At 56.1% G+C, this 57,671-nt stretch carries 48 protein-coding genes and 1 tRNA gene (1 of these 49 running past the window's edge); 25 read left to right on the top strand and 24 right to left on the bottom strand.

Going from position 1 to position 57,671, the window contains the following annotated elements; all coding sequences use genetic code 11:
- From HC757_RS12860 to prmB, 3 genes are all read right to left on the bottom strand, one after another.
- Nucleotides 1-679: the 5' portion of an MFS transporter gene (locus HC757_RS12860; RefSeq protein ID WP_169564783.1), read on the bottom strand. The gene continues 488 nt to the left of window position 1, outside the view; the window shows 679 of its 1,167 coding nt (coding positions 1-679); it begins with the start codon at nt 677-679; its stop codon lies off the left edge, out of view.
- Nucleotides 679-1,773 (bottom strand): chorismate synthase, encoded by a 1,095-nt coding sequence (gene aroC, locus HC757_RS12855; RefSeq protein WP_169564782.1) that lies wholly within the window; start codon nt 1,771-1,773, stop codon nt 679-681. Before aroC ends, HC757_RS12860 begins: the two co-directional genes overlap by 1 nt.
- A gap of 93 nt (nt 1,774-1,866) precedes the next feature.
- Complete coding sequence (prmB, locus tag HC757_RS12850) at nt 1,867-2,811, bottom strand: 50S ribosomal protein L3 N(5)-glutamine methyltransferase (RefSeq protein WP_169564781.1); 945 nt, start codon at nt 2,809-2,811, stop codon at nt 1,867-1,869.
- Between the two features lie 79 nt (nt 2,812-2,890).
- Here prmB and smrB point away from each other — a divergent pair, with 79 nt between their 5' ends.
- Nucleotides 2,891-3,421, top strand: coding sequence for an endonuclease SmrB (gene smrB, locus HC757_RS12845; protein WP_169564780.1), 531 nt, complete (start codon nt 2,891-2,893; stop codon nt 3,419-3,421).
- Between the two features lie 132 nt (nt 3,422-3,553).
- Here smrB and sixA read toward each other — a convergent pair whose 3' ends face one another.
- Nucleotides 3,554-4,024, bottom strand: coding sequence for a phosphohistidine phosphatase SixA (gene sixA / locus HC757_RS12840; protein WP_169564779.1), 471 nt, complete (start codon nt 4,022-4,024; stop codon nt 3,554-3,556).
- Between the two features lie 178 nt (nt 4,025-4,202).
- Here sixA and HC757_RS12835 point away from each other — a divergent pair, with 178 nt between their 5' ends.
- From HC757_RS12835 to HC757_RS12820, 4 genes are all read left to right on the top strand, one after another.
- Nucleotides 4,203-6,992 (top strand): insulinase family protein, encoded by a 2,790-nt coding sequence (locus HC757_RS12835; RefSeq protein WP_169564778.1) that lies wholly within the window; start codon nt 4,203-4,205, stop codon nt 6,990-6,992.
- A 265-nt stretch (nt 6,993-7,257) separates the two neighbouring features.
- The gene (locus HC757_RS12830; protein WP_169564777.1) at nt 7,258-11,535 is read left to right on the top strand and encodes an EAL domain-containing protein; all 4,278 of its coding nucleotides are present in this window, start codon (nt 7,258-7,260) and stop codon (nt 11,533-11,535) included.
- A 69-nt stretch (nt 11,536-11,604) separates the two neighbouring features.
- Nucleotides 11,605-12,225, top strand: coding sequence for a hypothetical protein (locus HC757_RS12825; RefSeq protein WP_342343069.1), 621 nt, complete (start codon nt 11,605-11,607; stop codon nt 12,223-12,225).
- A gap of 372 nt (nt 12,226-12,597) precedes the next feature.
- Nucleotides 12,598-12,762 (top strand): hypothetical protein, encoded by a 165-nt coding sequence (locus tag HC757_RS12820; RefSeq protein ID WP_169564776.1) that lies wholly within the window; start codon nt 12,598-12,600, stop codon nt 12,760-12,762.
- Nucleotides 12,763-12,890: 128 nt separating this feature from the next.
- On the opposite strand, the gene fadJ is transcribed toward HC757_RS12820, so the two are convergent.
- Nucleotides 12,891-15,011, bottom strand: a complete 2,121-nt coding sequence (fadJ, locus tag HC757_RS12815) for a fatty acid oxidation complex subunit alpha FadJ (RefSeq protein ID WP_169564775.1) — start codon at nt 15,009-15,011, stop codon at nt 12,891-12,893.
- Between the two features lie 17 nt (nt 15,012-15,028).
- Nucleotides 15,029-16,339, bottom strand: a complete 1,311-nt coding sequence (gene fadI, locus HC757_RS12810) for an acetyl-CoA C-acyltransferase FadI (protein ID WP_169564774.1) — start codon at nt 16,337-16,339, stop codon at nt 15,029-15,031.
- Nucleotides 16,340-16,590: 251 nt separating this feature from the next.
- Between fadI and HC757_RS12805 the strand changes: the two genes are divergently transcribed.
- From HC757_RS12805 to HC757_RS12725, 17 genes are all read left to right on the top strand, one after another.
- The gene (locus HC757_RS12805; RefSeq protein WP_169564773.1) at nt 16,591-17,547 is read left to right on the top strand and encodes an AAA family ATPase; all 957 of its coding nucleotides are present in this window, start codon (nt 16,591-16,593) and stop codon (nt 17,545-17,547) included.
- A gap of 15 nt (nt 17,548-17,562) precedes the next feature.
- Nucleotides 17,563-18,492 (top strand): DUF58 domain-containing protein, encoded by a 930-nt coding sequence (locus HC757_RS12800; RefSeq protein WP_169564772.1) that lies wholly within the window; start codon nt 17,563-17,565, stop codon nt 18,490-18,492.
- Between the two features lie 2 nt (nt 18,493-18,494).
- Nucleotides 18,495-19,088, top strand: coding sequence for a DUF4381 domain-containing protein (locus HC757_RS12795; protein ID WP_169564771.1), 594 nt, complete (start codon nt 18,495-18,497; stop codon nt 19,086-19,088).
- Complete coding sequence (locus HC757_RS12790) at nt 19,082-20,104, top strand: vWA domain-containing protein (RefSeq protein ID WP_169564770.1); 1,023 nt, start codon at nt 19,082-19,084, stop codon at nt 20,102-20,104. The genes HC757_RS12795 and HC757_RS12790 overlap by 7 nt, the downstream gene beginning before the upstream one ends.
- A complete protein-coding gene (locus tag HC757_RS12785) occupies nt 20,101-22,119 on the top strand; it encodes a vWA domain-containing protein (protein WP_169564769.1) in 2,019 nt (672 codons plus the stop codon). Before HC757_RS12790 ends, HC757_RS12785 begins: the two co-directional genes overlap by 4 nt.
- Complete coding sequence (locus HC757_RS12780) at nt 22,113-23,735, top strand: BatD family protein (RefSeq protein WP_169564768.1); 1,623 nt, start codon at nt 22,113-22,115, stop codon at nt 23,733-23,735. Before HC757_RS12785 ends, HC757_RS12780 begins: the two co-directional genes overlap by 7 nt.
- A 75-nt stretch (nt 23,736-23,810) precedes the next feature.
- Nucleotides 23,811-24,374 (top strand): sigma-70 family RNA polymerase sigma factor, encoded by a 564-nt coding sequence (locus HC757_RS12775; RefSeq protein WP_169564767.1) that lies wholly within the window; start codon nt 23,811-23,813, stop codon nt 24,372-24,374.
- Nucleotides 24,367-25,071 (top strand): DUF3379 domain-containing protein, encoded by a 705-nt coding sequence (locus tag HC757_RS12770; protein WP_169564766.1) that lies wholly within the window; start codon nt 24,367-24,369, stop codon nt 25,069-25,071. Before HC757_RS12775 ends, HC757_RS12770 begins: the two co-directional genes overlap by 8 nt.
- A 137-nt stretch (nt 25,072-25,208) precedes the next feature.
- Nucleotides 25,209-26,660, top strand: a complete 1,452-nt coding sequence (gene putP, locus HC757_RS12765; protein WP_169564765.1) for a sodium/proline symporter PutP — start codon at nt 25,209-25,211, stop codon at nt 26,658-26,660.
- Between the two features lie 379 nt (nt 26,661-27,039).
- Nucleotides 27,040-28,338 (top strand): OmpP1/FadL family transporter, encoded by a 1,299-nt coding sequence (locus HC757_RS12760; protein WP_169564764.1) that lies wholly within the window; start codon nt 27,040-27,042, stop codon nt 28,336-28,338.
- Nucleotides 28,339-28,480: 142 nt separating this feature from the next.
- Nucleotides 28,481-28,864 carry a VOC family protein gene (locus HC757_RS12755; RefSeq protein WP_169564763.1) on the top strand — a complete coding sequence of 128 codons (384 nt, stop codon included), beginning with the start codon at nt 28,481-28,483 and terminating at the stop codon, nt 28,862-28,864.
- Between the two features lie 48 nt (nt 28,865-28,912).
- The gene (locus HC757_RS12750) at nt 28,913-29,626 is read left to right on the top strand and encodes an SIMPL domain-containing protein (RefSeq protein WP_169564762.1); all 714 of its coding nucleotides are present in this window, start codon (nt 28,913-28,915) and stop codon (nt 29,624-29,626) included.
- Between the two features lie 132 nt (nt 29,627-29,758).
- Nucleotides 29,759-30,796, top strand: a complete 1,038-nt coding sequence (locus HC757_RS12745; RefSeq protein ID WP_169564761.1) for an efflux RND transporter periplasmic adaptor subunit — start codon at nt 29,759-29,761, stop codon at nt 30,794-30,796.
- A gap of 29 nt (nt 30,797-30,825) precedes the next feature.
- On the top strand, nt 30,826-34,038 hold the full coding sequence (locus HC757_RS12740; protein WP_169564760.1) for an efflux RND transporter permease subunit: 3,213 nt from the start codon (nt 30,826-30,828) through the stop codon (nt 34,036-34,038).
- A 61-nt stretch (nt 34,039-34,099) separates the two neighbouring features.
- Entirely contained in the window at nt 34,100-34,324 is a 225-nt protein-coding gene (locus HC757_RS12735) for a YgaP family membrane protein (RefSeq protein ID WP_169564759.1), read from the top strand.
- Between the two features lie 11 nt (nt 34,325-34,335).
- A complete protein-coding gene (locus HC757_RS12730; RefSeq protein ID WP_169564758.1) occupies nt 34,336-34,740 on the top strand; it encodes a rhodanese-like domain-containing protein in 405 nt (134 codons plus the stop codon).
- Nucleotides 34,741-35,394: 654 nt separating this feature from the next.
- On the top strand, nt 35,395-37,797 hold the full coding sequence (locus tag HC757_RS12725) for a S8 family serine peptidase (protein ID WP_169564757.1): 2,403 nt from the start codon (nt 35,395-35,397) through the stop codon (nt 37,795-37,797).
- Between the two features lie 102 nt (nt 37,798-37,899).
- Here the strand turns inward: HC757_RS12725 and HC757_RS12720 are convergent, their stop codons facing one another.
- The 10 genes from HC757_RS12720 to HC757_RS19115 all read right to left on the bottom strand — a co-directional run bounded on the left by HC757_RS12720 (nt 37,900) and on the right by HC757_RS19115 (nt 46,296).
- A complete protein-coding gene (locus HC757_RS12720; RefSeq protein ID WP_169564756.1) occupies nt 37,900-38,451 on the bottom strand; it encodes a YaeQ family protein in 552 nt (183 codons plus the stop codon).
- Nucleotides 38,452-38,546: 95 nt separating this feature from the next.
- Nucleotides 38,547-39,458, bottom strand: coding sequence for a precorrin-2 dehydrogenase/sirohydrochlorin ferrochelatase family protein (locus HC757_RS12715; protein ID WP_169564755.1), 912 nt, complete (start codon nt 39,456-39,458; stop codon nt 38,547-38,549).
- A 14-nt stretch (nt 39,459-39,472) separates the two neighbouring features.
- On the bottom strand, nt 39,473-39,844 hold the full coding sequence (locus HC757_RS12710) for a rhodanese-like domain-containing protein (RefSeq protein WP_169564754.1): 372 nt from the start codon (nt 39,842-39,844) through the stop codon (nt 39,473-39,475).
- Nucleotides 39,845-40,071: 227 nt separating this feature from the next.
- The gene (locus tag HC757_RS12705; RefSeq protein ID WP_169564753.1) at nt 40,072-40,389 is read right to left on the bottom strand and encodes a putative signal transducing protein; all 318 of its coding nucleotides are present in this window, start codon (nt 40,387-40,389) and stop codon (nt 40,072-40,074) included.
- 207 nt (nt 40,390-40,596) lie between these two features.
- Nucleotides 40,597-41,544 (bottom strand): protein translocase subunit SecF, encoded by a 948-nt coding sequence (secF, locus tag HC757_RS12700; RefSeq protein ID WP_169564752.1) that lies wholly within the window; start codon nt 41,542-41,544, stop codon nt 40,597-40,599.
- Between the two features lie 12 nt (nt 41,545-41,556).
- Nucleotides 41,557-43,407 carry a protein translocase subunit SecD gene (gene secD, locus HC757_RS12695; protein ID WP_169564751.1) on the bottom strand — a complete coding sequence of 617 codons (1,851 nt, stop codon included), beginning with the start codon at nt 43,405-43,407 and terminating at the stop codon, nt 41,557-41,559.
- A 17-nt stretch (nt 43,408-43,424) separates the two neighbouring features.
- On the bottom strand, nt 43,425-43,757 hold the full coding sequence (gene yajC / locus HC757_RS12690) for a preprotein translocase subunit YajC (RefSeq protein ID WP_169564750.1): 333 nt from the start codon (nt 43,755-43,757) through the stop codon (nt 43,425-43,427).
- Nucleotides 43,758-43,782: 25 nt separating this feature from the next.
- On the bottom strand, nt 43,783-44,907 hold the full coding sequence (gene tgt / locus HC757_RS12685; protein WP_169564749.1) for a tRNA guanosine(34) transglycosylase Tgt: 1,125 nt from the start codon (nt 44,905-44,907) through the stop codon (nt 43,783-43,785).
- Nucleotides 44,908-45,069: 162 nt separating this feature from the next.
- A complete protein-coding gene (gene queA / locus HC757_RS12680; protein ID WP_169564748.1) occupies nt 45,070-46,107 on the bottom strand; it encodes a tRNA preQ1(34) S-adenosylmethionine ribosyltransferase-isomerase QueA in 1,038 nt (345 codons plus the stop codon).
- Nucleotides 46,108-46,164: 57 nt separating this feature from the next.
- A complete protein-coding gene (locus HC757_RS19115) occupies nt 46,165-46,296 on the bottom strand; it encodes a hypothetical protein (protein WP_280520982.1) in 132 nt (43 codons plus the stop codon).
- 193 nt (nt 46,297-46,489) lie between these two features.
- On the opposite strand from HC757_RS19115, the gene HC757_RS12675 reads away from it, so the two are divergent.
- Nucleotides 46,490-47,086 (top strand): acyl carrier protein phosphodiesterase, encoded by a 597-nt coding sequence (locus tag HC757_RS12675; protein WP_169564747.1) that lies wholly within the window; start codon nt 46,490-46,492, stop codon nt 47,084-47,086.
- Nucleotides 47,087-47,194: 108 nt separating this feature from the next.
- Nucleotides 47,195-47,848 (top strand): RluA family pseudouridine synthase, encoded by a 654-nt coding sequence (locus HC757_RS12670; RefSeq protein ID WP_169564746.1) that lies wholly within the window; start codon nt 47,195-47,197, stop codon nt 47,846-47,848.
- A 65-nt stretch (nt 47,849-47,913) separates the two neighbouring features.
- Here HC757_RS12670 and HC757_RS12665 read toward each other — a convergent pair whose 3' ends face one another.
- From HC757_RS12665 to HC757_RS12635, 7 genes are all read right to left on the bottom strand, one after another.
- A complete protein-coding gene (locus HC757_RS12665; protein ID WP_244623516.1) occupies nt 47,914-48,258 on the bottom strand; it encodes a hypothetical protein in 345 nt (114 codons plus the stop codon).
- Nucleotides 48,259-48,445: 187 nt separating this feature from the next.
- A complete protein-coding gene (gene sstT / locus HC757_RS12660) occupies nt 48,446-49,699 on the bottom strand; it encodes a serine/threonine transporter SstT (RefSeq protein ID WP_169564745.1) in 1,254 nt (417 codons plus the stop codon).
- Between the two features lie 254 nt (nt 49,700-49,953).
- Complete coding sequence (locus HC757_RS12655; protein ID WP_169564744.1) at nt 49,954-50,853, bottom strand: chemotaxis protein; 900 nt, start codon at nt 50,851-50,853, stop codon at nt 49,954-49,956.
- A gap of 168 nt (nt 50,854-51,021) precedes the next feature.
- Nucleotides 51,022-51,501 carry a phosphatase domain-containing protein gene (locus tag HC757_RS12650; RefSeq protein ID WP_169564743.1) on the bottom strand — a complete coding sequence of 160 codons (480 nt, stop codon included), beginning with the start codon at nt 51,499-51,501 and terminating at the stop codon, nt 51,022-51,024.
- Nucleotides 51,502-51,544: 43 nt separating this feature from the next.
- Entirely contained in the window at nt 51,545-52,846 is a 1,302-nt protein-coding gene (locus HC757_RS12645) for a DEAD/DEAH box helicase (RefSeq protein WP_169564742.1), read from the bottom strand.
- A 56-nt stretch (nt 52,847-52,902) separates the two neighbouring features.
- Complete coding sequence (locus HC757_RS12640) at nt 52,903-53,403, bottom strand: methylated-DNA--[protein]-cysteine S-methyltransferase (RefSeq protein WP_244623536.1); 501 nt, start codon at nt 53,401-53,403, stop codon at nt 52,903-52,905.
- 151 nt (nt 53,404-53,554) lie between these two features.
- Nucleotides 53,555-55,024 carry a DNA-3-methyladenine glycosylase 2 family protein gene (locus HC757_RS12635; protein ID WP_169564740.1) on the bottom strand — a complete coding sequence of 490 codons (1,470 nt, stop codon included), beginning with the start codon at nt 55,022-55,024 and terminating at the stop codon, nt 53,555-53,557.
- Between the two features lie 167 nt (nt 55,025-55,191).
- Between HC757_RS12635 and HC757_RS12630 the strand changes: the two genes are divergently transcribed.
- Nucleotides 55,192-57,021 (top strand): ABC transporter ATP-binding protein, encoded by a 1,830-nt coding sequence (locus tag HC757_RS12630; protein ID WP_169564739.1) that lies wholly within the window; start codon nt 55,192-55,194, stop codon nt 57,019-57,021.
- Between the two features lie 528 nt (nt 57,022-57,549).
- Here HC757_RS12630 and HC757_RS12625 read toward each other — a convergent pair.
- A tRNA-Glu gene (locus tag HC757_RS12625) sits at nt 57,550-57,625 on the bottom strand.
- Nucleotides 57,626-57,671 lie beyond the last annotated feature (46 nt).

Genomic DNA, 57,671 nt, shown 5'->3' with positions numbered 1-57,671 from the left:
GAACGAAGAAACCGTAAAAAGGGCCGGCGCTCATCTGCAGCAACAGGGCCGACAACAGAAACCACAGCAGGGACTTATCCCAGTTGAGCTTGCTGCGCTCGGTCGCCCGCTGTACCGAGGCACGATCGGCGGGCAGCGGCAAGGCGCTGGCCAACATGCCGATGAATAATGCCATGCCGATGAAAGGCAAAACCTCGGGGCCCCAGTGGCCTATGGCGAAGCCGCCACCCACCACCAGGCAGATATAGCCGCCGCTGCCCCAACTGCGAATGCTGCCGTAACGGCCGGCATTTTCGCCCAGGGTTTCCAGGGTGATGACCTCCAGCTGGGCCAGAATGGCATTCCAGAAGAAGGTATAGACCGCCAGGCTGATGGCCAGATACCAGAAACCGCCGTGATAGAAGAAGGTCAGATAACTGATGGCCGCCGCTGCCGCGCCCAGTTTTATCAGCTCGGCGCGCATCCCGCTGCGGTCTGCGACCCTGGCCCAGACATTGGGCGCTATGATGCGGGTCGCCATCAAAATGGCGAGCAGGAAGCCAATCTCCTGGGCGTTGAAACCGCGATTCTCGAAGAATACCCCCAAATAGGGCACCATGACGCCGAGAATCGAGAAGAAAAAGAAATAACAGGCACGGAGCCAGCGCAATTGCCGCTCGGTGTTGACTATCGCGGCCATTAACGCATTCCGATGACTGGAGTCTGACTCTGTACGTCCTGATTTTGTGCCCTATGGCGCAGCAAGTGGTCCATCAGCACTATGGCCAACATGGCTTCGGCTATGGGCACGGCGCGGATCCCGACACAGGGATCGTGACGCCCCTTGGTGACGACTTCGGCCGTCTCCCCCTGGGCGGTCATGCTCTGACCCGGAACGCTGATGCTGGAGGTAGGTTTGAGTGCGATGTGAGCCACTATCGGCTGACCCGAGGAGATCCCCCCCAGAATGCCACCGGCATGGTTGGACTCGAAACCCTGTGGCGACATCAGATCCCTATGCTCCGAGCCCTTCTGGTTGACCACGGCGAAACCATCGCCGATCTCGACCCCTTTGACTGCATTGATGCCCATGAGGGCATGGGCTATGTCGGCATCGAGCCTGTCGAACACTGGCTCACCCAGGCCGACCGGCACTCGAGTGGCAATCACAGTGATCTTGGCGCCGATGGAATCCCCGGACTTTTTCAGCTCGCGCATGTATTCGTCCAGCGCCGCCAGCTTGCTGGCATCGGGGAAGAAGAAGGCATTCTGTTCTATCTGGGCCAAATCTATCTGCTCGGCACAGATGGGCCCGAGCTGCGACATATAGCCGTGGATGTCTATGCCATGGACTTGCTTGAGGTATTTTTTCGCTACTGCGCCGGCAGCCACCCGCATGGCAGTTTCACGGGCGGATGAGCGCCCACCGCCACGATAGTCGCGCAGGCCGTATTTCTGCTGGTAGGTGTAATCTGCGTGTCCCGGACGGAACAGGTCTTTGATGTTGGAGTAGTCCTGGCTGCGCTGATCGGTATTTTCGATCAACAAACCTATGGAGGTACCCGTGGTCTTGCCCTCGAATACCCCGGAAAGCACCCTGACCTGGTCCGGCTCACGCCTGGCCGTGGTATAGCGTGAGGTACCAGGGCGGCGGCGGTCGAGATCCTGCTGCATGTCGGCTTCGGTCAGTGCCAACCCCGGAGGGCAACCGTCTATGATGCATCCCAATGCCACACCGTGACTCTCACCGAAGGTTGTCACTACAAAGTTCTGACCAATACTGTTTCCCGACATCCGTTTGTACACCTCAGATTATAAACTTAACACCCCAAGTCACGGCCCCGGGCCGGACGCCAAGCCCGTCGGCCGCAACCGACGGGCCTGGTATTATTCACTATCTTTATAGATGGCGAACAGTGATTGATTTTCAACTAGCTGATCATAGGTCAACACGAACACCCCATCACCGCCATGTTCGAAGCTCACCCAGGTGAAGGGCACTTCGGGGTATTGCTCGATCAGATGCACCATGGAATTGCCCACTTCCACCACCAGCAAACCTGTTGGCGTCAGGTAGTCGGCGGCATTGGCGAGAATGCGCTTGGTCAAATCCAGGCCGTCACGGCCGGAAGCCAAACCTATGGCGGGTTCATGATGATACTCGTCCGGCATCTCGTCTATGTCCTGCGCATCCACATAAGGGGGATTGGAGACGATGAGATCGTACTGGGGTCCCTTGGGGATGGCGGAAAACAAGTCGGACTGGATGGGATAGACCCTATCCATCACGCCTAAGGTCTCGACGTTGATCTGCGCCACATCCAATGCATCTTCACTGATATCCAGCGCATCGACTTCGGCATCCTCAAATTCATAGGCGCAGGCGATGGCGATGCAGCCGCTGCCGGTGCAGAGATCCAGAATGCGATGAACCGGCTTGTTATACAACCAGGGGCCGAAACGGTTGGCGATCATCTCGGCTATGGGTGAGCGTGGTACCAACACCCTTTCATCGACGAAGAATTCCAACCCGGCGAACCTGGCCTTGTTGGTAAGATAAGGCACCGGCAGACGTTCGCGCACCCGGCGGATGATGAGCTCGACAATCTTGTGTTTTTCGCTGCTGGTCAGGTTACTGTGGATCACTTGCTGACCCAGTTCATCCGGCAGATGCAGGGCGTGAAACACCAGGGCTATGGCTTCATCCCAGGCGTTATCCGTGCCATGGCCATAATAGATGTTGGCATCGTTGAAACGACTCACGGCCCAACGCAACATATCGCCAATCGTCCGCAACTCGGTGACGGCTTCATCAACAAAAATCTTATCCAAAACGTGCTCCCGCTAGATTGTTCGCCAACATTGTAACTGAAGTCTATTCAGATGGCATAGGATTCAATAGAATACCCCAATGAATAAAGATCACGACCCGGAAGGCTTGGCGATGTTTTCTGCGCTGATTGAAGGCATCAGACCTATCAAGCAGGACAAGCGTCATTTTCGCGAGCCATTAAAAACCAAACAGCAAGTCGAGCAGCAAGAGCGTCAGCTGCATGCCGACAGCTATTTTTCGGATACTTATCAGCCGCTGCTCCCCGTCGATGGCCCGATACGCTGGTTGAATGAAGGCATAGACAGCCTGGAGTTGAAGCGCTTGCGCCGCGGTGACTACCAGCCGGATCTGCTGCTGGACCTGCACGGCTATCGCCAGTCGGAAGCCAAACTGGAATTGGCCGCCTTGATCCAGGCCTGCGTCAAGCAGCAAAGTCTCTGCTGCTGCGTGATGCATGGTTACGGCAGCGGCATTCTCAAACAGCAAGTGCCCATGTGGCTGGCACAACACCCCAAGGTCAAGGCCTTTCACCAGGCGCCCAGAGAATGGGGCGGCGATGCGGCGTTATTGGTGTTGATCGACATTGGCGAGCAGCCCCATAGGCGCTGAGCCTCCTACCCTCATTAGCTCACACCTAAGTATCCACTCACACCCAAGCATCGGTTCACACAAAAAAAGCGCATCCGGAAGAATGCGCTTTTCTTAAACAGAGGCAGGCCTGCGCCCTTTTCGCTGGTAGGGTCAACTTATGCTATGGGGGGCATGTTGCCAGACTATGGAGGCCTGTTCGGCATGCTTGTCTATCAGGGTAATGCCTGAGGTGGCGAAGATAGGCGGCTCGACACCCGCGACCAGTTCACTGACCATATACCCGAGCAGCGGCATGTGAGCGATCACCAACACCTTGTCTGCCTTGTATTGCTCGGCATAGGCCAACACCAAGTCGGCGGCCTTGCCGGGTTCTGCCGCCGGGGTCAATTCGTCCAATACCAGCCACTTTCTCGGCTCGGGAAAGTGTTTGCTCACCTCCTGCCATGTCTGCTGCGCACGTAAGTAAGGACTGACCAGGACCAGATCGAATGCATTCACGTTGCGGGTCAGCCAGTTGCTCATGATGCCTGTATGGTGGCGGCCGGTCTCGGTTAAAATACGTTCTCTGTCTGATTGAGCATGATAACCCGCTTCCCCATGTCTCATTAAAAATAGCTGCATACGTTTCTCGTGACGTTAGTTATTTTTGTTGTATCCCTTTAATCCCAATTGTAGCCCTAAAAAGCGTTTGAACAAACCATCAAAGACCTAATCTTTAGTCGATAAACACAAGAGATATTTGCTAAAAAACCTCAAGGCTATCACTATATAAAAAGCTATCTACAATGGAGCCTCATCCTTGTCCAACTCCCAGTCTGTTTATAAGAGTCCCAACGACCACCGCCACTACCGCTATCTGCAACTGGACAATGCCCTGAGGGTGTTGTTGGTAGAAGACTGTCATGCCAGTCAGGCCGCGGCCGCCATGGCCGTCGGTGTAGGTCACTTTGATGATCCCCTTGACAGACCCGGAATGGCCCATTTTCTGGAACATATGCTGTTTCTGGGCACGGACAAGTTTCCCGACTCGGGCGAGTATCATGCCTTCATCAACCAACATGGTGGCAGCAATAATGCCTGGACGGGCACAGAGCATACCAACTTCTTTTTCACCATCAATGCCGAGGTGTTCGAGGCGGCGCTGGACAGATTCAGCCAGTTCTTCATCGCCCCGAAGTTCGACCTCGATTTGGTCGAGCGCGAGCGTCAGGCGATAGAATCTGAATTCAGTCTCAAGCTGAAAGACGATATCCGCCGCATCTACCAGGTCCAGAAGGAAACGGCCAACCAGGCGCATCCTTTTGCCAAGTTTTCGGTTGGTAACCTAACCACGCTGGCGGGCAGTCAGGCGGAAATTCGCGCCGAATTGTTGACCTTTTACCTGACCCACTACAGCGCCAACCTGATGACCCTATGCCTGGTATCCCCGGCCCCCCTGGATGAGCAGCAGGCATTGGCCGAAGGCTATTTTGGCGGCATCCACAATCTGAGGCTCACCAAGAGCTATCCGGACGTCCCTCTCTACGGCCCTGACGAGCTGCAACGCCAGATCCAAGTGATCCCGCTCAAGGAGCAGAAACGCCTCACCATGAGTTTCAATCTGCCTGGCATAGATTCATTCTATAAGCGCAAACCCTTGACCTTCATCAGCCACTTGCTGGGCAATGAGAGTCCCGGCAGCCTCTTGTCTTACCTCAAGGACAGGGGACTGGCGGACAACCTCTCCGCCGGTGGCGGCATCAACGGCTACAACTTTAAAGACTACAACATCAGCTTCCAGCTGACGGATAAGGGACTGGCCGATACAGATACCCTGATAACCGCCTGCTTCGAATATATCCGGCTGATCGCCACCCAAGGACTGGAGGATTGGCGCTATCTGGAGCGGGCCAACCTGCTCAAGATGGCCTTCAGATACCAGGAGCAGATAAAGGCACAAGATCTCGCCAGTCACCTGAGCATCAACATGCACCATTATGAGGTCGCAGATCTGCTCTATGGCGACTATCGCATGGATGGTTTGGACAAAGCCGAGGCCTTGTCCCTGTTGGCCATGTTGACTCCAGAGAACATGCGGCTGCAACTCATAGCCAGGGAGTTGGATACTGATCAACAGGCGGCCTGGTATCACACCCCTTATCAAATCAGGCCCATTGCCTCCGATGCCCTGGCAAGCTGGCATGTGACAAGGATTCGCCCGGAACTTAAGCTGCCTGAAGTTAATCCTTTCATCGTCGCCGAATCCGTGGCGCGCCCGGATAAGAGCCAGGCCCGAGTGCCGGTGATCGTCAGCGAAACCGAGAGCTACCGCATCTGGCATAAGAAAGACGATGAATTCAATGTCCCCAAGGGGCACCTGTATCTGTCGCTGGACTCGGAACAGGCCAGCATAACGCCAAGGCACGCGGCCCTGACCCGCCTCTATGTCGAGATGTTGCTGGATTACCTGACCGAACCCACCTACCAGGCCGAGGTCGCTGGCTTAAGCTACAATATTTATCCTCATCAGGGCGGCATCACCCTGCATTTGACCGGCTTCACCGGCAACCAAGAAACCCTGCTGGCATTGCTGATCCACAAGGCCCGTGAGCGTAAGTTCACCCAAGATCGCTTCAAGCTGATAAAACGTCAGCTACTGCGCAGTTGGGGCAATGTCGCCCAGGCCAAGCCCATTTCTCAACTTTTCACCAGTTTGACTGTGACCCTGCAGAAACGCAGCTACGAGCCGCTGCGGATGGCCGAAATGCTGGAAGACATCAGCCTGGAAGATCTCCACGACCATGTGCGCGCCTTCTACGACAAGATTTATCTCGAAGGCCTGGTCTATGGTGACTGGTTGGTCAGCGAGGCGCAGGCGCTGGGCGACAGATTGAGCCAGATCCTGGCACTGGTGTCCAAGCCCAGTCCAGAGTCCGCCAGAGAGTTGGTCAATCTGACGGGGGCTGGCACACTGCTGCGGGAATTGGCGATAACGCACCAAGACAGCGCCATCATAGTCTATTATCAATCGGCCGCCGCCACCCCGGAGAAGATGGCCCTGTTCAGCTTGCTCAATCATACTATGTCATCGACCTTCTTCCATGAACTCAGGACCGAGAAACAGCTGGGTTATATGGTGGGCACAGGCTACCTGCCGCTGAACCGACATCCGGGAATGATCTTCTATATCCAGTCCCCCACCACGGGACCCAGGCAACTGCTGGAGGCCATAGATGAGTTCATCGCCGACTTCAATTATGCCGTGCTGCAGATCACCAATGAGCAATGGGAAGCGACCAAGGAAGGCCTGATCAACCAAGTGATGGAGCATGACGCCAACCTCAAGACCCGCAGCCAGAGATATTGGGTCAGTGTCGGCAACCGGGATTACCAATTTAACCAGCGGGAGCTGGTGGTCGCCGAAATCGCCAAGCTGACCCGAGCGGATCTGCTCAAATTCATGATGCGCAAGATGCGCACCAAACACAGTGACCGCCTGGTACTCTTCAGCAACGGCGAGCAACACAGGCATTTGGAACCCTTGACCTCGGCGAGCATGATCAACGATTTGCGGCAGTTCAAGCTGCAGAGCGAAAAGTTTGATTTTTAGCCAAATAACCGAGCCTTCATCTCGCACCCCGAATAGATAGGCCAGGAATAATACAGGCATTGGCCTTTAAAACGCGGCAGCAACATGCAGAAGGCATCTATCGTCACTGCAACGGCAGAAACATGTCAAATTGCACACATTTGGCCCATATAAACGTGATTAAACAAGATTTATCGCCACAGCCTTTGACAAACAGCTAACTTTCTGAAAAAGTGAGGTTAATAACTTGTTTCATGGCATCCTCGGATAACAACAAAGAATAATTATGCCTAGAATCTTCTATCAGTTCTGCTTATCACTCCTTTTGCTATCACTCCCTTCTTTGGCACTGTCTGAAACTTCGCCTATGAAAAACTCACAGGTTTTGCTCCAGAGCGAAGCTTTTGGCGTTCAAGAAGGCTTATCCCAAAGCACCATAACCTCCATGGTAGAAGACAAGCATGGCTACCTCTGGATTGGTACAGTCAGCGGTCTCAATCGTTTCGATGGGAAAACATTCAAATATTTCTTAGCTGGATCAAAAAGCGGTCTTCAAAGCTCATTTATTCAGAGTCTAGCGATAATAGACAATATTTTATATGTTGGAACAGATGACGGTTTAAGTCGTTATGATGAAAAATTGGATAAATTCACAAGAATTCAAAGTTTAGACCAAGCAACATGGTCCTTGAACTCTGCAGGTGAAAATATAATAGTTGGAAGTAACAATTCCATAATCGAAATAAATAAAAACACATTAAACATAGCAAAGACAATATCCAACGAACTTTTCGACAGTGTCAAAAAAGTATTGGATATTGATGATTTCTATATAGTGAGAAATCATGATGGCTCAATTATATCCTTCAACAAAAAAAGTAAAAAAGCTAAACAAATTTTAAGTCATTCATTAGACATTGCAAAAATAAACAATGAAACAACAATTTTTTCAGAACATGGGATATCTAAATTAAACATTAAAACTCAAACTCTGAGTGAAATAAAAAAAATAAAAATCGAAGGAATATCAACCAGCGAAAAAACTATCATCTCAAATAAGAACATGTTGTATTATCTGAATGAGTTTGACTTTTCTACTACTCTCTTAGGTAAATATGAAACTATGTCATCATATTCACCACCAGTTTTATATCAAGGCAAACAAAAAATTCTAGTTTCACTTCTCAATTCCGGGTTTATTTCTATAGGATTGAACAACAATCTTGTAGAACACATCAATACAAACAGTAACAACATTTGGTCACTGCATAAAAACGACAACGAATTGATTATTTCTGATGGTTCTGAGTCAATAACAATTTTTAACACAACTAATAATGAGTTTAAAGAAATACCTACAAAAATAAAAAATATCACTTCAGCGGTTATAAAGGATGACACCTTATTTATAGGAAGTAGGAGCGGACTTTTTTCTATATCGCTTTCGAGTGGCATAAAGGAGAATTTAAGTAATGACAATATATCTGTCATCTCAACAATAAAAGGTAATGAAATAATTTATGGGACAAATGATTTTCATGTTGTATGGTTTGATTTAGAAACAAAAAAATCATTAAAAACCATTAAAATTAAAAAAGATCTACCTATTTTCAGCATAAAAGATGCCTACAATGGTGTGCTGTACATAGCAACACAAGGAGGATTAATAGAGTTAAGAAATGGAGAACAAAATGTTATTTATGAAGATGACATAGTTTACAGCGTAAATAAGTTTAATGACTCAATATATTTTGGCACTAGTAAATCAATACTCTCCTACAACATCAAAACAAAGAAAACAAATGAACTATATAGCGGAGAAAACCCAATATATTCAATCTCGGTAGACGATATAGGAAACTTATCCGCCTCATCAATCAATGAGATAATAGTTCAAAATGGGACAAAATACTATAGGGTAACAACCGACTTTGGTAGCCAAATAGAATACAATACAAACAGTGGAGAATTTATTGACGGCAAGTTTTACTTTGGAGGCTTAGATGGTTTGAGCGCAATAAGCAAAGAGCGTGTTTATAAATATGTACAAAATACGTTAATAACAACCATTTTAAATGACTTGCTAGTTTTTAATGTCAGCCAACCGATTGATAGTAACATACTAAGTAAATCCATCACCTATGCAGAACAAATAAATTTAAAGTATTCAGACTATCCTTTTACACTAAAATTCAGTTCACCAGCATCCGATAGCAAAAAAATTGAATACTATTATAAGATGTCAGGCCTGTCGGACGACTGGATAGCCGATAAAGGCAATGATTCAGCAACTTACACCAACTTGTCGCCAGGGAAGTACATATTCAATGTTTATGGTGTGAATCCACTGAGTGGAAAACCAGGACCGACGCACTCTTTAGTAGTCAATATAACGCCTCCATGGTGGTTATCGACCATGGCAAAATTAATATATGTTTTAATCACAATATTGCTAACAGTGACCATAATAAAAACAATATTACGTCGTCGAAAAATACAAAAACAAATTGCAACCAGTGAAGAACGACTCAAGCTGTCTCTGTGGGGCAGCGGCGATGAGATGTGGGACTGGGACATAGAGACTGGAAAGATCTATCGCTCCAACATTTGGGGCTCACTCGAATTTCCCCGCGACGGCCACAGGGCCGGGGCATCCGATGAAGAAAGTAATATCCATCCTGTGGATCAACAACGCGTTCGCGAAGCGTTGAGCGATCATTTCAAAGGCACAACGGATCATTTCGAAGTCGCCTATAGGGTTAAAGGTAAGGCCAATGAATGGGTATGGATATTGGACAGGGCCAAAATTGTCGAGCGGGACGAGCAGGATAACCCACTGCGGATGACTGGCACCATAAAGAACATCAGTAATTTCAAGCAGGCAGAAGAACAGCTACGCCTGTTCGAACGTGCCATAGAAAACATTTCCGAAGGCATGTTCATTCTCGACGACCAATATCGCTTCGTTGAAGTTAACGATGCCTGCTGTACTATTTCTCAACGAACCCGCACCGATTTCATCGGCGAATTGCTGCATTTCGAACGCTATCCCGACAGCTTCTCGGATCAAATCAGGCAGATGCTGAAACAACAGGGCCGCTGGAGCAATGATGTAGAGGCCAGCAAAGGCCATGATGACAGCTTCCTGATGGAACTGACTATCGATGCCATCTATGATGAGCAGGGTGAGTTGTCACACTATGTCGGGGTATTTTCCGATATTTCCCGCCGCAAGCAACAGGAAGAAGAGTTGAGAAAACTCACCAACAACGATTTATTGACGGGACTGCCTAACCGCTCCAATCTACAGGTCACTTTGAGTCATTTAGTCAAGAAAGACACTCACCACACGCTAATGGTGCTGGATCTCGACAACTTCAAGAAGATCAACGACTCCTTGGGTCATCAGATTGGCGATGATCTGTTGCGCCTGGTTGCCGAACGCATTCAGGCCAGCATTCCAACCCATACCAGTGTCTACCGCCTCGGTGGCGATGAATTCGCCGTCTTGATAGACAAAAATCCCGACATAGGCTCGAGTGCCGCGATAGCCAATCAGTTGATCGAAGGCTTCAAACGAAGCTTCGATATTCAACAAGAGAGCCTGGTGATAGGCGTCAGCATAGGCATAGTCCTCTACCCTGAAGATGAGCAAAACGAGCAAGCCTTATTACGTAAGGCCGACATCGCCATGTACCATGCAAAATCGGCCGGGGGCAACAGGTATCAATTCTTCTCCGAATCCCTCAACCGCAACGCCATCAGGCAGTTGGAAATAGAGAACCTTATCCGTGAAGGATTGAAAGAAGACTATTTCGAGGTCTATTACCAACCCAAGGTCGACGTGAAACTGGGCAAGATAGCCGGTATGGAGGCGCTGGTCAGGCTCAAGCACCCCTCTCTCGGCCTCATCCCTCCCAATGATTTTATACCACAGGCCGAAGAAAACGGCCTGATCGTCGAGATCGGCGATCTGGTACTGCGTAAAGCCTGCTTCGCGGCGCAGAAATGGCGCGAACAAGGACTGTTTAGCGGCAGGGTGGCCGTCAATTTGTCGTCACGTCAGTTTGCCCTACCCGATCTTCAGCAAAGGATTGAGTCAATTTTACGACTCACCAAGCTACCCGCCTGTCATTTGGAGCTGGAGATCACCGAAGGCACGGTCATCAAACAGCCTGAGGTGGCCATCAAGGTCATGCAACAACTGGCCAAGATGGGCATCAGCCTGTCGCTGGACGACTTCGGCACGGGCTATTCTTCCCTGTCCTACCTCAAGCGCTTTCCCATACACACGCTGAAGATCGATAAGGCCTTCGTCGACGATATAGACAAGTCCGACAGAGATCTCAAGATGGTGGATTCCATCATTACCATAGCCCACAACATGGGACTGTCGGTGGTGGGTGAAGGCGTCGAAGAGTCCTCACAGCTCAATATATTAAGAGCCCTAAATTGCGAAGAAATACAAGGATTTATATTCAGCAAGCCGATTCCGGAAGTCGATTTTACCGCCTTGTTGCAGCGAGATGCGAGCAGCATGCCGGATCGAAAAATAAACACTTAAATCATTTCCCTGATCATTAGGTTAAACATTGGCACAACATCTGCATATATACCAGCAAATGTTAATTCAGTGTCAAAAATTAAACTAACCAGAGAGATTATCAAAATGATTAAGGGAATAATTACCGCTGTAGCTATAGCTTCGACTGCCACTTGCTTTGCTTCTGCAAATTTTAATTCTTATCAAACAACTTCGGCTGTAAATCTGACTGCTGCGCCCAACATCAAGGTCAAACCCCTCGAACTGGCAGCCGCGCCCAACTTCAAGGTCAAACCCCTTGAAGTGGCAGCCGCGCCCAACATCAAGATCAAACCCCTCGAACTGGCAGCCGCGCCCAACATCAAGGTCAAGCCTGTCGAACTGGCAGCCGCGCCCAACATCAAGGTCAAGCCTGTCGAACTGGCAGCCGCGCCCAACATCAAGGTCAAGCCTGTCGAACTGACAGCCGCACCCAACATCAAGGTCAAGCCCCTTGAACTGGCAGCCGCGCCCAACATCAAGGTCAAACCTCTCGAACTGGCAGCCGCGCCCAACATCAAGATCAAACCCCTCGAACTGGTAGCTGCGCCCAACATTAAGGTCAAACCCCTCGAACTGGCAGCCGCACCCAACATCAAAGTCAAGCCTGTCGAACTGGCAGCCGCGCCCAACATTAAGGTCAAGCCTGTCGTACTGGCAGCTATCGCTTAACGACACTTTTGAGGAGAATGATTATGTTTAAATCAATCAAGAGAGCCTTAGGATTTGCCAAGCCTGCCCGCAAGAAAGTGCAGTTGCCTGCCGGCCTCAACCGTCTCGAAGTGGTGCCGGCCAAGATCTGGTGGAACTGACAGCGAACCAACAAACGGGTTTAGCCGAGTCATATAATTTGATATCCAAGCATTAACATGAAACGCGCAATAAAAAAGAGAGCCAAGCTCTCTTTTTTATTGCGCGCTCTATGGGCCTCTGACGCTCTAACACTCTGTGCTGGCATCGAAGGATTTAGTGCAGCGCTTGTAGGCTAAGTGCTTATGAGTATTGAATAAGGGATAAGCAACCGGCCCCAACAAGGCCCCCAGGATGAACCAACGTTTGACTGGCAAGCCGGCACAAAAAGCCGCATTACCAAGAAATAATCCAAAACCTGCCAGGCCCATGATTAAGATAAACAGCACTCATCACCTCGTATTTTTACTGGCCCAGTCCTTAGCCGACATCATTATCATTCACGGCTATGCGCCGTAAAACTGCACGATATTCTAACCTAGTCCAACGCAAGTTGTGAGCGTTTTTTAGGCGGCACTCTTGCTGCAGGCATAAAAAACGGCAATTTAATGCCGTTTTTTTAAGCTTCTACATGATGTTAAGCCGGATTAGAAGAAACGTTCCCCACTCTCAGCCATGGCCTTCAGGCGCTCACAGGGCGCGAATCTATCACCGAATTGCTTGCTGTACCCCTCGAGGATAGCGACCAGCTTGTCCGCTCCCAGGCTATCTATGTAATGGAATGGTCCGCCCAGGAAAGGCGGGAAACCGATACCGAAGATGGCGCCTATGTCGCCATCGCGGGCAGAGGCGATGATCCCCTCCTCCAGGCAGCGCACGGCTTCGTTGAGCATTTGCACCACGCAGCGCTCCGCGACCGCAGCGGCAGCCTTGTTGGCCCCCGGGGTAATGCCCAGCACGCCATAGACAGTCTCATCCACCGGCTTAATCTTCTTGCTGTTGTTGGCATATTGATAGAAGCCTTTGCCATTCTTGCGCCCTTTCCTGCCGTCTGCCAGCAGCTTGTCGAAGGCGGCCGGCGCCTTGAAGCGCTCGCCCAGCTCTTTTTCCAGGATGGGGGAGATCTTGGCGCCTACGTCTATGCCGACTTCATCGAGCAGGGTCATTGGGCCCACCGGGAAGCCAAACTTCACCAGCGCCTTATCCAGATGCTCGACGCTCTGGCCTTCGAGCAGCAGCTGCGCCGCCTCATTCATGTACAGCGCCAGGATACGATTGACGTAGAAACCTGCACCATCTTGTACCACTATCGGCGTCTTGCCTTGTTTGCGGGCGAAGGCCACTGTGGTCGCTATTGTCTCTGGCGAGGTCTTGGCGTGGGCTATCACTTCCACCAGCGGCATCTTCTCCACCGGTGAGAAATAATGCAGGCCTATGACATTTTCCGGCCGGCTCGCCGCCTCGGCAATCTGACTTATGGGCAGAGACGAAGTGTTGGAGGCGAAAATTGTCTGCTCGCCGCACTCACGCTCTATGTCTCTGACCATCTGATGCTTGAGGGCCAAGTCTTCGAACACTGCCTCGACCACTATGTCGGCATCCTTGACGCCTGTGTATTCTGTGGTAGTGGTCATCAGTGCCATCAGGCTGTCACGGGCGGCAGGCGTCATGTGGCGGCGCTTGACGCCTTTGTCGAGCAGCTTGTAGGCATAGGCCAGTGCATTGCTCAGGCCCTTGTCGTTGATGTCCTTCACCCGCGCCGGGATCTTGGCCTTGGTGGTCGTCACCGAGGCGATGCCGCCGCCCATCAGGCCGCCGCCGAGCACCACGGCCTTTTTCACCTTACGGGGTTCGACCCCAGGGGCACCGGTTTCTTTCTTCATCTCAGTGGTAGCGAAGAAGATGCTGCGCAGCGCCGCCGACTCTTTAGACATCATCAGCTCGGCAAAATGACTGGCCTCGACCTCGAGTCCCTGCGCCATGCCTCTGGCCATGCCCTGACGCACACAGTCGATGATCTTCAAGGGCGCAGGATAATTCCCCTGGGTCTTCTTCAGTACTTGTTTCGCCGCCTGATCGAAGATGATGTTGCGCCCGAGGGCCGTGCCTTCGAGCAGCTTGTTGACCAGCGACTTATTCACAACTTTGGACTGACGTTTACCGGCCAGCGCCATCTCCACCGCGGTGCGCAGCAAGATAGACTCGGGCACCATATCGTTCACCAAGCCCATTTTCAGTGCTTGCTTGGGACGTATCTGTTTGCCGGTCAGCATCATGTCCAGGGCCGTGGTGATCCCCACCAAACGAGGCAGTCTCTGGGTACCGCCGCCCCCCGGCAACAGCCCAAGTTGCACCTCAGGCAGCCCCAGCATGGTCTTGTTATCGTCGCTGCATACCCTTAAATGACAGGCCAGCGCCAGCTCCAGGCCACCGCCGAGACAGGCACCATGAATGGCGGCAACCACAGGAATGTTCAGCCCCTCGAGCTCGGCGAATACCTTATGTCCCTGCTGCGACAAGGCCTTGGCATCGGCGACCGTTTGGCAGGCATCAAGCATGGAAATGTCGGCCCCGGCCACGAAAGAGTCCGGCTTGCCGGAAATCAACACCAAGCCGCGAATGCTGCCATCTGCCTTGATCTCCTGCAATAAACCGGAGATCTCGTCGGCAAATGCCGACTTGAGGGTATTCATTGTCTCACCTGGTACGTCCATGGTGAGTATTGCAACGCCGTCATCGCGGCGGCTCAAACTGAAGGTCTTTTCCATGCTTATTTCCATATTCATTACTCCACCTCCACTATCATGGCTACACCCAAACCACCGGCGGCGCAGGCGGTTGCCAGGCCGGTACCGCCGCCGCGACGCTTCAACTCACGACATACCTGAGTGATGAGACGGGTGCCCGTGGCCGCAAAGGGGTGGCCGTAGGCCAGCGAGCCGCCGAGGACGTTGAACTTGCTCATGTCGATTTCGCCTATGGCGCGATTGCGACCGAGTTTCTCTTCGGCAAATTTCTTCGAGCCGAACATCTGCATGTTCGCCAGCGTCTGAGCGGCGAAGGCTTCGTGCATCTCGATAAGTGTCAGGTCTTCCAGCTCCATGCCGGCGCGCTTCAATGCCAGCGGCGTCGCATAGGAAGGCCCCATCAGCATGTCTTGCCATACATCTATGGCACTGAAGGCATAGCTCTTGATGTAGCCTATGGGCTGATAACCCAGCGCCTTGGCACGGCCTTCGCTCATGAGAATGATGGCCGAGGCGCCATCGGTCAGCGGCGTGCTGTTGGCCGCCGTCACAGAACCATGCTTGCGGTCGAAGGCCGGCCGCAGCTTGGCGTAGGACTCGAGCACAGAGTTTTCTCTTATGTTGTTGTCGCGATCGATAAATTGCTTGTAGGGCGGCACATGGGCCGTCATGACTTCGTCACGCAGATGACCCGAGGCCCAAGTTTGGGTCGCCAGGGTATGGGATCTGTGTGCCAGCGCATCCTGATCCGCGCGGCTGATGTTATAGGTCTTGGCCATCTGTTCGGCGGTCTGCCCCATGGACAGGCCGGTGGAGTACTCGGCAACCGCGGGCGGCACAGGCAACAGATCTTTCAGGCCAAGACGACGGAAGATCGCCAGCTTCTGACCGAAACTGCGGGCCTTGTTAAGATCGACCAGCGCATGGGCCAGTTTCTTGGACACGCCGATAGGCAACACGGATGAGGAGTCGGCGCCGCCGGCCAGACCTATCTCTATGTTGCCCGTCATGATGGACTCGGCCACATTCACCGCAGATTGAAAGCTGGTGGCACAGGCGCGGGTGACACTGTAGGCGTCCGTAGCGACATTCATGCCGGTACCCAAGACGATTTCACGGGCTATGTTGGGCGCCGCTGGCATCTGGACCACCTGGCCATAGACCAGCTGCTCTATCAGCTTAGGATCCAGTTCCGAACGCGCCAGCAGCTCATTGACCACCATCTTGCCCATGTCCAATGCCGACACCCCATGAAAGGCGGTCGCTTGTTTGGCGAAGGGCGTTCTCAAGCCGGCCACAATCGCAATGCGCTCGCCTCTGGCGTTGGTTACCTGTTGTCTGTCACTCATTTGTCACCCTCTTTATGTGCGCTATCGCCTTGTTAATTAAGCGGCGCTGTCGATTTCCATGCTTGACCTGCACTCTTGCTGCTCAATGCTCAGCTATAACAGGTCTGACCATTAAAGTGTGATCCGATTCTAACTTCTTGTCGACAAGTTTAAAACACCTGTTTGTTTTTTTAACACTAGCCAAACCCGGAGGGAATTATTTACCATAACAGTTGTCTACAGCCATCACAGTCAATAAAACGAGTAGCATCATGCCTTTGAGTCGATTTCATGCATTACGAGCTTATTTAAACCAGGTTGTTTTAGGGCAGCCAGTTCTGACCGAAAATCTGCTTATCGCCTTGATTGCCAATGGCCATCTGTTGGTCGAGGGCCCTCCTGGGCTGGCCAAGACCCGCGCCGTCAAGGCCCTGTGTGACGGGGTCGAGGGGGATTTCCACCGCATTCAGTTCACCCCGGATCTGCTGCCGGCGGACTTGACCGGCACCGACATCTACCGCGCCCAGACAGGCACCTTCGAATTCGAGGCCGGTCCCATATTCCATAACCTGATCCTGGCCGATGAGATCAACCGTGCTCCGGCCAAGGTACAGTCGGCGCTGCTCGAAGCCATGGCCGAAGGCCAGGTCACGGTCGGTAAAAACAGCTACAAGTTGCCCCCTCTGTTCCTGGTGATGGCGACCCAGAACCCGCTGGAAAACGAAGGCACCTACCCCCTGCCCGAGGCCCAGCTGGACCGCTTCCTGATGCACTTGAATCTGGATTATCCGAGCGCCGAAACCGAATTTGAGATATTGCGTCAATCCCGCCGCGAAGCCCTGAGTCATGAGCTGCCGCAGATGGATCCCATAGCCCAGAAAGACGTGTTTGCCGCCAGGGATGAGGCCATGGAGATCTACCTTGCCGAACCGCTGGAGAAATACCTGGTCGAAATCGTCATGGCGACCCGCCAGCCCCAGCGTTACAGCGACGAGCTGGCCAAATGGCTCGACTATGGCGTCAGCCCCAGAGCCACCATCTCGCTGGAGCGCTGCGCCCGCGCCCGCGCCTGGCTCAACGAGCGCGACTTCGTTTCCCCCGAAGACATACAGGCGGTGGCCCCCAACGTGCTCAGACATAGACTCTTGCTCAGCTACCAGGCTCAGGCCGAAGGCGTGAGTCCGGATCGGGTGATAAGCCACATCCTCAACCTAGTGGCAGTCCCTTAGCGCCGGTAAATAGATATGAGTAATACCTTACTGCCTTTATTCGCCGACGGCCTGCACTTGTGTGAGCGGGAACTGCTGGCGTGCCAGAATATCGCCCGCGCCCTGCCCGAGCGCCATAGTCGTGCCCGCGCCAACCAGGCCGGCCACAGGAGCAGCCTGCTCAAGGGCCGCGGCATGGAGTTTGCCGAGGTGCGCCATTATCAGAATGGCGACGATGTGCGCACCATAGACTGGCGCGTCACGGCCCGTACCGGTCAGGCCCATACCAAACTCTTTGTCGAGGAGCGTGAACGCCCTATTCTGTTATTGCTGGATCTCAGTCACAGCAGTTACTTCGGCTCCAGCCTGCTGCTGCAATCCGTGCAGGCGGCACATCTGGCGACCACCCTGGGCTGGAATGCCATCAACCATGGAGACCGGCTCGGCGCCTTGATCGCCACAGAGACAGAGCATGTGGAGCTCAAGCCCCGCAGCCGGCGTCAGGGCATATTGCAGCTGATCTCGGCGCTGGTACGGGTACACGCCAACCAGCTCAAGCAATTGGATGCAGGCCAGAACGATCCCGGGCATATTTTCCGCGCCTGCCAGCGCTTGCAACGCATCGCCAAACCTGGCTCGCTTATCTGGATCATCAGCGATGGCGCCCACTTCTCCGACGCCTGTCTGGCACCATTGACTGAGTTGAAGCGCCATTGCGACATAGGCGCCTTCCTGGTCACAGATCCCCTGCGCCAGGGCACCTTGCCACTGCCGAAACACTTCCGGCTACCCGTGCGTGACGGCAATAAAAACCTGACTCTGACCCGTCGCAGCTACGATGCCTGGCTGACGGAACAAGCGATGCAGCAGCAGGGCTTTATCGATATGATGCAACAACTCAAGGTCCGCACCCGCAGGCTCGATGCCGGCATGCTACTGGCCGACCAACTGGAATCATTACGTTAACCATGACAACTTCAGCTCCTCAATCCATGACCGATCCGGCGCTGGCAGCATTGCAGGATATCAAGCTGCCGGAGCCTGTCTCCTTCTGGCCGCCGGCCCCGGGCTACTGGCTGCTGCTCATCGTCTCCGTGCTCGCCCTCGCCGGCCTGTTTCTCTGGTGCAAGCGACGCTTCCGGGCCAGGGCGGCGCAACGGGCGGCATTGAGTTTGCTCGCCGCCCTCGACAGGCATGCGCCAGACTATGCCAGTCGGGTCAACGGCCTGCTCAAACGCGCCGCCCTGAGTTACCTGCCAAGAACCTCAGTCGCCTCCCTGGATGGCGAGGCCTGGTCCGATTGGCTCGACGGCGCCTTAACACAGGCCAAACGCGGCCAACTCGGGCCGCTATTGGCAAAACGCCACAGGCCCGAGCCCCTGTCGGAAGATGAAACCCTGGCCTTGGCCGAATTGGCACACACCTGGCTCAAGACGGCCCTGCCCAAGATCAACACACGGGCAAGCAAACCGGCTAAGCACGAGAAATCAGTGCCCGGACAGTCGGCGGTCAATGTGTCACAGAATGCCCCACAAAATGCGCAGCAGGAGGCTAAATGTTAACCCTCTACTGGCCCTGGCTGCTGCTCCTGCTGCCCCTGCCCTTATTGCTGCGCCGTCAAGACACCCAGCATGAAGAAGGTGCCCGCCTGCAATTGCCCGGCATAGCCCAGAGCGGCAAACTGTCGAGCGGCCGCGCGCCATCCGGGTCGAGAAACGCCTATTGGTTACTCTGGGGGTTATTGGTGTTAGCCGTGGCCCGCCCCCAGTGGCTGGGCGAGCCCATAGAACTGCCGAGTCAGGGACGGGATCTCATGCTGGCGGTAGACCTGTCCGGCAGCATGCAGATAGAAGACATGGTGGTCGCAGGCAAGACAGTGGATAGATTCAGCCTGGTGCAGCATGTGGTGAGCGAATTTATCGAACGCCGCAAGGGCGACAGGCTGGGGCTGATCCTGTTTGCCGATCACGCCTACCTGCAGGCCCCCCTGACCCAGGACAGGCGTTCGGTGGCGCAATTTTTACGGGAAGCGCAAATCGGTCTGGTGGGCAAGCAAACCGCCATAGGCGAAGCCATAGCCCTGGCGGTGAAACGTTTCGACAAGATGAAAGAGAGCAACAGGGTACTCATACTGCTGACCGATGGCGCCAACAATGCCGGTAATATAGAGCCTGAGCAGGCGGCGAGCATCGCCGCCAAGCGCAATGTCACCCTATACACCATAGGCGTCGGCGCCGAGGTGATGGAGCGCCGCACCCTATTCGGCCGCGAGCGGGTCAACCCCTCCATGGATCTGGACGAGGCGCAACTCAAGGCCCTGGCCGCGACCACCAAGGGGAAATACTTCCGCGCCCGCAACAGCGAAGAGTTGGCACAGATCTATCAGGCAATCGACAAGCTGGAGCCTGTGAGCCGGGATCAACTCAGCTATAGGCCCCAAGCCGAGCTATTCTACTGGCCACTGGCACTGATGCTCATCATCAGCGCCCTGCTGGCACTCAGTCATCTGCCCCGGTTCCAATTCCGCCTGCCATCCCGGGCGCAATCCAAGTTATCCCAGGGGAGACGCAATTCATGACACTGCACTTCATCCGCCCCGAATGGTTCCTGGCGCTGCTGCCACTGACGCTGTTGCTGCTCGGCCTATGGCGCAGCCATGGCCAGGGCTCGGCCTGGAATCGCTACATAGCGCCGCACTTGGCAAGAGTCCTGGTAACCGAGGGCAGCCAAGCGCGACAACATAGGCTCTGGTGGCTGGCCTCATCCTGGTTCATCGCCGTCCTGGCCTTGAGCGGCCCGGCTGTGACCAAGCAAACCCTGCCGGTGTTTGCCACGGAACAGGGCCGGGTCGTCATCATGGACATGTCCTTGTCCATGTATGCCACAGATCTGGCACCCAACCGCCTGACCCAGGCCAAGTTCCGCGCCACCGACCTGTTGCGCGGTCTCAAGGAAGGTGAGACGGGTCTCATCGCCTATGCAGGTGATGCCTTTACCATAAGTCCACTGACCCGGGACAGCGCCACCCTGCTCAACCTGTTGCCGACCCTGACCCCGGATATCATGCCGGTGCGCGGCTCCAACCTCGCTGCCGCCCTGAGTCAGGCGAGCCAATTGTTGGCACAGGGGGGCCATCTGCGCGGTGATATCATTTTGCTCACGGATGGCCTGAGCCAGGCACAATTCAGCCAAGCCAACAAGGCTCTGGATGGCAGCCAGTACCGCCTCGCAGTCCTGGCGCTCGGCAGTGCCCAGGGCGCGCCCATCCGCCTGCCCGACGGCCAATTGCTGCGGGATAATGCCAACGAAGTAGTGATCGCCACCACAGACTATGGCTTGCTGCAACGCCTGGCCCAGGCCAACCGGGGCGCGCTCTTCCAGGTCACCTCGGATGGCCAGGATCTGCAGCACCTCAACGCCTGGTTAGCCACCGAAGGCGATGCCAAGGCGACGGAACTCAGAGGTGAGAACTGGCAAGATCTCGGCCCCTTCCTGGCGCTGCTGTTACTATTGCCCTTGCTGCTGAGCTTCCGCCACGGTCTGGTCGCTGCGGTATTGCTGGTCCTGCTCACGCCACCCACCCCGGCGCAGGCCGGCGTCTGGGAAGATCTGTGGCATAACAGGGATCAACAGGGGATGCAGGCCTTCGAGGCCGGAAACTATGCCGATGCCGCCGCGCGGTTCGAAGATCCCAGCTGGCAGGGCAGCGCCCAATACAAGGCGGGGAATTTCCAGCAGGCGCTCCAACACTTCGAGCAAGACGCCAGCGCCCGGGGCCTGTACAACCAAGGTAACGCCCTGATGCAGCTCAAGCAGCCGGAGCAGGCCATCAAACGCTACCAACAGGCACTGGCCAAGCAGCCGGACTTCCCCGAGGCCGAGCAAAACCTGGCACTGGCGCAGCAACTGGCGCAGCAAGCCAAACAGCAGCAGGATAAAAACCAGAATAAGGACAAGGGCAAGAATAAAAACAAAAACAAAGACAAAGATAAAGATAAAGACAAAGACGCTAAGCAAGACAGCCAGGGGAACCAGGACAACAAGGACGCTGGCCAATCCGATAAAGAGCAGGCAGCCCAAGACCAGGACCCCGAGAATCAGCGTCAGCAACAGGCATCAGAGCAAGCCGGCTCACAGCAGGATGACGAGCCGGAAAAAGCCGCTCAATCCGCCGATAAGCAGCAAGAGCAGCAAGCAAACGGGGATGCTCAGGGCGGGAGTCAACATGAGGATAAGCCCAATCAGCAAGATCAGGGCGCCTCGGGCCAAGCCGGCGAGTCGGCCAGCCCCAATAACGAGGCCAAAATGCAGGCACAAGCAGGCTCTGCAGCCGGGGACGAACAGGCCAAGACCGAAGCGCAGCAACAGGCCGCCCAATCGGGTCAAGCCCAAAGTGCCGAGGCAGGAGAGCCGGGGGAACAGGCCAGCATAGCCGCCAGCCAGATGACGGATGAGCCATTGCCGGCCGACATGGAGCGGGCACTCAGGGGGGTCATAGAAGATCCTCAGGTGCTGCTGCGCAACAAGATGCAATTGGAATATCAGAAACGCCGCCAAAGCGGCAACTTACCCGGGGATAATGAACAGTGGTAATCAGACAATTTTTTATCCTGCTGCTGATGGTGCTGCTGGCACCCAGCCAAGCCTTGGCCATGAGCAAACTGGAGGCCTCGGTGGATCGCAATCCTGTGATGGAAGGCGAATACTTAGTGCTCAACATTCGTGCCGACGATGAACTGGACGCAGGCAAGCTGGATACCGCCAGCCTGTTGAAGGACTTTATCGTCGGTCGCACCAGTGTCAGCCGCAGCACCCAGATCATGAATTTCGATGCCAGCAAGGAAACCCGCTGGCAGATCTTGCTGTCACCCAAGCGCAGCGGCAAACTCATGATCCCGGCCTTCAAGATTGACGGCGTCAGTTCCAATGCCATTCCCCTGAACGTCGTCGCTAAGGGCAGCCAGGCGCCGCAGACCAAAGATCTCTTCATCGAGACCAGCGTCTCCAGCGATGAGGCCTACGTCGGCCAGTTGATCACCTACAGGGTCAAGCTGTATCTGGCGGTGGAGCTGCAACGCGGGGTCCTGAGTGCGCCCGTGCTCGAAGGCGCACAGATCAAGCAGATAGGCGAAGATAAGGATGGCAGCGAGATCGTCGATGGCCGCCGTTTCCGGGTGATAGAGCGCACCTATGGCATCATCCCCGACATGCCAGGGGAGCTCAGCATAGGCGGCGCCAGTTTCTCCGGCGATGTGCTGGTAGAGAGCCAGCGCCGTGGCAGCATGTTCGGTTTCAACGAGAGCCGGCCCATGCAGACCAAGTCGCCCACCAAGACGCTGCAGATAGAGCCAACGGAAGCCGGCTTCCAGGGCAAATGGCTGGTCGCAGATCTTGTGCTGCTCAAGGAGGATTGGCCCGAGACAGAGGACAAGTTCGAAGTCGGCAGTCCCATCACCCGCACCATCACACTGCTGGCATCCAACGCAGATGAGAACAGCCTGCCTGAGATAACGGCGCCGCTGCCGGCCGAATTCAAGTCCTATCCGGAAAAACCCCAGCGTCAGACCTTCGTGCGCAACGCCCAGGTGGTGTCCCAATACAGCATCACCTCGGCATTGGTGCCGACCAAGGCAGGCACTTATACCCTGCCCGAGGTCAGGGTCCCATGGTGGAATCCGCATCTGAAACGCCAGGAGTTTGCCAGCCTGCCGGCGCGTACCGTCACTGTCGCCGCAGGCCAGGCCGTCGCGGCCGTCCCCCTCCAGGGCCAAGTCGAGTCAGGCAGCGCCGGCTTCTGGCCCTGGGTAAGCCTGGCATTCGCCCTCCTGTGGTTGACGACCCTGGTGTTATGGCGCAAGGCGCTGGCGAACCAGAAGCAAGCTTCTTCCGCCGCTGAGGCCAAACCGGCCCGGGCCCCCAAGCCCGACAGTCATCGCCAGCTGCTGGATGCCTGCAAAAGGGCCGATGCCGGCCAGATCCTCTCCCGCCTGCAGACCCACATGAGCCGGCTCCATGGCCAGAGCATGACCCTGGAAGAGATCGCCGCCCTGTCAGCGGATTTCGCCAAGGCCATCAAGCAATTGCAGTCGGCGGCCTACGGCAAAAGCCCCAAGGCACTCGACTCCGCCGCCCTGCTCGGCGCGCTCGCGTCCTATAGCCCGCACAGCCGCAATCGCCCCCTCTCGGCCCTCAATGAACTAAATCCCTAGATTTGGTCTCACGGGCTTGCTATTCGGGCCGAGAGATTTAAGCTATTGAACATTCGCGAATTAAGAAATTCAAAAATGTTCGATAGCTTTCGCAAGAAAAAATCTGATCCCACGGTCATATCTGACATGCTAAGTAAACAAAGACGATACGACAGCCTCGTCAGAGCCATGCATGGCGACATCTTCCGTTATGCCTATTGGCTCTGCGGCGACAGGCACGTGGCCGAAGACATCACCCAGGAAACCTTCCTGCGGGCCTGGCGCTCGCTGGACTCCTTAAAGGATGAGAAGGCCGCCAAGGCCTGGCTCATTACTATCCTGCGCCGGGAAAATGCCCGGCGTTTCGAGCGCAAGCAGTTCGACTATTCGGATGTAGAACAAGAGCAGCTGGTCGATGTCCTCTCTTCCAGCACGGAAGAGAATGTCGAGCAACACCTGCTCAGGCGTCAGATAGGCAAGCTGGATATCGAATATCGTGAGCCTCTGCTGCTGCAGCTCATAGGGGGGTTCAGCGGCGAAGAGATCGCCCAGTTACTGGACCTGAATCGCAACACGGTAATGACCCGGCTGTTTCGTGCCCGCAACCAATTGAAAGAAGTGTTAGAAAAATCCACAGTCAGAGGTCAATCCAATGGATGAACTGCAATTTCGTCGTCAGGCCTATGGCGAACCCAATAGCCAGGATGCTGAATTTCTTCAGGCCCTGCAGGACAACCCCGACAGAGAGGTCTTCCTCAAAGAGCTGAAGCAGCTGGATGGCAAGCTCGACCAGGCCTTGAAGGTGGAGATCCCCGACGGCATGGCAGACAAGCTCCTGCTGCGCCAACAGCTGCAGCATCATCAGCAGCAGAAGCGCAAGACGGGCTTCATGATGGCCATGGTCGCCTCGGTCGCCTTCGTGGTCGGCATCAGCTTCAGTCTGCTGCGCATCGCCCCCGTGGACCTGGGCGAGCATGCCTTGGCCCATGTGCATCACGAGACCGTGGCCCTGGTCGTGGATCAGCATGTCGGTGTCCAACAGATCAATGCTGAATTGGCGGCATTCAAGACCTTGGGCGGCGCTAAGTTTAGTGCGCAACCGGGTAAGGTGTATTACCTGTCCTATTGCGATTTCCAGGGGGTCCAAAGCCTGCATCTGGTCATGCAGGGGGCCGAAAACAAGGTCACTGCCTTCCTGGTGCCGCAGGAAGATCGCATGCTGCTGGAAGCCAACTTCGCCGACAAGGAATACCAAGGCATGGGCTTCCAACGCGGTGGTAGCTACATACTGTTAGTCGGTGAACGACAAGCCGATCTCGACTATGTCAAAGCCGAAATCACACAAACCTTTATTTAAGCCCCGCCTGCCGTGGTGAGCGAAGGCTCACCACTGGTCAAACCTCCAGCATAATTAAGACCTTATTGGGATCTTGGCCGAGCATCTGTTAGCATTCGTGGCATTCAATACAATCATCAGAATATTCGAGTGCCACTATGACAATAGAAACCCCTATCCTCATCACCTTCGTCGGCTATCTGCTGCTCATGATGGGCATAGGTTTATGGGCCTACAGAGCCACGGACACGGTCGATGACTATATTCTGGGTGGCCGCAAGATGGGGCCGGCGGTAACCGCCTTGAGCGTGGGCGCCTCCGACATGTCCGGCTGGCTCTTGCTGGGTCTGCCCGGCGCCGTCTACCTGGGCGGTTTGGGGGAGGCCTGGATCGGCATAGGCCTGGTCCTGGGCGCCTGGCTCAACTGGCTGCTGATCGCCAAACGGCTAAGGATCTACACCGAACTGGCGGATAACGCCATGACGCTGCCGGACTTCTTCGAGAAGCGGTTCGCCGACACCAAGGGCCTGCTGCGCCTGGTATCGGCCGTTACCATCCTGATATTTTTCACCTTCTACGCCTCTTCCGGCATGGTCGGCGGGGCCATCTTGTTCGAGAAAGTCTTCGGCCTGGATTACCGCCTGGCACTGGTGGTTGGCAGCGCCATCATAGTGTCTTACACCTTCATCGGCGGCTTCTTCGCCGTCTGCTGGACCGACTTTTTCCAGGGTTGCCTGATGCTGATCGCCCTGTTGCTCGTGCCTGTGACCATTTTCGGTCATCCGGATACCCATGCCAGCATCGACAGCCTGGAACCTGCCATGCTGTCACTGCTCAGTGACAAGACCACGACTATTGGCCTGTTATCCCTGCTGGCCTGGGGCCTGGGTTACTTCGGCCAACCCCATATCCTGTCGCGTTTCATGGCCATAGGCAGTGTGGATGCCCTGCCACTGTCACGCCGCATCGCCATGAGTTGGATGTGGCTCTCGCTGGCGGGCGCCCTGGCCACAGGGATAGCCGGCAGCCTGTATTACGCCACCGAGCCACTGACAAACCCTGAAACCGTCTTCATCCATCTGGCACAGGCCGCCTTCAATCCCTGGATAGCCGGCCTGCTGATCGCCGCCATCCTCTCGGCCATCATGAGCACCATAGACTCTCAGCTGTTGGTATGCTCCAGCGTCATCACGGAAGACTTCTACCTGAAATGGATAAGGCCCAAGGCCAGCAGCAAGGAGCTGATGCTGGTCGGCAGAATAGGCCTGTTGACCATAGCCCTGATCGCCGGGGTGATCGCCCTCAATCCTGACAGCAGCGTGTTGGGCCTGGTGAGTTATGCCTGGGCCGGCTTCGGTGCCGCCTTCGGCCCCGTGGTCATACTCTCGCTGTTCTGGCCGGCCTATAGCCGCAACGGTGCCATAGCCACCATTTTGGTGGGCGCCATCACTGTCGTGATGTGGAAACAACTGAGTGGCGGTATTTTCGACCTCTATGAAATCCTGCCAGGTTTCCTGCTGGCGACGCTGGCCGGCATAGTCTTCAGCCACATCTCACCGGCAAGCGCCGAGATCCGCTCGGGTTTCGCGCGCTTCAAGGCTCGGCTCTAAGCCGGGCCTGAGCCTCTGCCTGAGGCGACAGACAGGCTTTCGATGGCAATAACAGCGCACCCGGGTGCGCTGTTATTTTTTGATGTAATAGTTTGTTTCAGCAAGATTTACAATTCATTAACCCAGTTTCAAATAAGCCGTTCTGGACAAACGCCAGCGGCGCGAGTGTCACCTCGAAGGATTCAATCCATGGCTATTTTTCAGCCCGGGGTCAGCCTGAGATAATTAACTAAAAAATAACAAGTATTTCATCTGGTCGGAGTTGTTAGCCAGTGACCCCCTCCCTACTATGCACTGGTCTAACGAGTTGGTTTTGCCCATGGATTTTTTTTGGGGTCACCCTAGGGCAAGATCTGACACCTATAACAGAGAGATAATAATGAAAACATTCAACAAGACACTCATAGCGGTATCTGTCGCACTCGCAAGTTCACAGGCCATGGCGGCCGGTTTCCAACTCAACAGCCAATCCGCCACGGGCATAGGCCGCGCCTTCGCCGGTGATGCAGTGATCGCCGATAACGCCTCTGTGCTGGCACGCAACCCGGCCGCCATGGCCCTGTTCGATAAGAGTTCACTCTCCCTTGGCTTAACCTACGCCGACGTTCAGGTCGATGTGAAAGACGTCAACTTTGCCGGCGGCGCGATCGACCTGGGCAGCATAGACGATGCCGGCAGCGGCAAAGTCATCCCTAACTTCTATTACATTCACCCTGTGAATGACAAGATTGCCTTAGGTTTCGCGGCCTTCTCCAACTTCGGTACAGGCACAGACACCAGCTCACTGTCCAAGAACCAGGCGGCGGCGCCATTCGATTTGCTGGGCGAAACCGAGGTGACCACGGTCAACTTCAACACCAGCATCTCATATCGCTTCAACGAGATGTTCAGTGTCGGTGCGGGTATCGACGCCGTATATGGTGAAGGCCGCTTGACCCGTAATGCGGGCAGCACGCCCTTGGTCGATGTGGACGCAGACGGCTGGGGATTTGGCGGCATACTGGGTGCGACCCTGGAACTCGACCAGGACAACCGCTTAGGTATCAGCTACCGTTTCAGCCCGACAGTCACGGTCAAAGGCGATACCACGGCCATGACGACCAAAGACATTCCTGGGCTGGGGATGCAAAACGTGATGCTGGACTTCGAAGATCTGGACGTGCCATTGGCCGATATCTTCCAAGTTGCAGGTTTTCACCAGCTGAATGCGAAATTCGCCGTACACTACACGGCGCAATTCACCAAATGGGGTGATTTCGAAGAGATCACCGCGAACAACGGCACGGCGACCCTTGTCGGTGGCCCAGCCAACGGCACTCAAATCGCGACCGGCGTGACCCAACCCCTGAAGTCATACCAATGGAAAGATTCCTGGTTATTCAGTGTCGGCGGCACTTACAGCATCGACGATAACTGGACGGTTCGCGCCGGTTACATGCACGATCAGGGCGTAGTGGACCAACTCAGCTCGCTGTCTATCCCAGACTCGGACCGCAACTGGTACACGGCCGGTATGAGCTACCGCTTGAGCCAACAGAGCACCCTGGATCTGGGTATTGCCTTTGTCAAAGGCCAGCAGGTGGATCTCATAGAGTACAGCGCCATCGCCGGGCCAGTGAATGCCACCACAGAATCGAGTGCCATGTATTACTCCATGCAGTACAGCTATCAGTTCTAAGCTGAAGTCAGCCTGATGTAAGTGAGAGAGCCGTGCATTGCACGGCTTTTTTGTCTGGGCGTTCAGCCATGGGCAAGATTGACACTTTTATCTCCAGCCAGTTTGTTGCTACAGTTAAACTTCGATGAACAGGAGATAGCTCATGGCAAAAGTAATTGGTTTAGGAGGACTTTTTTTCAAGAGTGCCGATCCCGTGGCCCTGGCGGCCTGGTATAAGACTCACCTGGGATTGCCCGTGGAAGACTGGGGCGGCGCGGCCTTCGCCCACACAGGACTGCCGGGTAACAGCTACCACGTATGGAGCCCCTTCGCCCACTCGAGCGACTACTTCGCCCCCTCGGGCAAAGACTTCATGTTTAACTTCATCGTCGACGATCTGACGCAGGCGCTGCAGCAGGTTGCCGATGCCGGCGCCGAAGTCGTAGGGACCAGCGAAGACTCTGAATTCGGCCGTTTCGGTTGGTTCATGGATCCCGATGGCAACAAGGTCGAACTGTGGCAAGTCCCGGACGACGACAATAACTGATATCCCCGAAAACCCATCTTCAAACACAAGTATTTATGGAGCTCTGACATGCAAAAAAACTCCCTGCCCGCCTTTATCCTCGGCGCCCTGATCTGCCTCGGCCTGGCATTATTGGGTCATAGCGCCGCCGACGCCTTACTCCAGATGAAGGCCATGGAACGTACCGTCACGGTAAAGGGCCTGGCGGAGCGTGAGGTCAAGGCAGATCTGGCTATCTGGCCGATACGTTTTACCCAGGTAGATAACGATCTCGCCAGCCTCTATGACACTGTGCAGCAAAAGACCGACAGAGTGGTCGCCTTTCTCAAGCAAGAGGGCTTCAGTGAGGAGGAGATCAGCCTGACATTGCCGGCCATAGAAGACCGGCAGGCTCAGGGCTATGTGGATCCCAATGTGAAGTATCGGTATGCCGCCAGGGTCAGCCTGTCGCTGTACACCAACAAGGTGGAGCTGCTGCTCAAGAGCCGTAAGGACATGGTCAATCTCGTCAAGGAAGGCATAGCCGTTTCCGGCCAGGACTACGACAGCAAACCCGAGTTTATCTTCAGCGGCTTGAATGAGGTCAAACCCGCCATGGTGCAGCAGGCGACGCAAAATGCCCGCCAGGTTGCGGAGAAATTCGCCAAGGATTCAGACTCACGCCTGGGCAAGATCAAGCATGCCAGTCAGGGGCAGTTTGCCATCTCAGACAGGGACAGCAGCACCCCACAAATCAAACAGATCAGAATTGTCTCTACTCTGACCTACTACTTAAATGACTGATGCTATTATGAATAGGCCGGCATGGGTCAAGATATGGGTCTCGCCACAGTAAATTAGATTTTACTAATGGATTGAGTCGGCCGCTGCCCCATGGTACATTAGATTTATCTTATTTAAATCGGGGATAGTGCTATGCGTACCACCGCCTCACTCTCAGTGTTAATCAGCCTGCTGTCCATCCTCTGGTCCCAGGCTCATGCCGCTGCCCAGCTGGAAACCCTCACACTGACATCCGAGACGAGGTCGCGCTGGCTGACGCTGGATGCCATTCTGGAACCTGTCAATGCCGCCACCGTCTCGGCACAAACCTCGGGGCGCATCATCAGGCTCAACTATGATGTCGACGACCAGGTTCCCGCCGGCGCCGCGCTGCTGGAAATCACCAGCAAGGAGCAAGGCGCCGAGCTGGCCAGCGCCGAAGCAGATTATGCCGCGGCCTTGGCTCAGGATCAGGAACTGCAGGCCCAATACCAACGCTACAAGGCGCTATTCCCCCAGGGGGCCATCTCCCGCGGCACCATGGATGAAGCCACCGCCAAGGCCAAATCCGCCACCCAGGCCGTCAGTGTGGCCAAGGCCAGAGTCGTCAAGGCCACAGAATCATTGAAATACACCATAGTTTCCGCGCCCTTCGGCGGTATCGTCAGCCAGAGATTTGTCCAATTGGGTGAGACAGTCGCTCCCGGACAACCTCTGATGGCAGGCTATTCGCCCGCTAAGATGCGGGCCGTGGCCCAGGTACCCCAACGCTACGCCACGGCACTCAAGCAGGCGGCAGAAGTGAGGCTGACCCTGGCCGATGGCCGTCAATACGCCTCGAGCGAATCCAGGCTATTCAGCTTCGCCGATCCCCTCAGCCACAGTTATCGGCTGCGCATGCCATTGCCTGAGAATGAGCCAGGGCTCACGCCGGGAGCTTGGGCCAAGCTGGCCTTCGTCATAGCCCAGACCCAGGGCATCAGCATACCGACGAGCGCCTTGCTCAGTCACTATGAACTCAGTGGCGTTTACCTGAAACGGGGCGATGACTTCGAGCTGGTTCAGGTGCGCCCGGGCCAGGTGAACGGTGATGAAGTGGAAATACTCGCCGGCCTCAATCCAGGTGACGTCATCGCCGTCCATGCCTCGCGGGTGTTGGCCAACACACACCCGGCCAAGACACAAGACTAACCGCCGGCAGGCACATTCAGAGGTCATCCATGAATCAGACGCCAACATCCGCTTCTCTTGGCATATCCGGCAGGATTGCCGCCGCCTGCCAGACCAGCGCCCTCACGCCGCTGCTGGCATTGCTGGCATTGTTGTTAGGGCTGTTTTCCCTGGTGATCACCCCCAAGGAAGAAGAGCCACAGATAGATGTCACCTTCGCCGATGTCTATATTCCCTTCACGGGCGCGGCGCCGACCGAGGTCGAAAACCTGGTCACCCGCCCGGCGGAGCAGCTGATCTCTGAAATCGACGGCATAGACACCTTATATTCCTTCTCCCAACCAGGCGGTGTCCTGCTCATCGTCGTCTTCGAGGTGGGCGTCGGCCGTAACGACGCCATAGTCCGGCTGTATAACCAGCTCTATTCCAACATGGACAGGCTGCCGCTGGCGGCCGGCGTCGGTGAGCCCCAGATCAAACCCAGGGGCATAGAAGATGTGCCCATCGTCGGCCTGACCCTCTGGTCGCAGGACCCCAAGGTCACGGCCGAACACCTGACCCGGGTCGCCTCGGGCCTGGAAACAGAGTTGAAACGCATTCCCGGCACCAAGGAAATCACCACCCTGGGAGCCCATGAACTGGTGCTGAACCTGCGCCTGGATCCGGTAAAGCTGACGGCCTATGGACTCAACTACGCTCAGCTGAAACAGCGTCTGGCAGACAATAATAGCGTCGGCATGCCTGTGTCGCTGGTGCAGGACAACCAGGAAATCAAGGTGCAGGCAGGGCAATTCCTGCAGACGCCGGACGATGTGAACAACCTGGTTGTCGGTCTCTATCCCGGCCCGGATAATCGCGCAGCGCCCGTGTATTTGAGTGACATCGCCGACATCAGCCTCAAGAGTGACATCCCCAGCCAAGGGGTTTGGCATCAAAACCGCCAGGGCAGTTACCCTGCTGTGACCATCGCCATCGCCAAGCAACAGGGCAAGAACGCCGTCGACGTTGCCAAGCAGGTGTTGGCACGGGTGGCTGAGGTTGGCAACCGGCTCATTCCCGCCAATGTGCAGATCACGGTATCACGCAACTATGGCATTACCGCGGCAGACAAATCCAACACCCTGATCTTGAAGCTGATATTTGCCACAGCTGCCGTGGTGCTGCTGGTGTTGCTGACCATGGGGGCCCGTGAGGCGCTGGTGGTCGGCATTGCCATCATCATCACCCTGGCCGCCACTCTCTTCGCCTCCTGGGTCTGGGGCTTTACCCTCAACCGGGTATCCCTGTTCGCCCTCATCTTCTCCATAGGCATTCTGGTCGACGACGCCATAGTGGTGGTGGAGAACATTCACAGGCACCAGGCCATGGGCAAGAAATCCCTGACCGAGCTCATACCGGCCGCCGTCGATGAGGTAGGCGGCCCCACCATACTCGCGACCCTGACGGTGATCGCCGCCCTGCTGCCCATGGCCTTCGTGTCCGGCCTCATGGGTCCCTACATGAGCCCCATCCCCATCAACGCCAGCATGGGGATGCTGATTTCTCTGGCCGTCGCCTTCGTGATCAGCCCCTGGCTGAGCCGCAAATGGCTGCGTCCCCATGCCATGACGGCACATACCCCAGGGGACGTGTCTTTCATGGCGCGGCTATTCCGGCGTTTGCTCGGCCCCTTCCTCCAGGGCGCCGCAGCCCGGCGCAGCAGAGTCATGCTGGCCCTGGGCGTCATGGCATTGATCACCGTCTCACTGGCCTTGCCGCTGGGGAAACTCGTGGTGCTCAAGATGCTGCCCTTCGACAATAAATCTGAATTTCAGGTCATGGTGGATATGCCAGAAGGAACCCCGGTCGAGCAAACCCAGCGACTGTTGCAGCAACTGGGCCGGTATCTGATGACTGTCGATGAGGTAGAGCAACTGCAACTCTATGCCGGGACCCATGCGCCGATGAACTTCAACGGCCTGGTGCGGCATTACTTCCTGCGCAACAGTTTCGAACTGGGCGATATCCAGGTCAACCTGGTCGACAGGCATCACAGGGACAGAGACAGCCATGAGATAGCGCTGGCGGTGCGCGCCGAATTGCAGCGCCTGGCCGAACCCTATGACGCCAACGTCAAGGTGGTCGAAGTGCCGCCCGGCCCTCCTGTCTGGTCGCCGATCCTGGCCGAGGTCTATGGCCCCAGCGCCGCCGGCCGGGAACAGGCGGCCCATCAACTGGAGGCCCTATTCCGCCGGACCCAGGATCTGGTCGACATAGACATCTTCCTGCCCGCCGAACAGCAGCAATGGCGCATCAGCATAGACAGGAGCAAGGCCAGCCTGCTGGGGGTCTCCTATGCCAGCCTGGTCGAACTCATCAGCACTTCGGTTGGCGGCGCCGATGTCGGCTACCTGCATCTGCCGCAACAGAAACAACCGGTTCCCATCCGCCTGACATTGCAGGAAGGCACCAAGGTCGAGCTGCAACAAGTGCTGGCACTGACCTTGCCGGGCAATCAGGGGCAACAGATCGCCGTTGCCGACCTGGTGTCCATTCATAAGGGCAAGATAGATGCCCCCATCATTCACAAGGATCAACAGCCCATGGTGATGGTCGTGGCCGACATGGCCGGGCCGACGGACAGTCCCCTCTATGGCATGTTTGCCGTTGCGGCGGAGCTGGACTCGGCGACCGGACCCGGGTTCGAGCAATATTACATCCATGCCCCCAAAGGGCTCGATGCCATCGCAGTGCATTGGGATGGGGAGTGGAAGATCACCTATGAAACCTTCCGCGACATGGGAATAGCCTATGGCGTCGGCATGTTGGCCATCTATTTCCTGCTGGTGGGACAATTCCGCTCCTATCTGGTGCCTTTGATCATCATGGCCCCCATTCCCCTGACCATCATAGGCGTGCTCCCCGGGCATGCGCTGCTGGGGGCGCAGTTCACCGCCACCTCCATGATAGGCATGATAGCCCTGGCCGGCATCATAGTGCGTAACTCCATCTTGCTGGTCGATTTCATCAACCGGCAACTGGCCGCCGGGGTGAGCCTGGAGCAAGCTGTGATCCACTCGGGGGCCGTGCGGGCCAAACCCATAATGCTCACCGCCCTGGCCGCCATGATAGGCTCCCTGTTCATTCTGGACGATCCCATCTTCAACGGCCTGGCCATCAGTCTCATCTTCGGCATATTGATCTCGACCCTGCTGACCCTGATAGTGATCCCCGTGCTCTATTTCAGCCTGATGCGCCATAAATCCACCGCGGAGCCGAGCTGATGTGGCCGGCCTGCCCATTAACCCAAGTTAGCCTGGATGTCAGGCAGTAAGGAGCTTTCACATGTCATTAGAACGTTGCGTCATGGCCTTCGCCGGCTTTATGGTATTGGTATCACTGGCACTGACAGTCTGGGTGCACCCCAACTTCATCTGGTTTACCGCCTTCGTCGGCGCCAACCTGTTCCAGAGTGCCTTCAGCGGTTTTTGTCCTGCGGCTATGCTAATGCGTAAATTCGGGATAAAGTCAGAAGCAGAACTGGCAAAAATGTCATCTACATCTCTATGAAGGAATATCCCATGTCCCATCTCAAACTCGCTGTTAATCGTACCCTGGCCGCGTTCAAGCTGCTGTTGCTGGGCTTGCTGCTGACGGCCTCGCCGACACTCCTGGCAGCAGAGAAAGATCCCCAGCTCGCCTGGGAGAAAATCCATGCCGGCGCCATGGTACTGGATGTGCGCACCGCGGAAGAATTTTCCCAGGGGCATCTGCCGCAAGCGGTTAACATCCCCTTCCAGCAGGTTGCCGAAGAGTTTGCCGCTCGCAACATCCCCAAGGATACGCCGATAGTCCTCTATTGCCGCAGCGGCAGACGCAGTGGCAAGGCCCAGGAGGCACTCATAGCGGCAGGCTATACCCAGACCTATAATGGTGGCGGCTTCGAAGGCCTGTCGCAGCATGCCGCCACATCCGAGAAGCCTTGATCTTGACCGCCGGGCATAACGCCCGGCCCCCCCCAAATGCGACATTCTGAATATCGTTACATTCTAAATAAGAAGCGCCGTCGGCGCTTTTTTATTGCGCGCAACCTCGGTGACAACTGGCTAACATCCGCAGCAAAAACCGCCATCGCCAAACCCGGGCGTTTGGCTGTGGCTCATCCCCCAAGTCCCATGGCGCCTCACTCCGGCCTATCCCCCGCCCATGTGGATAAAGCTGAACAAATCCTGAATAAATCTGAATAAAAACAACAACAAATAACCAAGTAGCATAAGAAATTCGAAATAGGAATAAGTGGTTTAAATTTGTAATATTATCAAACAACTAGCTTCGAAATCATCACCGAGTCGCCATGGTACAGTCACTGCAGCGTCCGCTCCCGCAATAATGGCGATATGAATAACTATTCATTTCGAAAACTGAAACATCGCAATGCCAGGCGTAAATTCGAATATTTATTCTAAATTAACAAAAGCTTTAGCAATCAATACCAAACAGCATCCCGTTAACAAATGGTTTACATAAGTAACAGCTAGCGCTAAGTTCACTCCCCTGAGTCACCTCGCCGGACGGTATGGTGACTCGGCAAAACTTCAAATAATAATGATTTATTCTGATCTGTAACATGGAAGGCAAGTATGACAATGAGAAAATCAACCAGCATAGCGCTCAGTCTGTCCACTCTGGCGCTGGCCATTTCGGCCGCTGTCACCGCAGCCCCTCAAGGCCTGCACCAGGCACAAAACCAACTGGCACAACATTCACCGCTGCCGAAGCGCTACATAGTCAAGTTCAAGAATGCCCAGGCGGCCTCGGTCGCCAGTGCAGCGGCAAACATCAACTCCATGGCCTATCAGCCCCAGTCCGATGAAATTTCAGCCCAGCACAGAGCCCTGAACAAGGTTAAGGCCAAGGAGATGAAACGCCTGGGTCGCAGCAACAGCTATACCGCCAAGCTCGATGCCGCCAGCATAGAGGCGTTACGCGCCCAGAGCGATGTGGAATATGTCGAAGAAGACATGCCACGTCAGCTGTTGAGCGAAACCACCCCTTGGGGCCAGACCTTCGTCGGTGCGACCATGTTGAGCGACGCCCAGGCAGGCAACAGAACCATATGTATCATAGACTCTGGCTATGATCGCAGTCACAGCGAACTCAGTGGCAACAATGTCACAGGCACCAATAACTCGGGCACGGGTAACTGGTATGAGCCCGGCAATAACAATGCCCACGGCACCCATGTCGCCGGCACCATAGCCGCCATCGCCAACGGTGACGGTGTGGTCGGGGTGATGCCCAACCAGAATGCCAACATCCATGTGATCAAGGTGTTCAACGAAGCCGGTTGGGGTTACTCCTCTGATCTGGTTGGTGCGGTAGACGCCTGTGTCAGCAACGGCGCGAACGTAGTCACCATGAGTCTGGGTGGCAGCGGTTCCAGCACCACAGAACGCAACGCCCTGGCGGCGCACTACAACAACGGCGTATTGCTGATCGCCGCCGCTGGTAACGCGGGCAACAGCACCCACAGCTACCCTGCATCCTACGATGCCGTCATGTCGGTGGCCTCGGTCGACAACCACAAAGATCACTCGGCCTTCTCCCAGTACACCAACCAAGTTGAAATCTCAGCCCCGGGTGAAGCCATACTCTCGACCGTGACTCGCGGTGAGGGTCGCCTGGCCGACATCAATGTCGGGGGTCAGTCTTACTTCAACGACGGCGTAGTACCCCACAATCGCCTGGTACCCTCGGGCACCAGCTATGCACCGGCACCTGTCAACGCCAGCGTCACTGCTACCCTGGCAGAATGCAGCGTCAGCGGCAGCAGCTTCAACTGTGGCAACATGAGCAACAAGATCTGTCTGGTCGAGCGTGTCGGCAACCAAGGTTCAAGCTACCCGGAAATCAACTCGGTCAAGGCCTGTAAAGATGCCGGAGCCAGCGCGGCCATCGTCTTCAGTAACTCGGCCCTGCCTGGTTTGCAAAACCCCTTCCTGGTCGATGCCAACAGCGAGATAGCTATCCCTTCCATGTCGGTCGACCGCGCAACTGGTCTGGCGCTGCGTGCCAAAGTCGGTCAAACCGCGACTGTGGCGAACACGGGTGGCGAAAACTATGAGTACTACAACGGTACTTCGATGGCGACACCACACGCTTCGGGTGTAGCGACACTGGTCTGGAGCTATCACCCAGAGTGTAGCGCGGCGCAGGTGCGTTCGGCATTGAAGGCCACGGCTGAAGATTTGGGCGTAGCGGGTCGTGACGATCAAACGGGTTACGGCCTGATCAATGCGGTAGCGGCGAAGGAATATCTGGATGCCTCTTGTGATGGTCCTACGGGTCCTGTGGTCGGCAACGTACTGGAAAATGGCGTCACCAAGTCAGGTCTCGCCGGCGCCAAGGCTGAAGAACTCAACTTCACCTTCGACGTTCCCGAAGGTGCCACCAAGCTGAACTTCGCCATGTCCGGTGGCTCGGGTGATGCCGACATGTATGTGCGCTTCGGTACTGCGCCAACCACGGCCGACTACGATTGCCGTCCATACAAGGGTGGCAACACAGAGTCATGCCCAATCGCAGATGCCAACGTTCAGGGCGGCACCTACTATGTGATGCTCAAAGGTTTCTCCGCCTTCAGCGATGTCAACCTGCTTGCCAGCTATAGCGCAAGCACGGGTGGCAGCACCGGCGGTCCGGCCACTTACAGCAACACAGACAACTACAACATCCCAGACAACAACAGCACCGGCATCACCAGCCCTATCAGCGTTACCCGCAGCGGTGACTCAGGTACTGTGTCTGTCACTGTCAACATAGTTCACACCTACATAGGTGATCTGAAAGTGAGCCTGGTTAGCCCTACAGGCCAAGCCGTCACACTGCAAAGCAACAGCGGCGGCAGTGCCGACAACATCAACAAGACCTTCACAGCCGATATGACTGGGGTCGAGTCGAACGGCACCTGGTCGCTCAAGGCAGTGGACAGTGCCAGCCAGGACACAGGTTACATAGACTCATGGGAACTGAGCTTTCAGTAATCCCCGAGTCCAACCGGGTCTGATGACCCGCTAGACGGCAAAAACCAAAGGGCTGCACACCGTGCAGCCCTTTTCTTATTCTCGCGATTCTGCCAGCCGGCGTCAGTCAAACTCTGCGGCTTTGAGCACCTGCGGCTCCACCAACACGCTGTTGCTGGCATCCGACAGCCAGATCTGCCCTTCACTTATCGAAACCTGCAAGGCCATGGTGCGCGCCACAAATACCTGCATCGCCTCGACCGAGGCTTCGTCAATGTTCCACACCTTGAGGTTTTGGTAGCGCTCGAACACGGCTTCATGCTGTTTCCACCAGATAGGCACACTGCGGCCACCGTAGGCAAACAACTGCACCCGCTTGGCCCGGCCACAGGCCTTGCGCAACCATTTCTCATCGGACTGGCCAAACTCCACCCAAAGATCTATCACCCCGGACAGATCTTTATCCCAGAGTTCGGGCTCGTCATCGACACACAAGCCCTTGCTGAAGCTCAGCGATTCGCTGGCATTGATGATGAAGGCCAGCAGCCGGATCATCATGCGCCCGTCGGTTTCCGAAGGGTGTTGTGCCAGGGTGAGCTGATGATCCTGATAGTAGCCCCTGTCCATGTCGGCAATTTGCAGATTGACTTTAAAAACTGTGGCCTTGAGTGCCATAAAAAATCCCGCCCAAACATTCCCAAACCTAAGAGGGAGCCGAGTCTACCTCAGACCCGGCCCAGTCACAAATTTAGCACTCGAAGTCAGACAGGTTACAGGCTGCCGCCACGCAGGTGTTTCGCCATGGGGAAATGGGCCTCGAGCTGGGCTATCTTGTCGCTGTCGGCATAGATCAGCAAGCGACCGCCTTGCTCGTACAGACGGGTGATCTCACTCAGGCCGGGCAGCTCGCGGCGACCGGCATCACGGCGCAGCAACTCGGTAAGTTCGAGGGGTAAGGACCCAGGGCTGAGCACCCAATCCAACCGCTGCAGCAGTGGCATGGCCGCCAGGGGCAATAAGTCGACCCGGGTGTGGGCATCGAGCAACAAGATCTCCCCGCCGGGCGTTAAGTCGAGAAAGGCATCCTGGTAATGCTCGGCGGTGGCCGCGTCGAACCTGTCGCCATTGAGTTTAAAAAACGTCTCCCAGAACAAGCGGCGCAGCTTGGTCGAACTCAGCCTGGCCTGTACCTCATCGCGGCGCGCGGCGACGAAATCGAACAGGGGCGCCAACGACTGAGGCAGCCAGGTTTCCAGCCGGGCGCGAATGTCGCGGGCAAACACCGGGGCGGCGCCCGCCGTGCTGATGGCCACCACCAAGCGGCCGCGATCGACGATCGATGGGGTGATGAAACGGCAATGCTGCGGGCTATCCACCACATTGACCCAGATCCCGCGCGTCCTGGCCAGCGCAGCCAGCTCGGCGTTGAGCCTGTCATCGGCCGTGGCCAGATAAATCAGATCCCAATCTTGGATATCAGCCTCAGTTGCCCCACGACGCCACAGGCCGATGCGGCCACTGGTCTCATACGCCAGGATATCCCCGCTGACCTCGGGGGAAATCACCCGGATCTCGGCGCGGGTGCGCGTCAATAAATCGAGTTTACGACTCGCGACCTCGCCGCCACCGACCACCAATACCTTGAGTTCTGTCGTGTCGACGAACAGGGGAAAATACTGCATAGTTGAAGGTCCTGTTACGGCTTGGCCTGGTCCTGGATTACGGGTAACTGACGCGTCGTCCAGGCGCTAAAACCGCCGCAGAGGGAAGCGACATGCAGATAGCCCATCAGCTGCAGCTGATAGGCCGCCAGGGCCGAACGATGGCCGCCACCACAATAGAGCAACAGCGGCCGACTCTTGTCGGGAAAGCGGGTCTCGATGTCCCGCTCTATGATGCCCTTGCCCAGATGCTCGGCCTGGGGAAGGTGCCCTGCCAGCCACTCATGATCTTCGCGCACATCGATCAGGGTCCAGCTGTCATCGGCCTGATACGCCTCTATGCTGATCTCAGTGATCTTGGGCTGTATGGATTGGACCAAGGCGAAAAATTCGGAATTGTGTTGCACGTGAGTCTCCTTATTCGATGCAGCTTGCTGCATGGCACTCTTGCATAACGCTGCATATACATAACGCAGCATAACGCTGCATAACGCTGCATGACGCGCTTTCACGGCGCAGACCTGCGGTAGGGGGACTAAGCCGGGTCCAGTTGCCAACCCCGCAATTCAGGCCGTTAACACTTCAGCATAGGCTAGTCTAAGCAGTGGTCTAGGCAGTGGTCTAAGCAGCGGCTTCAGCCGTGAGACTGACTCGGCTCGGCGCCACAGTGCCAACAGAGCTCGAAACTGGCCTCGTTCATCTCATGACACTGCAGGCATTGCCATCTGGGACCTTCGACATCCAGACCGGCCAACTGGGCCTGGGCGGCCCTCAGTTCGGACTCACTCACCCATAACTCAACGTTTTGCATATCGGTCGGCAACTCACCGACACCGCCGAGCAGGGCCTCGCCCCTGAGTTCGACCCTGATGCCACAGGCCTCCAGCAGCCCCTTCCAGGTATGGGCCTGGAGCAAATTACCACCTGCGACTAAACACTTGCGCTCTTCCATGCTATTTCCTACGGCTATTGCTCTTCTGGCAAATTTATCACCCGACATCCTACTGCCAAAAGGCGGCGGCTGTCGAGTGCTATCCAGGCTAGAGTGCAAGACGCTCCCCATGCCCAAGCCGCCATGCCCCACTCAGCCCTGTCGCGGCCGGGCAACAGCCATAAAAAAACCACCCGCGGGTGGTTTCTTCTATATGCCTCTATAAGCTTAAGGCATCATGGGCGGTTGATCCGCACCTTCTTTCTCGATTTCCACCGGCATCATATGCTCACGATTAATGCCCAGCTTGATCGCCAGGAAACTCGCCACATAGATGGAAGAGTAAGTCCCCACGAAGATCCCCATCATCAGCGCGGTGGCAAAACCGTGGATCATGCTGCCCCCCTTGAGGAACAGGGCCACTACCACCACCAGCGTGGTGCCCGTGGTGATGATGGTGCGGCTCATGGTCTGGGTGATGGAGATGTTGACCACTTCTTCCGGAACGCTCTTGCGCAGCTTGAGGAAATTCTCCCTGATACGGTCGAAGACCACTATGGTGTCGTTGAGTGAGTAACCCACCACAGTCAACACCCCGGCCAACACCGTCAGGTCGAACTCCAGCTGGAACACAGAGAAGACCCCGAAGGTGACTATCACGTCGTGCGCCAGTGCCGCCACTGAGCCCAGAGCCAGGCGCCATTCGAAGCGAAAGGACACATAGATGAGGATACAGATGAGGGCGACCAATACCGCCAGGCCACCCTGCTCCGCCAGTTCTTTACCCACCTGGGGACCGACAAACTCGACCCGCTTCTGCAGCACCTGAGGATCGACCTTGAGGGCGGCCGCCATCACGGCGTCGACCTGCACTTCGCTCTTGAGCTCAGGCCTAACCGGCAGACGTACCAGGACATCACGGCTGGAACCGAAGTTCTGCACCAGGGCGCCTTCGGATGCAGGTGTGGTCAACTCACTGCGCAGCACATTGAGATCGACCGGCTTGGAAAACGCCATTTCGACCACGGTACCACCGGTAAAATCCAGCCCCCAGTTGATACCATTGGTTGCCAGAGAGACCAAAGAAGCCAGCACCAGAACGCCGGACATGACGCTGATGGGCACAGCATGGCGCAGGAAGTTTACTGTGTTTTTTAGTGATAAAATCTCGAACATTTCAACTACCCCTTAGATAGACAGTTTCTTCACGCGTTTACCACCCCAGATCGCATTGACGATCGAGCGAGTACCCACAATAGCAGTAAACATGGAAGTCGCGATACCTATCATCAGGGTCACGGCGAAGCCTTTGACGGCGCCGGTACCCACGGCAAACAGGATAAGCGCCGTCATGAAGGTGGTGATGTTGGCATCGGCAATGGTGGAGAAGGCATTGCCATAGCCTTCGTGTATGGCCTGCTGCACACTGCGCCCCGCGCGTAATTCTTCACGAATACGCTCGTAAATCAGCACGTTCCCATCTACCGCCATACCCACTGTCAACACCATACCGGCGATGCCGGGCAGGGTCAGCACGGCACCCGGGATCATCGACATCACGCCCACTACCATCACCAGGTTGGCCGTCAGCGCCAGGTTGGCAATCAGACCGAAACCCCGGTAATACACCAGCATGAAGATCAGCACGGCAGCCATGCCCCAGACCATGGCCTGAACACCGTTTTCTATGTTCTCGGCGCCCAGGCTAGGACCTATGGTACGTTCCTCGACTATGGAGACGGGGGCAATCAGGGCACCGGCACGCAGCAAGAGCGCCAGGTTCTGCGACTCGGCATGACCCAGGCCTGTGATGACGAAGTTGCGTCCCAGACGTTGATTGATGGTGGCAACCGAGATCACTTCTTCAATCTTCTTCATCTTCACGCTGCCGTCGGCATTGCGCTCGCCACTGTCCTTGTATTCGATGAACAGGGTCGCCATGGGCTTGCCGACGTTATCTTTGGTGACATTGGAGAAGATACTGCCGCCTTTGGCGTCCAGGTTGATGCTCACCTGGGGTCGGCTGTATTGATCGAAGCTTGGCTGGGCACCGGTAATATGATCCCCGGTCAGCATGACTTCTTTCTTCAGCACCACGGCGCCGCCTTCACGGCGCTGGTAGACTTCGGAGCCGGCAGATATCCGGCCACTGGCGGCGGCACTGGCATCGGCCTTGTCGTCCACCATGTGGAATTCTATCGAGGCGGTCGCACCGAGGATTTCCTTGGCACGGGCCGTGTCCTGCACCCCTGGCAACTCAACGACTATGCGCTCGGCGCCCTGACGTTGGACCACAGGCTCGGCTACCCCCAACTCGTTAACCCTGTTACGGATAGTAGTGATGTTTTGCTGCAGCGCCTCTTCCTTGACCTGCTTGATATAGGCTTCGCTCATGACGGCACGCAGCACGAAGTTGTCACCGCTGGAGACGTCGGTGAACAGCATGTCTTTAGTGCGGGTCTTGAGGAAACGTTCGGCATGGCCGAGGGTTTCCGCATCGCGGAAGTTAATTTCTATGCCCTTGGCAGTATCGCGAATGCCGGCATAACGTATCTTCTCTTCCCTCAGCTGGCTGCGGAAATCGGCTACCTTGCCTTCTTCCATCTTGTGCAGGGCTTCGCCCATGTCCACTTCCATCAGGAAGTGCACACCGCCACGAAGATCCAGACCCAGTTTCATGGGTGAACCACCCAGGGATTCGAGCCACTCGGGGGTGGCCGGTGCCAGGTTCAGCGCCACGGTGAACTTATCACCCAGGGCGTCGGCAATCACTTCCTTGGCCAACAGCTGTTGCTCGGCATCCTGCACACGCACCAACAACTGGCCATTTTCGAGCTCAGAGCGCTTTACCGCAATGCCCTTGCCGGCCAGCTGTTCAGCGACTATCGATTGGGTTGATGTCGTGACTTCCGCGCCGCGAGTCGCCACCACCTGCACTGCATGGTCCTCACCGAAGAGGTTGGGTACTGCATAGAAACAACCTACGGCGATGATCAACATCACCATAATGTTCTTCCACATTGGGTATTTATTTAACACACCTGAGCCCTCTTGGCTTACAACGACTGGATAGAGCCTTTAGGCAAGACCGCAGCAATATAGTCCTTCTTGATGGTGATCTGAGTCGTCTCGTTCAGGCTCAGTAACACGTAATCGCTGTCGTCGCTGATCTTGGCTATCTTGCCCAAAATCCCTCCACTGGTCAGCACTTCATCACCCTTGCCCAGTGCAGACATCAGGTTCTTATGCTCTTTGACGCGCTTGGACTGGGGACGGAAAATCATGAAGTAGAAGATCAGCCCGAACACCACCAGCATGAAAATCAGTTCCATGGTACCACCCGTCTGAGCCGCACCCTCACCAGCTGCATATGCATTTGAAATAAACATAGTTCTCTCTTCTTATTAACTAAAATTAACCGACAAATTCAGGTACTTCACGCCCTTGACTGGTATAGAAGTCCTCTACGAAGGCGTCTAATGTACCTGTCTCGATCGCGCCGCGCAAACCCTCCATTAACATTTGATAGTATCTCAAGTTATGTATGGTGTTTAAACGCGCACCCAAAATCTCATTGCAGCGATCCAGGTGGTAAAGGTATGCCCGCGAATAGTTTTTACAGGTATAACAATCACACTTGGCATCGAGCGGTGCAGTGTCGTCACGATGACGCGCATTGCGTATCTTGATCACCCCTTCACTGGTAAACAGATGGCCGTTGCGGGCGTTACGGGTCGGCATGACGCAATCGAACATGTCGACACCGCGGCGCACCCCTTCGACCAGGTCTTCCGGTTTGCCCACGCCCATGAGGTAACGTGGCTTATCCGCGGGTATTTGCGGGCAGACATGCTCGAGAATACGGTGCATGTCTTCCTTGGGCTCACCCACGGCCAAGCCCCCGACCGCATAGCCGTCGAAGCCTATGTCGACCAGGCCCTTGAGGCTCTCGTCACGCAGATCTTCATATACCCCGCCCTGGATGATGCCAAACAGCGAATTGGGGTTTTCCAGGCGGTCGAACTCGTCGCGCGAACGCTTGGCCCAGCGCAGCGACATCTGCATCGACTTGCGTGCCTCGTCTTCGGTGGCAGGATACGGGGTACACTCGTCGAATATCATCACCACGTCGCTGCCCAGGGCATCCTGGATCTGCATCGACTTTTCCGGATCGAGGAAGATCTTCTCGCCGTTGATCGGCGAGCGGAAATGCACCCCTTCCTCGGTGATCTTGCGTATGTCGCCCAGGCTGAAGACCTGGAAACCACCCGAGTCGGTCAGTATCGGCCGCTGCCAGTTCATGAAGTCGTGCAGGTCGCCATGCTTGCGCATGATTTCTTCGCCGGGACGCAACCAGAGGTGGAAGGTATTGCCCAGCAGAATGTCGGCGCCTGTGGCACGCACTTCTTCCGGGGTCATGCCCTTGACAGTGCCATAGGTGCCGACCGGCATGAAGGCCGGGGTTTCCACTGTGCCGCGCTCGAAAATCAAGCGGCCACGGCGGGCTCGGCCATCTGTCGTATCTAATTCAAATTTCATTATTCACCTCGCCAGAGAAACAGTCTGACTACAAAGAGTGAGCGGCCAATGCCGCTCAGATTATCAATAGAGATAAGGGCGCAAGCGCCAAGCTTCAAGCCTTAACCCAAAAAATACTCAAGTTTCAAATATTAACAGGGTATTTTAAAACAAAATCCGTATTCAGGGGGCTTTTTTAGTGATAAACATGGCATCGCCATAGCTGAAGAAGCGGTATTTTTGCGCTATGGCATGTTGGTAGGCCCGCATCACCTCATCGAAACCTGCGAAGGCACTGATCAGCATGATGAGGGTCGACTCGGGCAAATGGAAGTTAGTCACCATGGCATCGACAACCTGGAAGCGGTAGCCGGGATAGATGAAAATATCCGTATCGCCGCTGAAGGCCTGCAGTTCGCCCTGGCTGGCACGGGCGGCGCTCTCCAGTGAACGCACCGAGGTGGTGCCGACGGCGATCACCCGCTTGCCCGCCGCCTTGGTGCTGGCGATGGCATCGACCACGTCCCGCGGCACCTGGGCCCACTCGGAGTGCATCTTATGTTCCAATATGCTCTCGACCCGCACCGGCTGGAAGGTGCCCGCCCCCACATGCAGGGTCACAAACGCGGTGTTGACCCCTTTGGCCTTCAATGCCGCCAGCATGGCGTCGTCGAAATGCAGCCCGGCAGTCGGCGCCGCCACCGCACCCGGCGTCTGGTTATAGACGGTTTGGTAGCGCTCCTTGTCGGCATCATCATCGGGCCTGTCTATATAAGGCGGCAATGGCATGTGGCCGACGGCCTCGAGCACCTCCAGTATGCTCGACTCGGACAGGAGTTCGAGCTCGAACAAAGTGTCGTGGCGGGCCAGCATCTTCATCCGGTAACCGCCATCGAGATGGATCAGGGCATCGACCTTGGGGGACTTGGAGCTGCGGACATGGGCCAGGATGCGCTTGTCATCCAACATGCGCTCGACCAGGATCTCCAACTTGCCACCGCTGGCCTTCTGGCCGAACAGCCGCGCCGGGATCACCCGGGTGTTGTTGAACACCACCAGATCCCCAAGGTTTATCAACCCCAGCAGTTCGGTAAATTGTTTATCGGCAAGCTCACCCGAGTTGCCATCCAGAGTCAGTAAACGCGAGGCGCTGCGCTGCGCCATGGGATAGCGAGCGATGAGCTCATCTGGGAGATCGAAAGAAAAGTCTGCAACGCGCATGATTAGCCTCTGCTTAGCTTAGAACGGCGGCTAGTCTAGGGTCAGAGGCGGATAAGATCAAGGTTCCTTGAGTTCCGGCTTGGAATTGGCCGGCATAGATGGCCGTGCTCCCTGGGCCGACGTCTGCTCCAGACGAAAACTTAACTGCTCGTGGGGGATATGGACACGGACACGTTTACGCTTCGCCACACCTCTTTGCCTAAACTTGTTTATGAACCAATTCCACATTTTACGTGATCCTTCACAGCGTGAATATCGAAAGACGAAGTGTTGAGTCCCTGCAACGTCACGGCCACCCCGGCCATGATTTTAACGCCTCAGGGTTCCCTTGGCGCCGCCGGGCATGGTACCGTGAAAGCATGGCGTTAACCAAGTAGAAAATATGAACTTTCTTGCACACTTGCATCTGGCCGATAACAGTAAAACTTGTTTGGCCGCAAATCTCGCCGGTGATTTCGCCAAGGGCAATATAGAACACTTTCCCAAGCACTTACGGCAAGGGATCTGGTTGCATAGGCAAATAGATCAACTCACAGACGGCCATGAACTCACCCGAGAGCTGGTTGGCAAGTTCCCCAAGTCCCTCACCCGGGTCGCCCCGATCCTGATGGATCTGGCCTTCGATCATATGTTGGCCAAATACTGGGAAGAATACCATTCCCAGAGCCTGAGCGATTTTTGCCTTAAGGCCTATGACGCGCTGGACGCCTGTCCAGACTTGCCCACGGCCCTGCAGCAATTGACGCCCAGGATCCGCCGGGAGAATTGGCTCGAGTCCTATCAGCACAGACAGGGGCTCAATCAGGCTATCGCAGGCGTCAGTCGTCGCCTGTCCAAACCGGAACTGTTCAATGGCGCCGCCGCCTGCATAGAGGAACTGGATATAGAGATAGAAATTGCCTTTCGCACCTTCTACCCGCAACTGATGGCCTATAGCCGCATCTGGAGCCGTCAGACCCCGGAAGCCTATCTGCCCTGAACCTGCGGCTTCCCATCAGACCTGGCTGCCGGCTCGGACATGGCCTGTGTTAACTGATGTCTTGCGCGTCATTTTTTGCTAAAATCCCGGCCGCGCAGAGGGGACAGCATGCAAATATTCGATTACCGGCCACCGGCCATACCTTGGTTAGACCTACGCTATCAAGACAGAGACATCATAGTGATCAATAAACCTTCGGGCTTATTGTCTAATCCTGGACGGGCGGAAAACACCCGGGATTGCGCGTTGACGCGACTGCAGCGCCTCTATCCGGAAGCCATTCTGGTGCATAGACTCGATTGCGCCACTTCGGGCATCATGGTGTTTGCCCGCAACAAGCGGGCCGAGTCCAATTTAAAGACCCAGTTTCAGGACAGGCAAGCGGCCAAGTGCTATATCGCCGAGGTTCAGGGGCAATTGCCGCTGGACGAAGGCAACATAGCCCTGGCGATCGCCGCGGACAGAGACAATCCCCCCTATCAGATGGTGAGCCCACAGGGCAAGAGTGCCTCGACCCACTACCGGGTGTTGGAGCGACGGGACGACAGCTGCCTGGTCGAGTTACAACCACAAACCGGCCGAACCCATCAACTCAGGGTGCATATGCTGGCGCTGGGCCATCCCATACTGGGGGACGAGTTTTATGGCGATGCCGAGGTTATCCGGGCGCGGCAACGGCTCTGCCTGCATGCCCAGCGCCTGGCGTTCAAGCACCCTTATTCGGGCAAGTGGCTCAGCTTCGACAGCAAGCATCCCTTCTGAAGCAGGCGTTCCTTCTGAAACAGGCATCCCTTCTGAAACAAACATAGCCCTGAGTCCCCACGGGCTCAGGCCACCCGCATGGGGGTGACTTTACTGGCCTTATAATAACGCCCGCCGGCATTGCAGAAGTACAGCTCGTTGTCTGCATCTATGATGAAATATTCGGCGAAGAAGTTGCCGCCCTTGTCTTCGAGTCTCAGCCCTTCCGCCATGGGGGTGGGTATGACTTCATCCAGGCTATGGCAGCCATCGTTGAACCAGGTTTCCAGATACCACTTGCCATCCTCACGGTAAAAGGTGATCTTGTCTCCCAGCCGGGGGCGCTCATCCACCCAAGTCCCCAAGAGCTCGCGCGCCTGCAGGGCCGACGCCTTCCAACGCAAACGTCTGCGATTCTCCAGTCCCACCATATCATTGCCCCTACTCTTTACCCTGTCGCCGGTATCAGCTTAAGCATAGAACTCATCCCGGGTTTTACGTGTAAAAACCGGCCCATGGCGGGCATGGCAAAGAGGGCGCTCAGTGGTTAACCGGGCGCCCTCTTATGCATTTACTGCCAAGCATCTTGGCCAGGCCGAATCCTGACCCTGTATCTGACTAAACCGAATCCCGGCATTGGGGGGCGACGCTCAGGCTCGCCTGACGCTCTGCCGCCTCACAGGCCGCCGCGGTGAAGAGCACATCGGTCGAGCTGTTGAGGGCGGTTTCGGCCGCATCCTGGATCACCCCTATGATGAAACCGACGGCGACCACTTGCATGGCGACATCGTTGGAGATGCCGAACAGGCTACAGGCCAGGGGGATCAACAACAGAGAGCCGCCGGCGACACCCGAGGCGCCACAGGCAGATACCGCCGCCACCACACTGAGCAGCAAGGCCGTCAGCAGATCGACTTCTATGCCCAGGGTGTGCGCCGCCGCCAGGGTCAAGACGGTAATGGTAATCGCGGCGCCGCCCATGTTGATGGTGGCTCCCAGGGGGATAGACACGGAATAGGTATCTTCATGCAGTGACAATTTCTCGCATAGGGCCATGTTCACCGGGATATTGGCGGCGCTGGAGCGAGTGAAGAATGCGGTCACGCCACTCTCACGTAAACATCTCAACACCAAGGGATAAGGGTTGCGTTTAATCTTAACGAACACGATCAGGGGATTCACCACCAGGGCGATGACCAGCATGGCGCCGAGCAGCACCGACAGCAGCTTGGCATAACCCGCTATGGCGGAAAAACCTGTCTCGGCAAAGGTTGCCGCCACCAGGCCGAAGATGCCTATGGGGGCCAGACGTATGACGAAACGCACCATCTGGGAGATCCCATGACTCAGATCTGTCAGCACTTGTTTGGTCGAGTCATTGGCATGGTGCAATGTCACCCCCAGACCCACGCCCCAGGCGAGAATACCGATATAATTGCCCGTCATCACGGCATTGACTGGATTGTCGACCAACTTGAACAACAAGGTATTGATCACCTCGCCTATGCCCTGTGGCGGCGAGGAGCCCTCGACACCGGCCACCAGCACAAGTTCGGTCGGAAACACAAAACTCAGCACCACGGCCGTCAGGGCGGCGGCGAAGGTGCCCAACAGATACAGCATCACTATCGGCCGCATATTGGTCTGGCTGTTTTTCTTCTGGTTGGCGATGGATGCAGCCACCAGGATGAACACCAAGATGGGCGCTATGGCCTTGAGCGCACCGACAAACAGGCTGCCCAGGAAGGCAACGCTTTGGGCGCCCGAGCTGGAGACGCTGGCCAGCAACACGCCTGCGACTATGCCGAGCAAGATTTGCAGCACCAGGCTGCCATTGGCCAACCTGGCGAAGAATGACGGGGTTTGATTCATGACTTGACCTTCAATTGCGGCACCTTTAGTGACGGGACCTGTAGTTATTATCTGTCTAGGATGACTCACGGACATTCAACTCGACGCCCGTTTGCCTCTACTCATTTTTGTATAGATAAGTTTTGTATAGAAAGCGCCGCGACTTGTCCAGCTATGTGGCCAAATAAGCCGGTGATCTTAAGTCAAATTGGCAAAAAAACACCGAAACGGCCACAAACCCGGGTTACGGCTCTCATCCAGGCTGACGCAGAAGCTTAGCCAAGGAGCCGGGCCGCGTTGTCTGCGCCCCTGAGCATGGCCTGGATCAGCTCGTTGGCATCGAACTTGGTCAGCGCCTCATTGGCACCGACCTGATGTGCCTGGCTGACGCTGATCTCACTCGACAGCGAGGTATGCAATATGATGTAGGCCGCCGCCAGTTTGGGGTTGTCTTTCACTTCGAATGCCAGTTCATAACCGTCCAGCCCGGGCATTTCTATGTCGCTGACCAGCAAGTCGATCGGCCGCTTATCGGCCGCCGCCTGTTCCATTATGGTCAGCGCCTCCTTGCCGTCGGCGGTCACTCGATAGGGAATGTTGAGGGCATCCAGGGCATCTGCCAGCTGTTTGCGTGCCACCTTGGAATCGTCGACCAACAGGATATTCAGCGGCTTGAGCCGTTCCCGCTGCACATCCGTCAGCGCCGCTCTCTTGGCACCAGGACTGTCAGGGAAGACTTTGGACAAGAGCAACTCGACGTCCAGCAGCTGCACCAGTTGATCCTCGAAGCGGGTCACCCCGGTGAGAAAGGCCTCTTTGCCCAGGTTGCTGGACGGCGCTTCTATGTCCCGCCAGTTGCATTCGATGATCTTATCTATGGCCCGTACCAGAAAACCTATGACCATACGCTGGCAGTCGGTGATGATGATGAAGCTCTTGGCCAGCTCGGCGTCGCTCACCGGGCGATAGCCGACGGCCGCAGCCATGTCGACCACAGGGATAGTCGTGCCGCGAATGGTCGCCGCCCCGAGGATGTTGGGATGCGACTGAGGAATTTGACTCAGAGGGGTAAAAGGCACCAGCTCGCGGATTTTCAGGGTGCCCAAGGCAAAGAGCTGGGTCTGGGATAACTTGAACAGCAACAGCCCCTGAGACTGGCTCGCCTTACTTTTCATATATATTCCCCTGGGTTAGCCATTGAATCGCATCAGTTTACCCTTATCGACCCACTAATGCGATGCTTGAGTCATATTGCAGTTATCGGCCACATATGGGCGGGCCGATAACGACCAACCCCGCCGGGACGGGGTTGGGACAGTAACAAGATCCTAGCCAGGGTGCCGCTAGTTGGCCGCCTCTTGCAGGGCATAGAGCAGATCGAAGACGAACTGATCCCAGCCCTCGGCGCTGAAGGCTATGTCGCGGATGCTCCTGACCTGGCTCACCGCATGCAAAGGCGCGGCGCCGTTGCTCATCAGATAATAGGCCATCACCACCCCGGTTCTGTCCTTGCCCGAACGGCAGTGAATGAGCAGAGGCAAAGCGTCTGCCTCACATTGGCGAATGAAGGCCAGCGCCTTGGGCAGCTGCGCCACGCAGAGGGCAAGATCGCCTTGTTGCGGCGGTATGTTGTCGGTCAGGGGCGTACAGGCGTAGCGCAGCCCGGCGGCCGCCAATGCCGCGGCATCACAGCCGGTGCCGGCGTTAACCGACAACACGGCGCCAATCCCGGCGGCTTTCAAGGCCACGGGATCCCAGGGATCTTTGTCCGGCCCACTGCGACCGGCTATCTTATCTTCGACTAACCAAAACAGGTGCTGCATTGTCGTTACCTAATCTCACACTCTTACCAAGCGCTTGCTTGAACTAGTCTTTCTTGCCCCATAGCGCAATATTGGCCTGCGGCAATTGCTTGCGTTTCTTCTTGCCCATGCCCGCTGGCGGCACCAGCGGCTTAACGGCAACCAGCGCCCCCTCGGGTGCCTCGGCATCCGCTTCGAAGCCGGCAATTTGCTCCCGCACCAACTTGAGTTTGTTCTTCTTCTCTATGACCCCGAAATGCTGGTACTCATCGTGGGCTATCAGGGTGAGTGCCAGGCCGACTTCACCGGCACGGCCGCTGCGGCCAATTCTATGCATATAGTCGGCCGGGCTGCGGGGCAGATCGAAGTTGACGACCACGGGCAGTTTTTCTATGTCTATGCCTCGGGCGGCGATATCTGTGGCGATAAGCACCCGGATGTCACCACGTTTGAAGCCGTCCAACACCCTGGTACGCGCCCCCTGGGCCTTGTCGCTGTGGAAGACCTCGGCACTGATCCCGCGTTTGGATAACTTCTGCGCCAGGTGATTGCAGCTATTCTTGGCACTGGCGAAGATCAGCACCTGGGACCAGTCGTGTTCCTTGATGAGTTGCGCCAACAGCGCCGTCTTATTGGGACGATTGACTGTGATCACCCGCTGCAACACTGTGCTCTGGGCGCTGCTTTGCAACTGAATGTCCACCGGCGCATCGAGCAACTCGGCGGTCAGCTCACGCACTTCTTCCGGGAAGGTCGCCGAGAACATCAAAGTCTGTTTCTGCTTGGGCAGGCTCTTAAGCACCTCGGCCAGCTCTTCGGTGAAACCCAGGCTGAGCATGCGATCTGCCTCGTCCAGCACCAGACAGGCGACCTTGTTGAGCTTGATGGCATTGCTGGACAAGAGATCCAGTAAACGCCCCGGAGTCGCCACCAACACATCGGCGCCGCCACGCAGCGCCAACATCTGGCTATTGGCCGACACGCCACCGAAGACGGAAATCACTTTGGGCCTAATGTCCATCCGTTCGGCATAGGATTGAAAGCTCTGACCCACCTGCTGCGCCAACTCACGGGTCGGCACCAGCACCAGGCAGGACACCAGGTTGCCGGACTTGGCATCCCGCTTAAGGGGGGGCTTTAGCGCATGCTCGGCCAGGCGCTGCAAAATCGGCAAGGCGAAGGCGGCGGTTTTACCCGAGCCGGTATTGGCGCCGGCCAACACATCCCTGCCCGCCAATACGGCAGGAATGGTGGCGCTTTGTACCTGAGTCGGTGTCTGATAACCGAGTTCGGTCAGTCGGGACAAGAGTTGCGGCATGATGCCGAGCCCGGCAAAGCTTGCCGCGGCGGTGGTGGCCTGAGTCATAAATCTGAGGGATGCCCATCAATAGCTGTCTAGGCCGCTATTCTAACGTAAAAGCATCAGGCTTGCTCGACAGATTCCAGCGCCAGCAGTTGCTGTTTCATGGTCAGGCCATAGGCGTAGCCTGTGAGGCTGCCATTCTTGCCTATGATCCTGTGACAAGGCACTATGATGGCGATGGGATTGGCGCCATTGGCCGCCCCCACGGCCCGCACGGCCTTGGGACGGGCTATCTTGCCGGCGATGTCGCTGTAGCTGCATACCTGGCCGAAACCTGTGTCCAGCAATGCCTGCCACACCTGGCGCTGAAATAGCGTGCCCTTGGGCGCGAGCGTCAGGCTGAAGTCCTGACGTTCACCGGCGAAATACCCCTGCAGCTGGGCATGGGCGGCCTCCAGATGCGCCTTGGCCGCCTCGAACTGCCCGGGCGCAACCTCACCCAGAGGGCTTGCCTCCTGCGTGATCGCAGCCGGAGCCGCGCAACTCGCTCCCCGAGGGGCTTCGACCAGGCTCAGATGGCTCAATCCCAAAGGGTTGGCCCTGAGTCTGAGCAGCCCCATTGGCGAGTCAAGATACGACTCGGCCACGGGGGCCAGCAGTTTGGCCTGGGTGTCTAAGGTGCTGCCCCAGATACAGCGAGAAATACAGCCGGGTCTAGTGCTCATAGTTCAGCTCCGATAGTTAAAGGTTCCACAGTTAAAGGTTCCACAGTTAAAGGTTCCACAGTTGAAAGGTAAGGTAACTGCCCCAGGGGGCAATGGCGGACGCCAGCTTGCCGGCAAAGCCCGGATAATCCTGCTTGCCGATGCCGGGCGCCAAGGCCAGTAATCGATTCTTCACCACCAGATCCGTGCCGAGAAACACGTTCGGATCCCCCAGGCCGCGCATCTTGGCATAGGCCACAGTCCAGGGGCCTATGCCCTTGACCTCGAGCCAGGCATCCGGGGGCGCCCCGGGATTATCGCAGATAAACTGCGCCAGCTGATTGAGCGCCGCCTTGCGTGCCCCCGGCATCTTGAGCTCGTCCAAGCTTGCATGGCTGATGGCCTGCGGGGAAGGAAAAAACGTCAGCCGCCGCCCGGCAACCTCGCGGGACTCACCATAATGCCGCACCAGGAGATTGAGCAGTTTGCTCGCCTGCACCACACTCACCTGCTGCCCCAACACGGCCCGGCAGCCGGCCTCGAAGGCGCAACCGACCCCGGGTAATCTCAAGCCTGGGAGGGGGGGGACCCCCAGTTCATGCAATGGCGTCAGGCTGGTCTGCACCTGCATCATGTCGGCATCGAGATCCAGCAGCCGGCGTATATGGCTCACCAAGGCGCGCAAGCCGCTGAGATCGCTGCCCTCCGCCAGTTGAATATTGACCCTGAACCTATGCGCCTCCGGCTCATGCAGCAACTCGAAGAAGCCTTCGAGTTTCCCCAGTCGAAAACTGCGCCCATAACGTTGCTCATCGTCCAGCCATTCCATTCCGGCCACGGCGCGCAATCGATAGAAGGCCCATTGCCTGGACCAATCCAGCGGCGGCCTATAGTACTGATACAGACAAAGACCGGTCGCCCTGCCCTCCTGTGCCTCGCCATCCCGGCTTGCCTTGCCGCTGCGGCGCAACGCCGTCGGGGTCAGCTGCAGTTCTTGTTTAAAGGCCTCGTTAAAGCGTCTTATGCTGTTGAAGCCGGCCGCCAACGCCACCTGGGTCACGCTCAACTGGGTTTGATGCAGCAATTGTTTGGCAAACATCAGCTGGCGGTACAAGGCGTATTGCTTGGGTGAGGTGCCAAATCCCTGGGTAAACAACTTGCCCAGATAGCGGCTGCTGATCCCCAACTTTTCCGCCAGCGCCGTGACGCTGAGCTTATCCTCGCCCATCAGTATGCCGGCATCTATCAGGCCTATGGCCCGTTCCAGCGTGGTATTTGTGCCCTTCCAGGCGCAGGAATCCGGGGCACTGTCGGGACGGCACCTGAGGCAAGGCCTGAGCCCGGCCTGCGCCGCCCGCAGCGCCGAGTCGAAATAGCGCACATTGACTTCTTTGGGCGCAATCGCCGGGCAGATGGGGCGACAATAGATACCCGTGCTCAGCACGCCGACAAAAAATTGGCCGTCGAATCTGGCATCACGGGCCAGGCGCGCCGCACGGCAAATGCCGGGATCCAAGGCGGTACAGCTGGATGGCATGGTTAACCCCTCATAGGAACTGATACTGTCCTGATAGGCTCACTTTACTCAAAGCGGCCCGGCAGCACTAGCGGAAAACGGAACTCAATTAAATATCATCCCGACCCGGAGCAATTTGCGATATGCTAAGTGCCAAAGTTGTCCTCCTTCTGTATGGTAAACCTTTTATGTTTAAACGATTTGAGTCTTGGGTCGACGCTATGCCCGGCGACGAGCCGAGCCAGCCACCCCGCGGCATTTATGCGTTTTGTCGCCACTACACCCGCGGCTACGAACGCCCGCTGCTGCTGATGTCGGTACTGACAGCCTTGCTGGCGATGCTCGAAGTGTCCCTGTTCGGCTTCATGGGCCAGCTGGTCGACTGGCTGGTGACCAGAGATCCCGCCACCCTGCTCGAACAGGAAGGCACGACCCTGCTCGGCATGACACTCCTGGTATTGGTGCTGATCCCAGGGCTGGTGATGCTGCATGCCTTGGTCGTGTACCAGGGCCTGCTCGGTAACTATCCCATGTCCATCCGCTGGTTGGCACATAGATACCTGCTCAAGCAGAGCATCTCTTTCTACCAGAACGACTTCGCCGGTCGTATCGCCACCAAGGTGATGCAAACCTCGCTGGCGGTGCGCGAGACTGTGATGAAACTGCTGGACGTGTTGGTGTACATACTGGTGTATTTCACCTCCATGCTGGTGATGATCGCCAGCGCAGATCTACGCCTGGTGTTGCCCATGCTAATCTGGCTCTGCGTCTACATAGGCCTGCAGTGGTATTTCGTCCCCAGACTCAAGGCCGTCGCCACCGAGCAGGCCGATGCCCGCTCCACCATGACGGGCCGCATCGTCGACAGCTACACCAACATAGCCACGGTCAAGCTGTTCGCCCACACCCAGCAGGAAGCCGATTACGCTCAATCCAGCATGGAAAGTTTTCTGCAAACCGTGTATCGGCAGATGCGCCTGGTCACCGGCATCAACGTCAGCGTGCAGATCATCAACTATGTGCTGGCGTTCAGCATAGCCGCCGTATCCATCCTGTTGTGGACAGACAATGCCATCACGGTCGGCGCCATCGCCATCGCCATCAGCCTGGCGCTGCGCCTCAACGGCATGTCTCAGTGGATCATGTGGGAAATCAGTGCGTTATTCGAAAACATAGGCACGGTCGCCGACGGGATCAACACCCTTTCGCGGCCAACCGAGATCCAGGACGCTGCCGGTGCCAAGGCCTTGCAGGTCAGCCAGGGGAAGATCGACTTTTCCCATGTCTGCTTTCACTACGGGGAACAATCTGGCGTTATCGAAGGCCTGAATCTCGAGATCAAACCGGGCGAGAAAGTCGGCCTGGTGGGCCGCTCCGGCGCAGGCAAGTCGACCCTGGTCAACCTCCTGATGCGTTTCCACGATCTCGAGAGCGGCGAGATTGCCATAGACGGGCAGGACATCAAGACGGTCACCCAGGACTCGCTGCGGGCCCAGATAGGCATGGTGACCCAGGATACCTCCCTGCTGCATCGCAGCATAAGGGAAAACATCCTCTACGGCGATCCCGATGCCAGCGAAACGCAGCTGCTCGAAGCCATCAAACAGGCCCAGGCGGACAGGTTTATCGCCGAGCTGACAGATCCCCATGGCAATCGCGGCCTGGATGCCCAGGTCGGCGAGCGCGGGGTCAAATTGTCCGGCGGTCAGCGACAACGCATCGCCATCGCCAGGGTATTGTTGAAGAATGCCCCCATACTCTTGCTGGACGAAGCCACCTCGGCACTGGACTCGGAAGTTGAAGCCGCCATTCAGGAGAGCCTGTACCAGCTGATGCAGGGCAAGACAGTGATCGCCATCGCCCATAGACTCTCGACCATAGCGGCGATGGACCGCCTGATAGTGCTGGATGAAGGCAAGATTGTCGAGCAAGGCACACATCAGCAACTGATCCGCCAAGGCGGCATCTATGCCCAGCTGTGGGCGCATCAGACTGGCGGCTTCCTCGGGGTCGACTAGCCTGACTCTCGCCCTGGCTCATGCACTGCAACTCTTCGCCTGAGCCAAATGCGCAGGTCAAATCAGACAGGGCGGCAAACGCCGCCCTGTGCTTAATCCCGCCGACCTATCCCAATCTGTTGATGCACATCAGGCATGGCAATAGCCAACCTTAGGTGACTCCAGCTGCCTTGCCCTGTCGCGGTTGCCCTGCTCCAATGACCCTGCCCCTGCCTCAGTCACCCTGCCTCAGTTACCTTGTCTCGGTTGCCCTACCCTTTGCCCGCCTCTTGCCTGAACTGATAGTCTATGCCCAGTCAACGGGGCGACTACATCAGTAAACGGTTAGCCCAGGTACGCCTGTGTTGTCACGGCCGGGCTGACAAGCCTGCCCCGGCGATCCCAGGAAACATGAAGGCAAAGCCAGGCTCTGGCGACATGCAGCGACAGGGAGAACCAAGAGACAAAATTCAGGCACAAAAAAACCACCCTGAGGTGGTTTCTTTGTGCCAGTCAGTCATTTCGATAAATGACAGCCTGGAATAAATGTGGTATCCCCTAGGGGATTCGAACCCCTGTTACCGCCGTGAAAGGGCGGTGTCCTAGGCCTCTAGACGAAGGGGACCCTGGACTTAACATTTCTAACTTAGTTACCGCATGTTAAGGCGGTG

It is taken from the genome of Shewanella salipaludis (genome assembly GCF_012911865.1).
GTDB classification, from domain to species: Bacteria; Pseudomonadota; Gammaproteobacteria; order Enterobacterales; family Shewanellaceae; genus Shewanella; species Shewanella salipaludis.
The sequence above is the reverse complement of the archived record's forward strand: the minus strand, read 5'-3'. Positions and strand labels throughout refer to the sequence as shown.

What these genes read in the sequence shown, in the direction of transcription:
- aroC (WP_169564782.1), bottom strand. Translation starts at nt 1,773, where the DNA reads ATGTCGGGAAACAGTATTGGTCAGAACTTTGTAGTGACAACCTTCGGT.
- smrB (WP_169564780.1), top strand. Translation starts at nt 2,891, where the DNA reads ATGAATAAAGATCACGACCCGGAAGGCTTGGCGATGTTTTCTGCGCTG.
- sixA (WP_169564779.1), bottom strand. Translation starts at nt 4,024, where the DNA reads ATGCAGCTATTTTTAATGAGACATGGGGAAGCGGGTTATCATGCTCAA.
- HC757_RS12830 (WP_169564777.1), top strand. Translation starts at nt 7,258, where the DNA reads ATGCCTAGAATCTTCTATCAGTTCTGCTTATCACTCCTTTTGCTATCA.
- HC757_RS12820 (WP_169564776.1), top strand. Translation starts at nt 12,598, where the DNA reads ATGAACCAACGTTTGACTGGCAAGCCGGCACAAAAAGCCGCATTACCA.
- fadJ (WP_169564775.1), bottom strand. Translation starts at nt 15,011, where the DNA reads ATGGAAAAGACCTTCAGTTTGAGCCGCCGCGATGACGGCGTTGCAATA.
- fadI (WP_169564774.1), bottom strand. Translation starts at nt 16,339, where the DNA reads ATGAGTGACAGACAACAGGTAACCAACGCCAGAGGCGAGCGCATTGCG.
- HC757_RS12805 (WP_169564773.1), top strand. Translation starts at nt 16,591, where the DNA reads ATGCCTTTGAGTCGATTTCATGCATTACGAGCTTATTTAAACCAGGTT.
- HC757_RS12800 (WP_169564772.1), top strand. Translation starts at nt 17,563, where the DNA reads ATGAGTAATACCTTACTGCCTTTATTCGCCGACGGCCTGCACTTGTGT.
- HC757_RS12795 (WP_169564771.1), top strand. Translation starts at nt 18,495, where the DNA reads ATGACAACTTCAGCTCCTCAATCCATGACCGATCCGGCGCTGGCAGCA.
- HC757_RS12790 (WP_169564770.1), top strand. Translation starts at nt 19,082, where the DNA reads ATGTTAACCCTCTACTGGCCCTGGCTGCTGCTCCTGCTGCCCCTGCCC.
- HC757_RS12785 (WP_169564769.1), top strand. Translation starts at nt 20,101, where the DNA reads ATGACACTGCACTTCATCCGCCCCGAATGGTTCCTGGCGCTGCTGCCA.
- HC757_RS12775 (WP_169564767.1), top strand. Translation starts at nt 23,811, where the DNA reads ATGTTCGATAGCTTTCGCAAGAAAAAATCTGATCCCACGGTCATATCT.
- HC757_RS12770 (WP_169564766.1), top strand. Translation starts at nt 24,367, where the DNA reads ATGGATGAACTGCAATTTCGTCGTCAGGCCTATGGCGAACCCAATAGC.
- putP (WP_169564765.1), top strand. Translation starts at nt 25,209, where the DNA reads ATGACAATAGAAACCCCTATCCTCATCACCTTCGTCGGCTATCTGCTG.
- HC757_RS12760 (WP_169564764.1), top strand. Translation starts at nt 27,040, where the DNA reads ATGAAAACATTCAACAAGACACTCATAGCGGTATCTGTCGCACTCGCA.
- HC757_RS12755 (WP_169564763.1), top strand. Translation starts at nt 28,481, where the DNA reads ATGGCAAAAGTAATTGGTTTAGGAGGACTTTTTTTCAAGAGTGCCGAT.
- HC757_RS12750 (WP_169564762.1), top strand. Translation starts at nt 28,913, where the DNA reads ATGCAAAAAAACTCCCTGCCCGCCTTTATCCTCGGCGCCCTGATCTGC.
- HC757_RS12745 (WP_169564761.1), top strand. Translation starts at nt 29,759, where the DNA reads ATGCGTACCACCGCCTCACTCTCAGTGTTAATCAGCCTGCTGTCCATC.
- HC757_RS12740 (WP_169564760.1), top strand. Translation starts at nt 30,826, where the DNA reads ATGAATCAGACGCCAACATCCGCTTCTCTTGGCATATCCGGCAGGATT.
- HC757_RS12735 (WP_169564759.1), top strand. Translation starts at nt 34,100, where the DNA reads ATGTCATTAGAACGTTGCGTCATGGCCTTCGCCGGCTTTATGGTATTG.
- HC757_RS12730 (WP_169564758.1), top strand. Translation starts at nt 34,336, where the DNA reads ATGTCCCATCTCAAACTCGCTGTTAATCGTACCCTGGCCGCGTTCAAG.
- HC757_RS12725 (WP_169564757.1), top strand. Translation starts at nt 35,395, where the DNA reads ATGACAATGAGAAAATCAACCAGCATAGCGCTCAGTCTGTCCACTCTG.
- HC757_RS12720 (WP_169564756.1), bottom strand. Translation starts at nt 38,451, where the DNA reads ATGGCACTCAAGGCCACAGTTTTTAAAGTCAATCTGCAAATTGCCGAC.
- HC757_RS12715 (WP_169564755.1), bottom strand. Translation starts at nt 39,458, where the DNA reads ATGCAGTATTTTCCCCTGTTCGTCGACACGACAGAACTCAAGGTATTG.
- HC757_RS12705 (WP_169564753.1), bottom strand. Translation starts at nt 40,389, where the DNA reads ATGGAAGAGCGCAAGTGTTTAGTCGCAGGTGGTAATTTGCTCCAGGCC.
- secF (WP_169564752.1), bottom strand. Translation starts at nt 41,544, where the DNA reads ATGTTCGAGATTTTATCACTAAAAAACACAGTAAACTTCCTGCGCCAT.
- yajC (WP_169564750.1), bottom strand. Translation starts at nt 43,757, where the DNA reads ATGTTTATTTCAAATGCATATGCAGCTGGTGAGGGTGCGGCTCAGACG.
- tgt (WP_169564749.1), bottom strand. Translation starts at nt 44,907, where the DNA reads ATGAAATTTGAATTAGATACGACAGATGGCCGAGCCCGCCGTGGCCGC.
- queA (WP_169564748.1), bottom strand. Translation starts at nt 46,107, where the DNA reads ATGCGCGTTGCAGACTTTTCTTTCGATCTCCCAGATGAGCTCATCGCT.
- HC757_RS12675 (WP_169564747.1), top strand. Translation starts at nt 46,490, where the DNA reads ATGAACTTTCTTGCACACTTGCATCTGGCCGATAACAGTAAAACTTGT.
- HC757_RS12670 (WP_169564746.1), top strand. Translation starts at nt 47,195, where the DNA reads ATGCAAATATTCGATTACCGGCCACCGGCCATACCTTGGTTAGACCTA.
- HC757_RS12665 (WP_244623516.1), bottom strand. Translation starts at nt 48,258, where the DNA reads ATGGTGGGACTGGAGAATCGCAGACGTTTGCGTTGGAAGGCGTCGGCC.
- sstT (WP_169564745.1), bottom strand. Translation starts at nt 49,699, where the DNA reads ATGAATCAAACCCCGTCATTCTTCGCCAGGTTGGCCAATGGCAGCCTG.
- HC757_RS12655 (WP_169564744.1), bottom strand. Translation starts at nt 50,853, where the DNA reads ATGAAAAGTAAGGCGAGCCAGTCTCAGGGGCTGTTGCTGTTCAAGTTA.
- HC757_RS12650 (WP_169564743.1), bottom strand. Translation starts at nt 51,501, where the DNA reads ATGCAGCACCTGTTTTGGTTAGTCGAAGATAAGATAGCCGGTCGCAGT.
- HC757_RS12645 (WP_169564742.1), bottom strand. Translation starts at nt 52,846, where the DNA reads ATGACTCAGGCCACCACCGCCGCGGCAAGCTTTGCCGGGCTCGGCATC.
- HC757_RS12640 (WP_244623536.1), bottom strand. Translation starts at nt 53,403, where the DNA reads ATGGGGCTGCTCAGACTCAGGGCCAACCCTTTGGGATTGAGCCATCTG.
- HC757_RS12635 (WP_169564740.1), bottom strand. Translation starts at nt 55,024, where the DNA reads ATGCCATCCAGCTGTACCGCCTTGGATCCCGGCATTTGCCGTGCGGCG.
- HC757_RS12630 (WP_169564739.1), top strand. Translation starts at nt 55,192, where the DNA reads ATGTTTAAACGATTTGAGTCTTGGGTCGACGCTATGCCCGGCGACGAG.